Below are 56842 nucleotides of genomic sequence, written 5' to 3'. Positions count from 1 at the left end.
CTGTCCGATGACTTGCGCCTTGCGTTCAAGCGCCTGCTGCGCTCCATGCAGCGCAAAGGGGGCGAGCTGGAAGGCAGTGTGTCGATGATGCAATACATGCTGCTGGCCCTGATTCACGAGCAGCCCGGCATCGGCGTGGCCGCGCTGGCGCGTCTGCAGAATGTGCGCGGGCCCACCGTCAGCGCGCAGGTCAAGTCGCTCGAAGAAGCGGGGCTGGTCGAGCGCAGCGCGCCCGATCCGCAAGATCGCCGGCGTTCGGGCCTGCAGGTGTCCGCGCAAGGCCTGGCCATGCTCGAAACCTTGCGCGCGCGCCGCCGCGATGCGCTGGCGCGGCGCATCGCCCGTTTATCGCCGCAGCAGATCGACGCTCTGGCCGCCGCCATGCAGCCGCTGCTTGAGATCGGCCAGGCATGAGTGGCCACGATCACACCGCCGACGTGGCCAAACCCGTCACCGAACGAGAAGTGCGCGCCATCTACCTGGGCCTGATGGCCGTGCTGGGCTTGGGTGCGCTGAACCAGAGCATCGTCGCCACGGCCTTGCCGCGCATCGTCGACGACCTGGGCGGCATGGCGCATCTGTCGTGGGTGGTCACGGCGTATGTGCTGGCCTCGACGGCCACCATGCCCCTTTACGACAAGCTGGCCGACCAGTATGGCCGCCGCCCGATGATCTTCACTGCCTTGCTGACCTTCTTGCTCGGTTCCGTGCTGTGCGGGCTGGCGCAGAACATGACGGAACTGATCATATTCCGCGCCATCCAGGGCCTCGGTGCGGGCGGCTTCATGCCGCTGGCGCAAATCATCATCGGCGACATCGTGCCGCCGGCCGAACGGGGCAAGCGGCAGGGCATGGTACCCATCGTGTTTGCCGTCACCAGCGTGCTGGGCCCCGTGCTGGGCGGCGTCATCACGGATGCCCTGTCGTGGCACTGGATTTTCTATGTCAACCTGCCCATCGGCGCGGCCGCTTTTGTCATCATCACGCGCGCCATGCGCAAACCCGCGCGCACGCACGCGCACCAGATCGACTATCTGGGTTCAGCCTTGCTGACGGGCGCCATCACGGCGGCCCTGCTGGTGCTGGCGCTGGGCGGCACCGAGTGGCCGTGGGATTCCTTGGCCATCAAGGTATGCGGCGGCATTGCCGTGCTGCTGGGTATCTGGCTGGCCTTCCACGTGAGCAGGGTGGACGACCCGTGCTGCCGCCCGACCTGTTCGAAAACCGCACCTTCAATATTGCCAGCCTAGTGATGGCCATGACCTTCATGGGCCTGATGGGCGCCAGCGTCTTCTTTCCCCTGTTCTTCCAGCTGGTGATGGGCACGAGCCCGGCGGAGTCTGGCGTGATGACGGTGGCCATGATGGTGGGGCTGGTGGCGTCGTCGATGTTCAACGGCCGCGTGTTGTCGCGCTCGGGCAAGTACAAGATGGTGCAGGTGGCGGGATTGGCCGTGGCGGTGCTGGCGTTTGCCGTGCTGGCGTGGGCCATGGCAACGTCGCGCGGGTACTGGATCATCGAACCGGCCATCTTCTTCCTCGGCACGGGGCTGGGACTGGTGATGCCGAACATGACGATTGCCGTGCAAAATGCCTTGCCCCTGGCGCGTCGGGGCGTGGGCACGGCCATGCTGGCCTTTTTCCGCTCATTGGGCGGCTTGCTGGGCGTGACGGCGTCCGGCGCCATGCTGGCGCATCAGCTGCACCAGCATGGCGTGGAAACCGTCTCGGCACTGGGCGCGCATGCGGCGGTACAGACGGTGGAAGTCTACCGGCACGCGATCGCCAGCGTGTTTGGCGCTGGCGCCGTGCTGCTGGTGTCGGGACTGGTCTTCCTGCTATTCCTGCCGGAATTGCCCCTGGAGGGGCATCCGGCGATGGTCAAGGACGATCAATAGCGTTCCAGCCAGTGCGCGTACGGCGCCGGCAGGGTCCACGAGGCGCGTTCCACGCCGAGTTCCTTGGCGGCAAAATATGCCCAGTGCGGATTGGCCAGGTGCGCCTTGCCGACCATCACCACGTCGAGCTGTTCTTCCTTGACGACGCGCTCGGCGATGGCTGGCGTGCCGAAGCCCCAGGCGGACGAGACGGGCACGCCCGCTTCGCGGCGCACTCTTTCGGCAATCGGGCCCATGAAGGCCGGGCCCCATGGGATAGCCACGTCGGGAATCGTGAAGCCCATGCTGACGCTGAGCATATCCATGCCGGCATCCTTGAACTGGCGCACCAGGCCGATCGATTCGAGCAGGGTTTGCTCGTCGCGGCCGTCGAATTCCAGCACGCCAAAGCGGATCGTCAGCGGCAAGTGTTCGGGCCATACTGCACGCACGCCTTTCAAGGTTTCAAGCAGGAAGCGGCTGCGGTTTTCCAGGCTACCGCCATAAATGTCGGCGCGCTGGTTCGAATGGGCGGAAAAGAAGCTTTGCGCCAGGTAGCCGTGGGCAAAGTGCAGTTCCAGCCATTCGAAGCCGACTTCGCGGGCGCGCACGGCCGCATCGACGAAGTCCTGTTGCACGCGGGCTATATCGTCGAGGTCCATGGCGCGCGGTACTTTCGGCAGGCCGCCGCCAAAGGCGATGGCGGACGGGGCGATGGTTTGCCAGCCGCGCGCGTCGCCTTCAGCGATATGGTCGTCGCCTTCCCATGGGCGGTTGGCGCTGGCCTTGCGGCCTGCGTGGGCGATCTGGATGCCGGGCACGGAGCCGGCTGCCTTGATGGCTTTTACCACCGGCACGAAGGCTTGCGCCAGATCATCATTCCAGATGCCCGTGCAGCCGGGCGTGATGCGGCCTTCGGGCGCCACGGCTGTCGCTTCGACGATCACCAGCCCCGCGCCGCCACGGGCCATGCCCGCGTAATGCGACAGGTGCCAGTCGTTGGCCTGGCCATCGACGGCCATGTACTGGCACATCGGTGGCACGGCGATGCGGTTGCGCAGGGTGATGTCTTTAAGATTGAATGGTTGGAAGAGGGCGGACATGGTGGCCTTTGTGTTTGTTGGTGGACAGGTAGAGAAATATTGGTTCGGTAGTTCGTAAATATTCGAATAATGAAATTAGTATAGCGCATGCTGTATGATTCTGCTCATGCGTCCACACAAACACCCCTCCGCCAGCGAATTCGTCCTCGAACGCCTGCTCTACGCCTTGAGCGACACTATCCGCCTCGACATCGTGCGCCACCTGGCCAGAGTTGACGCGGCCGCCTGCGGCGACCTGGACGGCGGGCGGCCAAAGTCGACGGTCTCCCACCATTTCAAGGTCTTGCGCGAAGCGGGGCTGGTGTGGACGGAAAACACGGGCACCACGCACATGAACCGCTTGCGCCGCGCCGACATCGACAGCCGCTTTCCAGGCTTGCTGGCAGCCATCTTGCAGCAGCCGCAAGCGGATCAGCCCTGAATCTGCCGTAGACTACCTGCAAGATTGCCGAATTTGCAGCACGCCTGTGCAGTCCTAAGCTGAAGGGTTGATGACGCATGAAAATTCTTGCACGGTATCGCTGGTGGTGCGCCGCCTCTTTCTTTGTTTCTTTCTTGCCGCTGGCCGGTTGCTGGCCTTACACGGAGCCGGCCACGGGCGAATACGCCGCTGTGCTGCGGCGTGGCGAAAAGGTGACCAAGGCCGACACATACGGCAGGTTTGCCGCCTTGTCGGTGGAGTACCGCCAGGGCGGCGGCTCCTTGATGTCCGGCGAGAACCACTCCATGCGGCTGATACATAAGGACAAAATCGTCGTCAATGCCACCGATGGCATTGAACGCTGGAGCGAATTCGCCCAGCCCGTATATTCTGTCAGATTGTCTGACGATAACAGCGTGCTGGCATGGCACAAAAACGGTGCGCGCAGTTGGGAGGTGCGCCCGGACGGTATCGCGCCTGGAGCCGCCGGTGCACGCAATGCGGTCGAACAATTGTTTATCAGCGATCAAACCGGCTACCGGACCTGTTTTGCCGCCACCAATGCCGCCTGCCAGTCCGGTTGGCGCACCGCGAACGCCGCCGAGCTGCGCAAGACGTTTTCAAAGCATGGCGATGCGCCGCCGTTTGCCTATGTGCGGCAGCCCCCGCGACCGCTTTCGGCGCCAGGGTCGACTTGCTGTTGTTGTCCGGGAGCTGCTGCCGCGTGCCGTCTTACCTCCTTTATCTCGATGGTGCGCCGGCAGCGGTGGCCGCGCAATTGTCCGCGCGCTTGCGCGAGAGCAAGACGCCGTTCGTGCGTATCGATGAGTGTCCGCACCGCGTCGGCTATGACGGCAAGTGCGCGGCGCAACTGGCACAGCAGATCAAGCGGCCGGAATCGCAGGGACGCGAGCTGGAACAGTTGCTCGATACCTGGGGCGAGCAGGATGGCGTGCTGTTCGTCATGCCGTCCATGGCGGTCGCGGTGCGCGCGAACGAGCGGGGCGGCAGCGTGATCCAGACGATGTTGCGTGCCGATTTGTCGCGCAAGGACTGATATCGATCATCTGCCGCGCGTCACCAAAGTGCCAGGCTCGGCTATGATGTCGGCCTTTCGGTAAATCCTCAGCCGCGCGCCTGTTGCGCGATGGGCTGGCGACACTACCTGGCACGGCAAGGATTGGGAATGACGGCAGCAGCAGTGGTATCACAGGCGGACCTGGAAAATCGTCCGCAGTTTGGCTGGATCAATGTGTTAAAGGCAGGCGCGGCGCAGTTGATCGTGTTGCACCACCTGGCGTTTTACGGACCCATGTCCGACTATGTGCAGCCCCTGTGGCCCGAGTTGATGGACTGGCTGGGCGGCAGCGCGCGCATCGCCGTGCAAGTGTTCCTCGTCATTGGCGGCTTTCTGGTCGCCAAATCCCTTTCTCCGGCCGGCTGCCCCGGCATCGCCACCCCGCTGCAAGCCGTCTGGCGCCGCTATGTCAAGCTGGCGCCGCCCTTCCTGGCCGCCACCTTGCTCGCCGCAGTGATTACTCCCGTGGCTGGCATCTGGATGCTGCACGATTCCATGTCGGCCGCCGTCACCCTGGGCCAGCTGAGCGCCCACGCCTTGCTGCTGCACGGCGTGCTGGGCTATGAGTCGCTGTCGGCCGGCGCCTGGTACGTGGCCATCGATTTCCAGCTGTATCTGCTGACGGTATCAATGCTGTGGCTGGGCGGTCGCCTGGCGGGCCAGCGGCGCATGGGCTGGCTGATGCCGCTGGCCGTCACCGTGGGTATCACCTTTTCCCTGCTGTATTTCAACCTCGACGCGGGCTGGGATAATTGGGCGCCGTATTTCTTTGGCAGCTATGGCCTGGGACTCATGGCCTGGTGGGCCAGCGACCCCAGGCGCAAGCCCGGTGCCATGACCGCGCTCATGGCCATGGCCGCCGTGCCCGTCCTGCTGGCCCTGGCCATCGACTACCGCAGCCGCATCGCGCTGGCCCTGATCGTCGCCTGCGCGCTATTCCTGTTCGGCCGCGCCCGCACGCCTGCCCAGGGGCGGGCCTGGAACGTCATCAACGCCCTGGGGCGCATCTCGTATGCCGTTTTCCTCGTCCACTTTCCCGTCAGCCTGCTGGTGAATGCATTATTTATCACGTATGTTCCGCTGGAGCCGACGTGGCAGGCGCTGGGCATGCTGACCGCCTGGGGGGCCAGCCTGGTGGCCGGGGCGGCGTTTCACCGCTGGGTGGAGGTGCCGCTGGGGCGGGTGGTGCAATCGCTGGTGGGGAAGGCTGGCATGCGGACGGTAACGGCGTAGGCGGGAATGGCGCCGGCGCTAAATGGACATGCCGGCAAATGGCCTGCTGTCGAGCGGCACGTCGATCGTGAATGTCGTGCCGGTTTCCGGCGCGCTGTCGACGACGACGCTGCCGCCATGGCTATGCGCGACACTGCGCACGAAGGGCAGGCCGATGCCCCAGCCGCTGGCCTTGTCGCTGTCCTCGCGTCGCAGATACTCGAAAATGCGCTCGCGGTTAGCCGAAGCTATCGGCGCCCCTGAATTATGCACTGACAGCATGATCCGCTCGTGGGCCTGCACCAGGTGGATGCGTATCGGTCCACCGTCGCCATACTTGATCGCATTGCCTGTCAGATTTTCTATGGCGCGTCGCATGGAATTGGGGCACCAGTAGCCCACCACGCTTTCCCCCGTCAGTTCGCATATGGCAGCGCCGCTGTCGTTGATTTCGCGGCACACGGCCTTGGAGATCGCAGTCAGATCGGTCCGTTCTATTGCCAGCGGCAAGTCCTGCTGCTGGTCGATGCTGAGTGCTTCGAGCAATTCTTCGACCATGTCATTCAGGCGCTTGCCATTTTCCAGGATACGGGCTGTCGTCAGGCGGCTCTGTTCGCTTGTATCTGCGCGCAGGCTTAACACGCTGGCGCCGTTCATGATTACCGACAGCGGCCCGCGCATGTCGTGTGACAGGGCGGCGGCGATCCGGTGGCGCAGCGACTGGTGCACTTCCGTGAAATTCTTGACCGCCTCGCGCACGGCGCGGTCGATGGAAGTTTGAAACACGCTCCACTGCGCAGCGTCCAGTTCGATGCCCTTTTCAGTCATCACATGAATGAAGGCGTCGCGAAACAACTGGTATTCGTGGATGACCTGCTCTGGCCCGTAGCTTGTCATGCGGGCACGCTCGTCGCCATGCACGCCCGCAATATTGGCGTGGCTATCAGCCATCGCGCGGGGATAGTCGGGCGTCATGGCCTGGGCCAGGTTGTCGTAAAAGATGGGCAGGGTATTGATTAGTATGGGGTAGGGCAGGCGCCGCGCCAAGTCCACATTGGCCCGCGTTTGCTGGCTCCAGCGTGCAATGACGTCGTCGCGCAGCGCAATGAGCCGGCGCGACATTGATGACAAGCCCCTGCCGTCGGAATTCTGATCGGTCGCTAGTGTCATTGCTGCTGTTTCCGTAGAATGGCGCGCGGCATGGCGCTGCCTTGTTGTCGTCGTTTCATGATGTTACCAGAAGGCGCAGCCCGGCAAAAATTAACTTTCGCAGGCTGATGGGGGGGCGCTGAAAAGCGCAGCGATTTTGTTTCACACTGAAAACAAAAAAGCCAACCGCGAACGGTTGGCTTCTTCATAGTATTTGGTAGGCCGTGCGGGATTCGAACCTGCGACCAACGGATTAAAAGTCCGCTGCTCTACCAGCTGAGCTAACGACCCAAAAACTTGTACAACAACTTCGGTAACACTGTGCCGTAAAAAAATGCTTGCTAGAACAACTCGCAAGCAGATCAGTACTGCGTATTCGTGGTAGGCCGTGCGGGATTCGAACCTGCGACCAACGGATTAAAAGTCCGCTGCTCTACCAGCTGAGCTAACGACCCGAAGAAGGAAGATTATAGGGGGTGCCCGGGATTCTGTCAAACCTAACGGGCAACTTTCTCCCCGCTTTTACTTTTTGCCGCCTCGTTCCTTGGCGGCCTGGGCCGCGCTGGAGTCCGGGTAGCGCGAGATCAGCGCGTTCAGGGTCTTGGTAGCGTTCGGCTTGTCTTTCAGCTCCGTGTAGCAGCTGGCGATGTTGAGCATGGCGTCGGGCGCCTTCGGGCTGTCCGGATAGTGTTTCAGCACTGCCTGCTGGGCCGTGATGGCGCTCTTGCAGTCGCGCTGGGCATAATAGGCATTGCCCAGCCAGTATTGCGCGTTGGCCGCGTAGGCCGATTCCGGATAGCGTTTCACGAAGGCGTCCAGGGCAGTGACGGCGCCCTTGTAGTCGCCCGACTTGAACAGGCCGAATGCAGACTCGTACGCGCTTTGCTCGGACACGCCCACGGCCGCTTCCTGGCCATCGATGGTGACCTGCCGCGGTTCGAGCTTGCGCAGGCGCGCGTCGATATCGGTGTAGAAATCCTTTTGGCGCTTTTGCGTATTCGCCAAGTCGTTGCCCAGTACTTCGATCTGGCCGCGCAGGCGGGCGATCTCTTGCATGGTCTGGTCATGCTGGTTGATCAGGCTCAAGGTGCTGGTCTTGTCCGCCTTGGCATCGATGCGGCTGTTCAGGTCGCGCGCCATGGCGTCGACCTTGGCGCGCAGCTCCAGGATGGCTTTGCGTGCTTCATCGTCGTCGAACAGGGCGGCGTTGGCGTGCAGGGGCAGGTAGGCAAACGCGGCCATCAAGGCGGCGGCGACGCCGGCTTTCGAGAATGTCATCATGGGTCGGGCTTTCAAAGGTTACGCAAAACATGCAAACGGGGCGCCGGGCGGTGAATCACCGCGCTGCGCCCCATTATTATGCCTATGACTGGCCAGTTAGGTAAGCGTCAATGCTGCTGCGCTCACCCGTCAACATCAATAAACGATGTCAGCGCGGCGGTTTTCAGCCCATGCTGCTTCGTTGCTGCCTTGTGCTTTAGGCTTTTCTTTGCCCAGCGACACGGCTTCCATTTGGCCTTCTGGCACGCCCAGGGCGGCCATCGACTTGCGCACGGCTTCAGCACGTTTCTGGCCCAGGGCCAGATTGTACTCAGCGCCACCGCGTTCATCGGTGTTACCTTGGATCAGGATCTTGCGGCTAGGCGTTTTCACCAGGTAGCCAGCGTGGTTTTGCACGACTGGGGTGTCCGCTTCGCGCACGACGTATTTGTCGAAGTCGAAGTAGATGCTGCGGTTAGCCAGCACGCCTTTTGGATCGTCCAGTGGATCGACCGATGCGGTCGTCACTGGCTGAACTTGACGGGTGTCAACTGGTGCAACGACTTTTTCAGGAGCGCGCTCAACCACTGGGGTTTCTGCTACTTTGACTGGGGTGCTGCAGGCGGACAGCAGGGCTGCGGTAGCGGCGATGAAAGCCAAGCTTTTAAAATTACTCATTTTTATTCTCCGGGTCATGGTTAAAGGTGAAACTGTACAGCATTTACTTCATAAAAGGACCCCAGGTGGGCTCCTTGATATTGCCAGCTTGCGTAGTCAAACGCTGTTTGACGCGGCCATCCACCGATACCACTGCCAGCGACTTGCGTCGTCCGGATTCGGTCGCGTACATGATATATTTCCCGTTGGGCGAAAAGCTCGGTGATTCGTCGTTGGCGGTGTCCGACAGGCGCAGTTCCTGGCCACTAGCCAGGTCGAGCGCGTAGAGCTGGAAATTGCCGTCGCGACGGGAAATATAAGCGAGAGTCTTCCCGTCGGAGGAAATCCGCGGGCTGATGTTGTAGGAGCCGCCAAACGTCACGCGCTTGGCTTCGCCACCGCTGGTCGACATGCGGTAGATTTGTGGTCCGCCGCTACGATCGCTGGTGAAGTAAATGCTGAGTCCATCGGCCGAGAATTGGGGTTCCGTATCGATGCCGCTGCTGTTGCTGACGCGGCGCAAGCCGCTGCCGTCGGCATTGACGGTGTAGACCTGGGTATGGCCATCGCGCGACAGGGCCACGGCCAGGCGCGAACCGTCCGGGCTCCAGCTCGGCGCCGAATTGCTGCCTTTTTCATTCGATACGATGGTGCGCTGGCGCGTCACCAGGTTTTGCACGTAGACGATGGGCTTTTTCTTTTCAAACGAGACATACGCTACCTTGGTGCCGTCCGGCGACCAGGCAGGTGAAATGATCGGCTCGTTCGAGCGCAGGGCGACCTGGATGCCTTCGCCATCGGCGTCGGCCACTTCCAGGCGGTATTCGCGGCCCGATTGCGTGACGTAGGCGATGCGCGTGGCGAAGGCACCCTTGACGCCCGTCAGCTTTTCATAAATGTCGTCGGCGATCTTGTGCGCCAGCAAGCGGTTGAACTGCGGCGCGGCCGCATTGTTCATGCTGGAAATTTGCGCGCCCTTGATGGTGTCGAACAGCTTGTAGCGCACGTCCAGGCGGCCATCGGCCATGCTTTGCACGCTGCCGGCAGCCAGCGCGTCGGCGCCGCGCGACTTCCATTGCTCGTAGCTGACGGGCGCCGTTTCCGATACGGGCGCATCGGCGTCGATCAGCTTGAACACGCCGCTGCGCGCCAGGTCGGCCTTGATGATGCCAGATAACGATTGCGGCGCTGCCGATTCATTGACAAAGCTGGCGACAGCCACCGGGATCTGGTTGCTGCCGATCCCTGTAATCTCCACGCGCAGCTGCGCCTGGGCGCTTGACGCTCCCAGCATCAGGCTGGCACAGAGCACGACATAGCTCATTTTTTTCATGGTCATCATTTAGGCAAATCCTTCATCTCGAATATGAGTTCAATCTCGCGTTCCACGGTGCCGTCTTTTTTCTTCGGCAGTGGCGACGATTTGTTAATGGCGTTTTCCACCGAGCTGTCATACGCCGGCAGGCCGCTACTTTTAATCTTTCGGACCGAAATAATTTCCCCAGTTGGCAGTTGCTCGATCTTGAACACGGCGCGCGGGTTGCCCGGCATGTCCGTGCTACCGCTGTACGCGATATTGCTCTTGATCTTGCTCGTCAGGGCAGCGACATAGCCGCTGTCCTTGCGTGGCGCGGTCGTTTTCGCGGCCGTGCCCGTTGTGCCGGCGCCCGCCGCACCCGTGATGCGGCTCATTTCCTCAGCGCGCGCCTTGTCGGCGGTTTTTTTCTCTTCCGCCGCTTTTTTTGCCTTGGCAGCTTTTTCCGCCGCCGCTTTTTTATCGGACAGTTCTTTTTCGGCTTTTTCTTCCGCCGCTTTCTCTTTGGCTTCCTTAGCTTTTTCCAGCTTGTCGGCCTTTTCTGCCTTTTCTTTCTCCAGCTTGTCAGCCTTGTCTTTTTCTTTCTGCTTCTGTTTTTCCAGTTCGCGCTTTTCTTCCTCGCGTTCCTTCTGTTCCTGCTTGCGGCGCTCTTCGACTGCCGCTTTTTCCTTCTCTTCCTTCAGCTTGGCCTTCTTGCGTTCCAGGGCGATCTCCGCCTCGCGCAAGTCGACCTTCGGCTCGGGCGCGGCCACCGGCGGCGGTGGCGGCGGGGCCGGCTGTTCCACTTGTGGTTTCGGCGCTGGCGCCGGTGTCGGCTCCGGTTCCGTCGCCACGTCGGGCGGTGGCGCGGCCGTCTGCACTTTCAGGTCCCATACTTCCGCTTCGACGGCGACAGGTTCCGTATTTTGCCAGTGTACGCCCACCCACAGGAAAAACAGCAGGCCAAGGTGCATCGCCAACGCCAGGCCCAGCGAGGGCCAGCGGCTGCGTTCGCGCGGCACGCTGTAGGGCTTGCCGAGTACATGGTCGATTTGTTTGGTCTGCAAAGTCTAGTCTATCTAAAAACGGTCAAGTCTGGAAACAGGGTGCTGCGCTTACTTGGTGGCCAGGCCGACGCGGGTAATGCCCATCTTTTTCGCTTCCGAAATGAGCTGGATCACATCGTCGTACTTGCTTTCCTTGTCGCCCGCAATCATCACGGGATAGTCGGGATTGCTCTCGTGCAAGCCGCGCAGCTTGCGCAGCAGCGCGTCGCGGTTCGGTTCCGTTTCCGGCGACAGCTGTTCCTTGCCGATCACGCCGATCGACAGCGAACCATTCGGTTTCAGCACGATCTGAATATAGTCATCGGGCGGTTTGGCCGATCTTTCCGCGTTGGGCAAGTTCACCACGCTGGGATTGTTCGACGATGGCATCACCATGAAAATGATCAGCAGCACCAGCATCACGTCGATATACGGCACGACGTTGATCTCGGATTTGAACTTGCGGCCACGGCCGCCGCGCATGCCGCCGCTATTGAATGAAGAACCCATGGACGCTGCTCCCTCTTAGCGCGACTGGCGCTGCAAGATGTTGGAGAATTCCTCGACGAAGCTCTCGAAGCGGATCGCCAGGCGGTCGATGTCATGCGAAAAACGGTTGTAGGCGACGACGGCGGGTATCGCCGCGAACAGGCCGATGGCGGTGGCGATCAGCGCTTCGGCAATGCCTGGCGCGACGGCGGCCAGGGTAGCTTGCTGCACGTTGGCCAGGCCGCGGAAGGCGTTCATGATGCCCCAGACGGTACCGAGCAGGCCGATGTACGGCGAGACGGAGCCGACGGAAGCGAGGAAGGCCAGGTGCGATTCGAGCACGTCCATTTCACGCTGGAAAGCGGCGCGCATGGCGCGGCGGGCACCGTCGAGCACGGCGCCGACGTCCAGCGCTTCGCGCGAACCGTAGGAAGCCTTGCCCTTGATGAATTCGCCCATGCCGGCGTCAAAAATACGCGCCAGCGCGCCGCTCTGGTCGCGGTTGCCGTTGGCACTTTGATGCAGCGCATGCAGGTTGCCGCCGGCCCAGAAGCTGCGTTCGAATTCGATGGTTTGCTTGCGCGCCTGGCGTACGGCAAACATCTTGCGGAAAATGTAAGTCCAGCTGGTCAGGGAAATCAGCAGCAGCAGGGCCATGATCAGTTGCACGATCAAATGGGCATTGGAGATGAGCGCGAGGAAAGAAAGATCTTGTGTAACGTTCATTGGCTGGCAGTCTGTTGGGTGAATTGTCCGGGGGTGGCGGGTAGGGCTCAGGCGGCGCGCATGCGGGCCGCCACTGCATCAGGCACGGCGCACGGGCGCAATGCCGAGTCGACGCAGCCGATTTTGACGCGGGCCGTGTTCAGCAGGCGCTCGCCGCACCAGGCTTGTTGCAGGAAAACAATGGAGGCGCGCCCCATTTTTTCTATGCTTAATGTTAATCTTACCGTGTCATCGAGCCTGGCTGGCGCATGATAGTCGGCGTTGACGCTTTTGACAACGAACATCGCGTCGTGCTGTTCCAGCAATGCCTGCTGGCCCACGTCGATGGCGCGCAGCCATTCGGTCCGCGCGCGTTCGAAGAATTTCAGGTAATTTGCGTAATAGACGATGCCGCCGGCGTCGGTGTCTTCATAGTAGACACGGACGTTCCAGGTAAAGACTGAAGGCATGTTTATTGCGCCAGTAGTGGGATTGAGCAACATTTTACGCGATTTTTCTTCTTGTGACTGTGGGCGCTTGCTGGATAGCCATGCAAAAGCTGCATATAAAATGCACCGCAGTATAGTAAATCCAGGGTACACAATGGCAAGCTTCGTAACATACGCTTACATGCCGTGGCCAGGTTTAAGTTCAGCTTAAGAGCCGCAGTCTTGCCCCGGGGCGGCTTGTGGCCGTGCCTGGGCTGCTTTGGCGCGCGGCGATTATAGCCGTACGCTTGCATTCCTTGCTCAATTTGGGCACTTAACTTACAATTTGCATTCCATTACGTCTCACGTAACTGGCGAAAAGTCGGAGCGATCCCCACATTGTGGCGGTCGGCAAACCGGCGAAAGGTGGGCACCCACCGGGAAACGTGAGATTTTTCATCAGCCGTTCGCCTGGGTAGCCACTATGGAAAAGCACGAAGAGGCTGCCTATCCAATGTTGTTATTCACTTAACGTCGGCTCCCCTCATTCGATCCAACCTGCCAGTACAAGCACCCTCATACTTGGAGTTTTTACATGTTTGCAAAAGATCATACCCTCGCCAACGTCGATCCTGAATTGTTCGCCGTCATTCAAAAAGAGAACACGCGCCAGCACGACCACATCGAACTGATCGCGTCGGAGAATTACACCTCGCCGGCCGTCATGGAAGCGCAAGGTTCGCAGCTGACCAACAAGTATGCCGAAGGCTATCCAGGCAAGCGCTACTACGGTGGCTGCGAATTCGTCGACATCGCCGAGCAACTGGCCATCGACCGCGTGAAAAAACTGTTTGGCGCCGAATGCGCGAATGTGCAGCCGAACTCCGGCTCGCAGGCAAACCAGGGCGTGTTCTTTGCCATGCTGAAACCAGGCGACCTGATCATGGGTATGTCGCTGGCCGAAGGCGGCCACCTGACCCACGGCATGCCGCTGAACATGTCCGGCAAGTGGTTCGACGTGGTGTCGTATGGCTTGACGGCGGAAGAAGACATCGACTACGAGGCGATGGAACGCCTGGCCCGCGAACGCAAGCCGAAACTGATCATCGCCGGCGCGTCGGCATTTTCGAAAAAGATCGACTTCGAGCGTTTCGGCAAGATCGCCAAGGAAGTGGGCGCCTACTTCATGGTCGACATGGCCCACTACGCGGGCCTGATCGCCGCCGGCCTGTACCCGAACCCGGTGCCGTTCGCCGACTTCGTCACCTCGACCACACATAAATCGTTGCGCGGCCCGCGCGGCGGCATCATCCTGATGAAGGCTGAACACGAAAAAGCCATCAATTCGGCCATCTTCCCTGGCATCCAGGGCGGCCCGCTGATGCACGTGATTGCCGGCAAGGCTGTCGCCTTCAAGGAAGCGCTGAGCCCTGAATTCGTCGAATACCAGAAGCAAGTGATCAAGAACGCTGACGTGCTGGCGAAAACCCTGATCAAGCGTGGCCTGCGCATCGTGTCCGGCGGCACTGAATCGCACGTCATGCTGGTCGACTTGCGCGCCAAGAACCTGACGGGCAAGGAAGCCGAAGCCATCCTTGGTTCCGCGCACATCACCTGCAACAAGAACGGCATCCCGAACGACCCGCAAAAACCCTTCGTCACCTCGGGCATCCGCCTGGGCAGCCCGGCGATGACGACGCGCGGTTTCAAGGAAGCGCAAGCGGAAGAAGTGGGCAACCTGATCGCCGACGTGCTGGACAATCCGCATGACGCCGCCACCATCGAACGCGTGAAAGCGGCCGTGAAAGTGCTGGCTGACGCGCACCCGGTGTACGCATAATTATTTGTCCAGAATGTGTCATACAGAGTAAGATTCTGTCTGACACATTCCAGTCGTGCCCAAGGGCGCCCGGAGTGATTCGGGCGCCCTTTGTACAAGGGCGGCGATTTCCCTCATTATTACTATAAAGTTGTAGCCAGCTCATGAAATGTCCATTTTGCCAGCACGGCGATACCCAGGTTCTCGATACGCGCGTATCGGAGGACGGGGATGCCATTCGGCGCCGCCGCCGCTGCGGCAAATGCGACAAGCGTTTTACCACCTACGAACGCATTGAACTTATCATGCCAGCCGTCGTCAAAAAGAATGGCAGCCGGACGGAGTTCGCTGCGGATAAGTTGCGCGGCAGTTTGATGCTGGCCTTGCGCAAGCGTCCCGTCGCGGCCGCCTCCGTGGATACGGCCATCGCATCCATCCAGGAAAAATTGCTGACCAGCGGCTTGCGCGAAGTCGATTCCGGCTATATCGGCGAACTCGTCATGCAGGAACTCAAGCGTCTGGACAAGATCGCCTACATCCGCTTCGCCTCCGTCTACAAGAATTTCGAAGACCTGGCCGAGTTCCAGGATGCGATTGCCGAAGTGGGGCAGGCGCGCAGCAAACCCTGACGCTCACCTGACGTTCACTTTGTCGAAGATGGGGCCGGTTGTGCGCCCCGTTTTCACCACGCCAGCGCTCGGCTGGCAAGCCGCCTGATCAATCCAGGCGTTTTTTTCTCCTTCACTTTCTCCCTCTCTTCCTTCTTTTCTCGGCGACGTTTGCGCTGCCTCATGCCTGCGTTTCTGCGCGCGCCTATCGTGTAGCTGGGCCGGGCGTCCGCGCGGCTCCAGTCCGGTTTTCATTCTCTCAGCAGGAGAAGCTCATGCATAGCGGCGCGCGTGGTCCCATGGATGGCAGCAGCCTTGTCGAGGTGCTGGTGTCGCTGCTGCTGTTGGCGCTGGGTCTGCTGGGTGCCAGTATCCTGCAACTGAGCGCCCTGCGCGCGCGCCATGAATCGGCGCTGCTGTCGGCGGGCGTGCAACTGGCCGCCGGCATGGCCGAACGCATACGCGCGAACAGCGTGCTCATGCATGGTCCCGATGTAGGCAATTCCTACCTGAACGTGGCCTACGCGGCGGCGGACGGCGCCGACGCTGGCGGCGGCGCTCCCGACTGTTTCGGCGCTGCCGCCTGCAGCGCGGCCGAGCTGGCGCAATTCGATATCGCCGAATGGAAACAGCAACTGCAATCGGTCTTGCCTGGCGCGCGCCTGCGTATCTGCCGCGACGCGCCTGCCTGGGATGCCGCCGCCCAGGGCTTGCCTTGGGCGTGTAGCGGTGGCAAAGGTGCGCCCATCGTCATCAAGCTGGGCTGGCGCGCCCGCTTGCCCGATGGCTCGCCCGCCGTGAATGCGGCAGGCGAGTCGCTGCCCAGGCTGGCATTCCAGCTGGGCGGAGGCGGCGCATGAATGGCATGCCTAACGCATGGCGCCGGTATCGGGGCATGAGCCTGATCGAGTTGCTGGTGGCCCTGACTCTGGGCGCGCTGCTGATGCTGGCGGCCAGTACCATGCTGCTGGCGGCCAGCGGCAGTTATGGCGACCAGTCCGCCAGTGCGCGCCTGGACGACAACGGCCGCTATGCGCTCGACAGCATCGCCCGCGCCGTGCGCCAGACGGCGTATGTGAATTGGGACAGCAGCGCCGCGCCCGTCGCCCATGCCGCGCACGACAGTGCCAATATCGCCGGACTCGACGCGCACAGCCTTGGCAAGAACAGTGAAGGCATCAGCGGCGCGCTGCCCTACGCCTTGCATGGCAGCGACGTGCTGGCCCTGCGCTATTACGGCGCCGGCAAGGAGGCGGGCGGCGACGGTTCCGTGCTTAATTGCGCCGGCTTTGGCGTGGGCGCCGCGCAAACGGAGGCGCAGCGGGGCTGGAGCATTTTCTATGTGGCGCAAGGTGCCGATGGCGAAGGCGAGCTGCGCTGCAAATACCGTGGCGCGAACGGCTGGGGCGCGGACGCCGTCATCCGTGGCGTTGACGGCTTTCAGGTGCTGTATGGGCTTGACACGGATACGCTGCACGATGGCTTGGCGAACCAGTATGTCAATGCCAGCGCGCTCGACGCCTACGATGCGGCGCTGGTGCTGGCGGGGGCGGATGCGGCAGCGCGCCAGCGCGATTTTCACCGGCGCACGCACTGGAAGCGCGTGGTCAGCGTGCGCGTGGCGCTGCTGTTGCATGGCGAGGCGGGCCAGCTGGACAAGATGGCGGAACTGGGGCCGGCGCAATTCGACCTGTTCGGCAAGGCGTATGCCGAGGCGCACGGCGCCGGCGACACGGGCGTACGCGTCGCGCGCGCGTCCTTGCCCGCGGCAACGCGCGCCAGGCTGCGGCAACTGGTGCAGGCGAGCATTATGCTGCGCAACGGGCCGGCCTAGGCGGGCGCCACGATGGCTGGCACGGGCGTCCGCTGTCGCGTAGTTCGTGTACGCCATGGTGGCGCCACCCTCGTGTATGTGCTGTGCTTGCTGGTGATCATCCTGCTGCTGGGTATATCGGCGGCGCAGATGGCCTTGCAGGGCGAAAAGGCGGCACGCGGCGAACGCGACCGGCAAATCGCGTTTCAGGCGGCGGAGGAGGCATTGGTGGATGCGCAGAACGATATCGAAGGCTTGCCCGGCGCGCCGGGACGCAGCAGCCTTTTCGCATCAGGCAGTGCGGCAGGGTTCGCGGACGATTGCGGCGAGGCAGGCGCACTGGGCTTGTGCCTGCCCGCAGCCCCGGATGCGCCGGCGCTCTGGTTGAGCATGGACCTGGATGGCGCCGAAGGGACTAGCCGCGCGGTTCCATACGGCCAGTTTACGGGCGCCGCCATGCAGACGGGGCAGGGTTTCCTGCCGTCGCGCCGGCCCCGCTACCTCATCGAATTGCTGCCGTTTCATCCGCCGGGCGCGCAGGCGGCGGTAGTGGCCGGCGGTCTGGCCACGGAAAGCTATGTATACCGCATCACGGCCATCGGTTTTGGCGCGCAGGAAAGCACGCAAGTCGTGCTGCAAAGCTACTACCGCAAGCAGGCGGCTGGAGCGGGGCCATGAGGGCGTTGTCATCCGCTTTGCCGTCCGCTTTGCCGTCCGCGTTGCTGCGCGCAGGCCGCGTCTGGCGGCTGTTGGTTGGCCTGACTTGCGGTGGCGTCCTGGCGGCCGGCGTCCCTGCGGACGCCGCCTCCACGGTGGCGCTGGCGCGGGCCGACGCGGGCTTGCACGGTGCGCGCGTGCCGCCGAACCTGCTGCTCAACCTGTCCCTTACACATGCGGCCGCCGCCGCCGCACATGGCGGCGACTATGCGCCGCAGCGCGAGTACGCCGGTTACTTTCATACGCGCATGTGCTACAGCTATCCGTATCGCAGCAAGGATGGCGCCATGCTGCCAGACTTGCGCGTAGCGACCGCTTACTTCTCCGTGTTAAAGCCGGCCGATGCGCTGCACGGCTGCGGCGGCGATAGTTTCAGCGGCAACTTTCTCAACTGGGCCAGCGCCAGCATGCTCGACATTGTGCGCTATGCCTTGACGGGCGGCGACCGCGTCATCGACGAAGTGCGCAAGACGGTGCTGCAGCGCGCCTATCTGCCCGACGCCGACGGCCCCATCGATTTCTTTGCCCATCCCACCTTTTTCCCGCGCAAGGTCCTGCATGCCAACGTGGCGGCGGCGACACCGTTTGCGCTGGCACAACTGGCCATCGTTTCCTGCCGCAACCGCCTGCTGTTCGGTGATGCCAGCCTCAGCCAGTCTGCGGGCGGCAGTTGCGACGCGCCAGGCTTTGCTGCCACGTACGGCGTATTCCTTGCGCGCGTACGCGTGTGTGACGCCGATGAAGGGCCGCTGCGCGACGACTTGTGCCTGGCGTATGGCAAGAACTACAAGCCGGTGGGCGCCGTGCAGCGCCATGGCGGCAGGGTGCGCGTGGGCGTGTTTGGCCACTTGAACGGCATGCCCGCCAGCGCCGGCCCCGTGTATGGCGGCGTGCTGCGCGCGCCGCTGGCCCACGTAGGCAGGCAGCGCTGGAGCGCGCCCGATTTTTTGCCGCAAGACAATGCTGACGCCGAGTGGAATCCCGCCACTGGCGTATATATAACCCAAACTGCGGCCCAAGCTGTGAACCAAACTGTGGCCCAAACTGCGGGCCCTGGCGGCGCGGTGACCGCTTACATCAATGGCCTGGGCCGCAGCAATGCGGGGCATCCCGGCGGGTACGCCAGGGCGGCGCCGCTGGCCGAACTGTTGTACGAATCGCTGCGCTACCTGCAGGGACGGCAAGCGAGCGCCGTGGTGCTTCCCGCCACGGCCCCACCTGCCATCGACGACGGCTTGCCTGTCGTGACGCAATGGAGTGACCCGCAGACGGCCAGTTGCCAACGCCACATCGTCGTCAGCCTCGGCGATGCGGGCATGGCGGGCGACCGTTACGTGCCCGGCAATGTCCCGGCGACGCCCGCATCAAACGGCGACCGTGCTCGCGCCGCCGATGGTTTCGTGTCGCCGCCGTTCGATGCGATGGCTTGGACGCATGCGGTGGGCAGTCTGGAAAGCGCCGGCGCACAGGGCAATCCCGCGCCACGTCCCGAACTGGCCGCACTGGAACTGCTGGCCGACGCAATGGGCGGCGCCAGCTACCATGCGGCGGGCCTGGCCTACTGGTCGCATGTGCAGGCGCTGCGTCCTGGCGCCAAGAACGACGGCGTTGCAAAGGTCGAGCACTATGCGGGCGACTTGCGCCAGGGCGACCCGGCCAGCGTGCCCGCCGCCACCCCTTTATTGTTGGGGGCCAAATATGGCGGCTTTCTCGATACAAACGGCGATGCCAACCCCTACAAGAGCGCGGCGGGCAGTGCGGTAGACGAGTGGAGCCTCGATGGGCGCTGGCCTAGCCATTACCTGCCCGGCAGCGATCCGGCCGCCCTGATCGCGGGATTGCGCGCAGCTTTCGTGGTCGCCGACAAGGGCAGCTTGCCGGTGACGCTGGCGGGGCCGGCGCTGATGGCGCTGGCCAGCGGCGCGGAAGAGGCATACTGGTTTCAGACGCAGATGCGCCTGGCCGATGGCAGCATGACCTTGTCGCGCACCGCGTTTGCCGTGGGAGCCGATGGGACACTACTTCCCGGCAAGCCATGGTGGCGCGCCGGCGGCCGTGATAAACCCGTGCCGGATGGCACGCCCGCGTCCTTGCGTCCCGTCTATACGCTCGACGCCAAGGGCAGCCTGATGCCGCTGGCCTGGAACCGCCTCGACGCGGCGCAGCGGGGCGCATTCGACGGCGGCGATGGCCGGGGCGAGGCGCGCCTGGCGTATCTGCTGGGCAAGCGCACGCACGAGGCGGGCCAGCCAGGCGGCTTCCTGCGGCGCCGCGCGGGAAGCCTGGGAGCGGCGCCGCATGGTAATTTGCTGTACGTGGGCGCGCCGGGGCTGGGCATGCCGGGCGCCGACCATGGCTTGCACCGCAAGGTGTTGCTGCAACGGCGCAGAATGCTGTACCTGGGCGCCAACGACGGCTTGCTGCATGCGTTCGATGCGCGCACGGGCAGCGAATTGTTTGCCTATCTGCCGCAAGCGTTGCTGCACGCCGCGGCAGCCACTGCGAGCACTCACTACAGCCCCGGCCCGCTGCTCGACGGCGCGGCGGCCACGGCAGAAGTGCTGACGCTGGGGCGCTGGAAGACGGTGCTGGTGTCGGCCATGGGTGGTGGGGCGCAAGGCGTGTTTGCGCTTGACATCACCGACCCGGCCCGCTTCGCGCAAGACGGGGCGTTGTGGGAATTTACGGATCGTGACGATAAGCTCATGGGCAATGTGCGTGCGCCACCCGCTTTTGCCCGCATCAATATGGGCGGCAAGGAGGGCGCTGTGGCCTACCGCGATTTCGCCATCGTCGCCAGCGGCTACAACAACCATGTTGATGACGGCAAGGACACGATGGCGCCCGCATCGGCGGCCGCCATCTTCTTGCTGGCGCTGGACAAGGCGCCCGGTACGCCCTGGTTGTTAGGGAGTAATTACTTCCGCCTCAAGGTGCCCGTGGTCAGCGGTGGCGATGGCGGCCATGGCGCTGATGCGGGTGGCGATGCGGACGCCATACACCACGCGCTGGGCCCGCCCGCCGTGGTGCCGGGCGGCGACGGTGCGCTGGCGTATATGTATGCGGGCGATTTGCAGGGCAATATCTGGCGTCTTGACATGGTTGGCGGACCGCCGTGGAAAGAGGGCCAGGGGCGCAAGCTTGTCTTTGTTGCGCGCGATGCGCTGGGCCGGCGCCAGCCCGTGACGCAGCAACTGACAGTGGCTTACGCGCCCGGCGGCGGCTATGTGCTGCTGTTCGGCACGGGCAAACTGCTCGAAGCGGCCGATACCTGGCCCGCCGCCTTTCTGTCGCAGTCGTTTTATGCCGTGCACGACGATTTGCGCGATGCGTCCCCTACGCGCAGCCGGGCCGGCCTGGAGCGGCGCAGCCTGGGCGAGGCGGTGGGTGGCGTGCGCGTCGATGGTGCCGAACTGCGCTATACGGGCAGCGACGCCAGGCACGGCTGGTACCTCGATTTTCTCAATCCCGCGCAGACGGGCGAACGCAGTGTCAGCAGTCCCGTACTGGCCGCCGGCAAGGTGCTGTTCAACACTGTCCTGCCGGGGCGCGATCCTTGTGCCAAGCCCGCCACGCGCCTGTACGTGCTCGATGTGCTGAGCGGCTTCGCCGCTGATGGTAGTGGTGTCGTGCAGGCGGGCGAGCAGACGGGGCGCTTGTTCGATGGCCTGGCGCGGGCACCGCCGCTGGCGCTGGAACTGAACAGCACGGTGGGCGCCGTCACGGCCGCAGGGCGTGCCGAGGGGCGCAAGGAACTGGCCGTGCTGCAACCGGGCTTGCCCGGTGCGGCCAGCGGGGCGGGACTCAAGGCCGTCAGCGCACCGCTGCCAGCGCGGCGCCTCAGTTGGCGCGAAGTGGCGAACTGGCGCGAATTGCACGAGGCGGCCAAGAAGAAATAGGCGCCGGCATGGTTGGCATGTCGACAGTGAATGACGCACGGGCCGGCGCATCGCATCGGCTGGCGCTTTTTGGAGAAGGGGGCGTCGCATGGGTGCGCTGGCGAGGCGGAACTGGTCCGCTGCAAACGGTGGCGGCCTCCGCGGCTTCAGCCTGATCGAACTGTTGGCTGCGCTGGCGATCATGAGCCTGCTGCTGGCGCTGGCCGTGCCTGCATATCACGGTCATGTCGTACGCGCCAAGCGCGTGCAGGGGCAGGCGGCCCTGCTGCGGCTGATGCAGCAGCAGGAGCGCTATTATTCGCAAAACAATCACTATCTCGCATTTTCCTCGGCCTCGCCGGCGCCGCCATTTCCGTGGTGGTCCGGCGACGGGCCGGCTGCCAGCGCGGCCGGCAGCGCGTATGAAATCGAGGCGCTGGCCTGTCCCGGCATGCTGATCGGGCAATGCGTGTTGTTGCGGGCCATGCCGGGCACGTCCAAGGTCGATACACAGTTCCAGGATGCCGATTGCGGCGTCCTCTCCTTGAGCAGCATGGGCCAGCGCGGCAGCAGCGGCCCCGCCAGCCATTGCTGGCCCTAGGCCATGGCGACGCACAAGCATCTACCTCGGGCGGGGCATACCCTGCTCGAATTGCTGGCAGTGCTGACGATGGCCGCGCTGTTGGCCGCCGCCGCCATGCCCGGCTTGCAGCAGGTGCTGGCGCGCCAGCAGGTGCGCGCGGCGGCCACGGACTTGTTTTCGGCCATCGAATTGACGCGGGCGCAGGCGATGGCGCGCGGACAGCGCGTGCTGCTGATGCCGGCCGGGCCCGGCGGCACGGACTGGGGCACGGGCTGGTTGGTCTTTATCGACCGCAATGCCAACCTGGCGTTCGACGACGGCGACGAATTGTTGTTCCGTCAGGGGCCGCTGCCGGCGGGCGTCACGGCCCAGTTCGCGTTTTCATCGGCCACGGCGCCGTTTTATATCGCCTACAATGGCGCAGGACGCAGTTGCAGCGCGAGCAATAGCTTGGCGGCGCGCTGGGGTACCTTGTCCCTGACTTTGGGAAAGCAGGTGCGCCATATTAAAATCAATATGCTGGGCAGGGTGCGCGTGTGCGACCCACAGCAGCAAGCGAGCAATTGCAGCGGCGTGGCCGACAGTTCCTAAGCCGACTTATTATCATTCACTATCATTCATTATCAAAGAAGCCCGTGGAAATACTCAACGATATCGATGGCATGCGCCTGGCGCTGGAATGGGCGGCGCGCGGTTTGTACACGACCTCGCCCAATCCCCGCATCGGCTGCGTGATCGTCAAGGATGGTCAGGTGATCGGCGCCGGCGTGACGCAGGCGGCCGGGCAGGATCATGCAGAGGTGCAAGCGCTGGCGAATGCGGCGGCGCGCGGCAACGACGTGCGCGGCGCCACGGCTTACGTTACCCTGGAACCGTGCAACCACCATGGCCGCACGCCACCCTGTTCCGATGCGCTCGTGCGCGCGGGGCTGGGACGCGTCGTGGCCGCCATGACGGACCCGAATCCGCTGGTGGCGGGGCAGGGGCTGGCCAAGCTGCAAGCGGCCGGCATCGCCGTCACCACCGGCGTGCTGGCGGACGAAGCGCATGAAATGAATATCGGCTTCTTTTCGCGCATGCAGCGCGGCAAGCCATGGGTGCGCCTGAAAACGGCAGCCAGCCTGGACGGCATGACCGCCTTGCACAATGGCCAGAGCCAGTGGATCACGGGGCCGCAAGCGCGTGCCGACGGCCATGCTTGGCGCGCGCGCGCCTGTGCCATCCTGACAGGCATCGGCACGGTCAAGGCCGACGACCCGCAATTGAACGTGCGCGCCGTCGAGACGCCGCGTCAGCCGCGCCGCATCGTCATCGACAGCCGGCTCGACATCAGCCTCGATGCACGCATCTTGCAGGGAGGCGGCACGTGGATCGTGGCGGCCGTTGCCAACCCGGAAAAGGAAGCGCAGCTGCGCGCCCTGGGTGCGGAAGTCATCTTGCTGCCGAACGCGGCCGGCAAGGTCGACCTGGCCGCGCTGATGCTGGAACTGGGGCGTCGGCAATGCAATGAAGTCCATGTCGAGGCCGGCTCCAAGCTGAACGGTTCGCTGATCCGCGAAGGCTGCGTCGACGAGCTGCTGGTCTACTTGGCACCCACCTTGCTGGGCGATGCGCAAGGCATGTTTGCCTTGCCCGCATTGACGGATCTCAAACAGCAGCGCACTTTGCAATTTCACCAGGTTCAGCAAGTGGGCGAAGATGTGCGTATCCTTGCAAGATTCGCCCAGCGCAATTAATACTTTCACACTTTTAACTATAGGGTTAGCTCCATGTTTACAGGAATTGTTGCCGCCATCGGCAAGATTGAAACCGTGCAAGCACTCGACGGCGGCCTCGATGCCGGCGTGCGCCTGAACATCCACGCGGGCGGCTTGCCACTGGCCGACGTGGCCCTGGGTGATTCGATTGCCATCAATGGCGCCTGCATGACGGTGGTGGAAAAGTCGGACACGGGTTTTGCCGTCGATGTCTCGCGCGAAAGCCTCAATTGCACCGTGGGCCTCGATACCACCACGGAAGTGAACCTGGAAAAAGCGCTGACCCTGGCCGAGCGCCTGGGTGGCCACCTGGTGTCCGGCCATGTCGACGGCCTGGGCATCGTGCGCAAGTTTGAAGCCGTCGGCGAATCGTGGGAACTGGTCATCGAAGCGCCGCACGAACTGGCGAAATACCTGGCCTTCAAGGGTTCCGTCGTCGTCAACGGCGTGTCGCTGACCGTCAACAGCGTGGAAGACCTGGGCGCAGGGGCCGTCAACGGCTGCCGTTTCTCAATCAACCTGATTCCGCACACGATCGCCATGACGACTCTGAAACACTTGACGGTCGGTGGCGAGGTGAACCTGGAGATCGACCTGATCGCCCGCTATGTCGAACGCATGCTGTCGCTGGACAAGGTTGCTGCTTGATATAAGAACACAGCACTAAACGCAGCACTACAGCCTCCGCCTCGCCAAGCGTGTGTTGCTTTTCTATCAGACGCGCATACTATGAAGCTTTCCGCAGTGGAGGCTAGCCATGGACCCGATTTCGCGCGCTACCGTGCCCAACACCATCCCGGTCACGTCCCGCGTGGGCGCAACGGCACCTCTAGCACCGCTGGCGCCGGCGTTGCCCGTGCCGTCGTCCAGCGCAGCGGCGGCCCTGGCCATGCTGTCCTCGACCCAGGTCGATATCTCTCCGCTGGGGCAGTTCTTGTCCGGCGTGGCCTTGTCGCGCCGGCAACTTCTAGCCTTGCAGGGTGCCACGGACGAAGCCAGGGCGGCGAATACCCCCGTGAATGTCAATGACGACTTGCTGGCGCTGGCGCGACAGCTGACGGAATCGTTCGCCCAGCTGCAAACGAGCGGCATCGATGCCAGTCAGCTGGCGGCGGCTGGCGACACGCCGGGCAGTCTGGCGCAGCGCTACGATTTGCTGTCGGGCGACGGCACCACGGATGCGGCGGCCGCGCTGGCGCAAGACGGCAGCTTGCTCACGCAGGCACAGCTGGCCCGCATCGGCATCGATTTGCGCAATGAAGATGTTAATGCCACAACTTTGCAGGCCGCGTATGCGGCCGACAGCCATGCCACCCTGGATGCCTTGCAACAAGGAACGGATGTGCTGGCGCAGGTGGGCGCCGTGCTGGTCCAGCGGCAGGGCGCGCCGCTGGCCGCCGTTGTGGTAGCGGATTTGACGGGTGAAGCACTGCCGGCCAGCGCTGCGCAGGCCTCGCAGCCGCAAGCTGTCGACCTGGCGCCACCGCAGACGGACGCCATTGCGCAGCGGCAGCGGGAACTGCAACAGCAACTGGAAGCGGAAGAGCTGAACCTGGACTTGCAGGAGTTGCGGCAGCCGTCGCCGGCAGCCGTCACCATCGATGAGCAAGACTTGCTGCAGGCGCAGCGGGTAGACAACCAGCGCGTGGATGCCCAGCGCATCGACAGCGAACGCATGAATACCGATCAGCAGGCGCAGCAGGAGGAGGCCGCGCGGGCGGCCCGGGCGGCTTCCGCTCGGACGCAGTCATTGGCGCAAGCGGACGCCGGCCTGGCGACGGCGCAAGCCCAGCTGGCCCAGAAAAATGCGCAGGCGCAAGAGCTGGCTGCGCAAAACGCGGGCCAGGCCGTGCCGCCGCCTTCATCGCAAGACCCGGCCGTGGCGGCGGCCATCGCCGCGTATAACCTGAACAATGCAGCCCTGAATCCCGGCTTGATGAACCGGCCAATGCCTGCCAGCGATTCGCGCCTGCCGCTGGTGGCGCCCGTCGCTGCCGTGGAACCCGTCAAGCCCGTGACGAAAATCTAGGGCAGCAGGGTAGCGTCCAGGGTAATGTTGGCTTTTAGCAGCTTCGATACGGGGCAGCCGGCCTTGGCCTTGCCCGTCAATGCCTCGAATGTTGCCTGGTCGGCGCCCGGTATCTTTGCTTTCAGGATCAGGTGAACGGCCGTGATGGCAAAGCCGTCGTCCACCTTGTCGAGGGTCACTTCGGCCGTCGTTTCCATCTTTTCCGCCGTCAGGCCCGCTTCGCCGAGGATCAGCGACAGGGCCATGGTGAAACAGCCCGCGTGGGCGGCGCCGATCAGTTCCTCGGGATTGGTGCCGGGCTTGCCTTCGAAGCGGCTGGCAAAGCCGTAGGGATATTCCTGCAAGGCACCGCTGCGCGTGCTGATGGCGCCCTTGCCGTCTTTGATGCCGCCTGACCAGATGGCCGATCCGTTGGTTTTCATATTGCCGCTCCTGTGTGGGGTGTCGTTGCGAGTGGGGCGTCAGCGCCGTGGCGGTGACTGGCTGATCTTATGCTCTTTGCAAGGCCGGCGGCGCGCGTTTTGCCGCCGCCGTTTGCGCTGGATCGAGAAATCGGCGCTTTGTGGGGCAGGCAGGACGGGGAGCGCGCCACATCGGTGTTGCTGGGCCGTCTTATTTCAGGTCTGCAAACGCTAAATCCTTTAAAATAGCAGGTTATAAGAAAATTCCCGGAAATTCGTGGAATATTCGCGCTCGATGTTTCAGTTTTTAGTTTCATTAACATAACAACGCCTGACAAAACCGTCGCGAGCGGAAGGGAGAGGTGGTTGAGAAGCGCGACCGTACGAAGGTACGGTGAGCATCGCAAGCCGCCTACACCGACGCGCAGCAGGTTTTGCCAGGCGTCATACGAGGATGAATAATGTCTATATCCAGCACCGAAGAGATCGTCGCTGAATTGCGCGCCGGCCGCATGGTGATACTGGTCGATGAAGAAGACCGGGAAAATGAAGGCGATCTGGTGCTTGCCGCCGATTTCGTGACGCCTGAAGCCATCAATTTTATGATCACCCATGCGCGTGGCTTGGTCTGCCTGACCCTGACGGAAGAGCGTTGCGACGAGCTGAACCTGTCGATGATGACGTCGCGCAACGGCACCGCCTACGGCACCAACTTTACCGTCTCGATCGAAGCGGCCGAAGGTGTGACCACGGGCATTTCCGCCGCCGACCGCGCCAAGACCATCCAGGTGGCCGTGGCCAAGGGCACGCAGCCCAGCGATATCGTCCAGCCTGGCCATATCTTCCCGCTGAAAGCGCAAAAGGGCGGCGTGCTGATGCGCGCAGGCCATACGGAAGCCGGTTGCGACTTGACGGCCATGGCCGGCTTGACGCCCGCTTCCGTGATTTGCGAAATCATGAAGGACGACGGCACCATGGCGCGCCTGCCGGACTTGCTGGTGTTTGCCGAGCAACATGGCCTGAAAATCGGCACGATTGCCGACCTGATCCATTACCGCAGCCAGACGGAGTCTCTGGTCGAGCGCGTTGCCGAGCGTACCCTGCACACGGCGCATGGCCCATTTCGCTTGATCGCCTTCCGCGACAAGCCCAGCTCCTCGGCCCACCTAGCCTTGGTGCATGGCGACCTGGCCCCCGGCCTGGAAGCCCTGGTGCGCGTGCACCAGCCCGTTTCCCTGCTGGACGTGCTGGAAAGCGAAGCGACGACCCACTCATGGACGGTGGCGGCCTCGATGGCGGCCATTAAGCAGTCCGAGCGTGGCGTGATGGTCTTGCTGAACTGCGGCGAGACGTCGGGCGAGCTGTTTGCCCAGTTCGCGGCACTCGATACGCCGCAAGCCAAGCCGAAAGGCCGCGCCGCCAGCATGGACTTGCGCAGCTACGGTATCGGCGCGCAAATCCTGCGCGACCTGGGCGTGAGCAAGATGCAATTGCTGGCCAGCCCCCGCAAGATGCCGTCGATGGCCGGTTTCGACTTGGAAGTCACAGGTTTTCAGTGCCATCCAGGCCAGGACGCCTAACTAAATCTACTGCGCGTCGCGATTTGCGGCCTGCGATGCTCACTGTACTATTTGTACAGTTGCGCTTCTCGGCCACAACTCGCTGCCGCTCGCTACGATTTTGTCAGGCGTCGATGTGAGAGTAAACGATGGCGGCATGTGCGTGTCGCCCTGAACCACCAGATTAAAGAGGCATATGATGAGCGTAGGAACATACGAAACCAATTTTGCCGGCGAAGGTTTGCGCGTCGGTATCGTCCAGGCACGATTCAATGAAATCGTCGGTGGTGGCTTGCTGTCGGCATGCCTGGAAGAGTTGAGCAAGCTGGGCGTGGCCGATGAAGATATCCTGCACGTGACCGTGCCGGGCGCCCTGGAAATCCCACTGATTCTGCAAAAAATGGCAGAAACCGAGCAATTCGACGCCCTGATCGCACTGGGCGCCGTGATTCGCGGTGAAACCTACCACTTCGAGCTGGTATCGAACGAATCGGGCGCGGGCATCACGCGCATCGGTCTCGATTACGGCATCCCCATCGCCAACGCAGTGTTGACGACCGAAAACGATGAGCAGGCGGAAGTGCGCATGCTGGTCAAGGGAGCCGAAGCGGCACGCGTGGCAGTGGAAATGGCTAATCTGGCGCAAGCGCTAGAAGAGTTGCAAGAATCCGAGGAGGACTAGCCGTGTAGTGAACGTCCGATAAAACGCCCATAGCTGCGTTGCAAGCCCTCGCCGTACATTCGTACTGTCTTCGGGCTCGCGCCTTGCTCTGAGCATTTTCTCGAACGTTCTGACACGCGGTTGGCTGCGGCGCGTTGAAAAGCGCGCCGTGCTGTCTCGCCGGAATTTGTAGTGAACACGTACTTAAGAACAGGTAACAATCATGACTGAGAAAAATTTGCTCGCCAATCCCAGCAAAAATCGTACGCCGCGTCACCGCGCGCGCGAGTTTGCGCTGCAGGGCTTGTACCAGTGGCTGCTGAACAATGAGGACGCGACCACCGTCGTGAACAATATTCGCGCCGCGCATGGCTTCGACAAGGCCGATGGCGATCATTTCACGGTGCTGCTGTATGGCACCATCAAGGATTCGCTGGCGCTGCGCGACAGCATGGCACCCTTGATCGACCGCAACATCGCGGAACTGTCGCCCATTGAACATGGCATCCTGCTGATCGGCGCATTCGAACTGAAGAACAACATGGAAATCCCGTACCGCGTCGTCATCAACGAAGCGGTCGAGCTGGCCAAGTCGTTTGGCGGCATCGATGGCCACAAGTATGTGAACGGCGTGCTGGACAAGCTGGCAGTGAAATTCCGCGAGGAAGAAGTCAACGCCAACAAGCGCAAGTAATATGCAGAGCAGTTCCTGCGGCTAGCGCCGCAGGGCAATAAAAAAGCCACCGGCATTTGCGTGCGGTGGCTTTTTTATTGGGTGCTGCTTTTTGGATGCCCCTGTGAGGGCTTTTAAAGGGTCACAGGCCGGCGATCTCGTTGTGCGGCAGCACTTTGATGGTGATGCCGCTTTCTGCTGTCGGCGCCTTGGCTGGCGCTGGCGTGTTCGATGCCATCACTGGCGTCGTGGTCGGCACGCGCTGGCCGGCTGACACTTGTTTCAGGCGGCGGTATTCGGCCAGCACGCGCGAACCGTAGCCCGAGTCGGTGGCGAAGTTGGCGGCGCCCACGTAGGTTTTCAAGCCTGCCTCGACGGAACCGCCACGCGTGACGTAGTCTTTCAGGATCAGGGAGCCGACGCGGATGTTGGCCACGGGATTGAGGGCTGCTTGCACGCCGCCCATTTCCTGGAAGCGCTCATGGTGTACTTTCGACATGACTTGCATCAAGCCTTGTGCGCCCACGGGGCTTTCGGCGAACGGGTTCAAGCCCGATTCGATGGCCATCACGGCCAGGATCAGCAGCGGGTCCAGCTTGATTTCGCGGGCCGTCAGGTAGGCCGTCGAGACCAGCATATTGGTTGCATCGTTGGCCACGCGGTAGCGCTTGGAGAGCCAGCTGGTGACCCATTGCTGCTGCTTTTGCGTGCCCAGCAAGGCTTTTTCTTCCTTGCTCAGCGGCGCGTCGTTGACGGCAGCCGTTTGCACGGAGGCAGGCGCTTCCATCAATGCCGACAGGGCTGGTGCTTCAACGGCTTGCGCTTCTGCCATGGGCAGCGGGAACAGGCTGTGCGTCAGTTGCTTGCCCAGGTCGGGGCGGAACATCAGCAGGGCGATCAGTGCCAGGGCGGAAATGCCGAAGACTGTCAGTGTGTGTTGTGCCGTGGTCAATACGCCACGTGCTGAAATGGCCTGTGCGCGGGCGCGCAAACGCGCCAACGCTGGCTGGCCAGCCACGGTTGAAGCAGGCAATGCTGCTTCAGTGCTACGATGAGTCATAGAGTTCCCCGAAATGTCGCGTCAACAGGCAGTCCCTCCGCGGTCTCGCGGTGTTGTGGGTGCTGCCAATGCCGTGCATCAGAAATATCATCGTTTCCGCCGCGTATGGATGCGTGCGAGAAACGCCGTCATTGCTTGCTTGAGCTGATCCGTCCCGTTTTGGTATTGGATCAGTCGCAATACAACTTTTACCGGGGGTAAGGCAGACGCCTTTTGAAAACACTCCTTAAAATGTCATGTGGAGCCCCGACTCCGTGAATGAAAGAGAAACGCTAAAATCAAGCTCTGGGCCGGCGTGCTCTTTCAAGTTGGGCGAATTGTAGAAGCCGTTTTATATCAAGTCAATACTAACGAATCGATTCTTTATTACTTTTATGTCTTACTTTTTGTCTTGCATTGTGCCAAAAGCCAATAAAATCAATTACTTGGCATAGATCCTTCAGCAACGGCGTCCGACGTCAAAAAAAATTAAAAACACATGAAATATTCAGATTTGCGAGATTTTATTTCTCAACTGCAACAAATGGGTGAACTTAAGCCCATTTCGACCCCCATTTCACCGATTTTGGAGATGACGGAGGTGTGTGATCGCACCTTGCGCGCAGGCGGGCCGGCCTTGCTGTTCAATAATCCGACGGGACACACGATGCCGGTGCTGGGTAATTTGTTCGGCACCACGCGCCGCGTGGCGCTGGGCATGGGCGCGCAAGATGTCAGTGAGTTGCGCAAGATCGGCCATGTGCTGGCGCGTTTGAAGGAGCCGGAACCGCCGAAGGATTTCAAGGATCTGCTGGGTCTCGGTTCGCTGGTGAAATCCGTGTGGGACATGTCGCCGAAAGAGTTGCGCGGCGCGAAGTGCCAGGAAATCGTCTGGGAAGGCAATGACGTGGACTTGGCGCGCCTGCCCATCCAGCATTGCTGGCCCGGCGATATTGCCCCTCTGATCACCTGGGGCCTGGTGATTACCAAGGGGCCGAACAAGAAGCGGCAAAACTTGGGCATTTACCGCCAGCAAGTGCTGGGGCGCAATAAGGTCATCATGCGCTGGCTGGCGCACCGGGGCGGGGCGCTGGACTTCCGTGAGCATGCGATTCAAAGCAAGGGCAAGCCGTATCCGATCGCCGTGGCGCTGGGCGCCGATCCCGCTACTATATTAGGGGCCGTGACGCCAGTGCCGGACAGCCTGTCCGAATACCAGTTCGCCGGCTTGCTGCGCGGCAGCCGCACGGAGCTGGTGAAAGCCATCGGCAGCGAGCTGCGCGTGCCCGCGTCGGCAGAAATCGTGCTCGAAGGCCATATCTACCCGGACGAAAACCATCCGAGTGGCTATGAGCATGCGCTGGAAGGGCCGTATGGCGACCACACCGGTTACTATAATGAGCAGGACAGTTTCCCCGTATTTACCATCGACCGCATCACCATGCGCCGCGACCCGATTTATCACTCCACTTACACGGGCAAGCCGCCGGACGAGCCTGCCGTGCTGGGCTTGGCCTTGAACGAAGTGTTCGTGCCCCTGCTGCAAAAGCAGTTCAGCGAAATCACGGATTTTTATCTGCCGCCCGAAGGCTGCAGCTACCGCATGGCCGTGGTGCAGATCAAGAAGCAGTACGCGGGCCACGCCAAGCGCGTGATGTTCGGCGTCTGGAGCTTCTTGCGCCAGTTCATGTATACCAAGTTCATCGTGGTGGTCGACGAAGACGTGAATATCCGCGACTGGAAGGAAGTCATCTGGGCCATCACCACGCGCGTCGACCCTATCCGCGATACGACGCTGGTCGACAATACGCCCATCGATTACCTGGACTTTGCCTCGCCGGTCAGCGGCCTGGGCAGCAAGATGGGTATCGATGCGACGAATAAATGGCCGGGCGAAACGACGCGTGAGTGGGGCACGACGATCGCCATGACGCCGGAAGTGAAGGCCAAGGTAGATGGCATTTGGCAAGAGCTGGGTTTGTAAATTGTTCGCGGGGAAGGGCGGTTTGCGCGTCAACTTCCCCATTCCCCGCAGACCGGTTATAATTGTCCCCGGCGGGCCCCTGCGCATTGTGGCATGGCTAACCTGGTCAGGTCGGGAACGAAGCAGCCACGGCTATTAACCATGAGTGCCGCAGATCAGGCTCGCCTCCTTCGGGAATGTTTTATCAGGATCAACAATCAAGCTGCCATGGGCAGCTTTTTTGCTTTTACGGCCACAATTCCTGTGCCGCCGCAGCATTGCCGGGCTTGCCGGGCTTGCCGTGTTTTCCCTGTTTCTGCCGGGCCATGTTATACAATTGCTGCTTTGCCGCGTTTGCCAGGAAGACTGGCCCGGCCATGAGGCTTGCGCCCGCCGCGCAGGATCACACCGCAACTCGCATGGTAAAATCTCAGCATGTCCTATCAAGTCCTCGCCCGTAAATACCGCCCCAAGAATTTCGAGACGCTCGTCGGCCAGGAGCACGTCGTGCGCGCGCTCACGCATGCCTTGCACAGCGGCCGATTGCATCATGCCTATTTGTTCACGGGCACGCGCGGCGTCGGCAAGACGACCCTGTCGCGCATCCTGGCCAAATCGCTCAATTGCATCGGCCCCGATGGTACGGGCGGCATCACGGCCCAGCCTTGCGGCGTGTGCGAAGCGTGCACGGCGATCGATGCGGGACGCTTTGTCGACTATATAGAGATGGATGCGGCGTCGAACCGCGGCGTCGATGAAATGGCGCAGCTGCTGGAGCAAGCGGTCTACGCGCCAAGCAATGCGCGCTTCAAGGTCTATATGATCGATGAGGTGCACATGCTGACGAACCATGCGTTCAATTCCATGCTGAAAACGCTGGAAGAACCGCCCGAGCACGTCAAGTTCATCCTGGCCACGACGGACCCGCAAAAGATTCCCGTGACCGTACTGTCGCGCTGCCTGCAGTTCAACCTCAAGCAGATGCCGCCCGGCCACATCATCAGCCACCTGGACAATATCCTGGGACAGGAAGGCATCGATTTCGAACAGCCGGCCTTGCGCCTGCTGGCCCAGGGCGCCCACGGTTCCATGCGCGATGCGCTGTCCTTGGCGGACCAGGCCATCGCGTATGCGGTCGGCGCAGTGACCTTGGATGCCGTGCAAGGCATGCTGGGCGCGCTCGACCAATCCTACCTGGTACGCCTGCTCGATGCGCTGGCGCAGCAGGACGGCGCGGATCTCTTGGCCGTGGCCGACGAGATGGCGTCGCGCAGCCTGTCGTATAACGGCGCGTTGCAAGACCTGGGCACCTTGTTGCACCGCATTGCGCTGGCGCAAACCGTGCCCGCCGCCTTGCCGCAGGATTTGCCCGAATACGCGGACATCGTGCGCTTGGCTGCCGCTTTTGACGCGGAAGAAGTACAGCTGTTTTATCAGATCGCCGTGCATGGCCGCAATGAACTGGGCCTGGCGCCCGACGAATACGCGGGCTTTACCATGACCTTGCTGCGCATGCTGGCCTTTCGGCCCGGCATAGGTGGCGCCGATGGCGTGCCGGCTGCCTCACCGAATTCAGCTTCAATGAGCCGTCCCGCTGCCGTGGCCGCCGCGCGCGCCGCAGCGGGTTCGGCGCCCGCCGCCCGCGCCGCCACGAACAGCGTGGCCAGCCATGCAGCCGTGACACCGCCAGCCGTCGTGGCCGCCGCTGCCGCCAGCATGGCCCGCAGCGAAGCGCCGCCGCTACGCGCGGCTGTTCCGACACCGGCACCGGCGCCAGTACCCGTTTCCGCCCCGGCGCCGGCACCAGCGGCGCCGCCGCCCGCCGCCGCTCCTGCTGCGGCTGCCCCGGCAGCATCGGGCGCGCCCATCAGTTCCGCCCGCGCCGCCATCAATGCGGCGCTGGAAGCGGCCCGTGCCGCTTCGAAAGGCCGTCCGGGCAGCGCGCCATCGGCGCCATCGTCGGCGCCCAAATCAGCTGCCCCTGCGCCAGCACCGGCTGCTGCCGTCGCCGCGCCGGCTCCGGCTGCACCGGTCCAGGCTGCGCCGCCACCACCGGCCGCCGCGAAAGCGCCGGCGCCGTGGGACGATGCGCCGCCCGTGGCCGTCATGGAAGCGCCGGTGGCCGTGCCCGTGCAGCCGGCACGTCCTGCGGCCCCGCAGCAGCAGGCGCCCGCCGACGACGACTTGCCGCCGTGGGTCACCGAATTTTCCGACGACAGCGCCTCGGCCGCCGTGTCGGCGCCAGCCGCACAGAGCAACGAGCAACCCGCCGTCATCATGCCGCAACGTGCCGCCAAGCAAGCCGCGCCCAGCGGGCCGTATGTGATCACGCCCGTACCGGGACTGGATTGGGACGGCAACTGGCCGGCCGTCGCCGCCGTGCTGCCGCTGCGCGGCGTGGCCCAGCAGCTGGCCGTGCAGGCCGAGCTGATTGACTGCCTGCACGATGGCCACAGCACCACGTTCCGCCTGCGCGTGCCCATCGACACCTGGCGCAGTCCGGCCAACGTGGAAAAACTGGCGGCCGCGCTCACCGAGCGCTTCGGCCGCAAGGTCGCGGTCGATACGGAACTGGGCGCTGTCTGGTACACGGCCAGTGCGGAAGCGCAGGCCCACCGCGAGGCGTGCCAACTGCAAGCGGAAGCAACCATCGCAAGCGATCCCTTCGTGCTCGACATGAAGCGTGCATTCGACGCTTTCGTCGTGCCGGGAACGATTACCCCTGCACCGGCCGGCTCCGCCGCGCCGACCCTGCATTGATGATTAACACACTCACAAATTGAATTGAACGGAGCATTCTTATGATGAAAAATCAACTGGCTGGCCTGATGAAGCAGGCGCAAGCAATGCAAGACAACATGAAAAAGGCCCAGGAACAACTGGCGCTGGTGGAAGTGGAAGGCCAGTCCGGCGCCGGCCTGGTGAAAATCGTCATGACGTGCAAGAACGACGTCAAGCGCGTGTCCATCGACCCGTCGCTGCTGGCCGACGACAAGGATATGCTGGAAGACTTGGTGGCTGCCGCCTTCAACGACGCCGTGCGCAAGGCGGAAGCGACGTCCGCTGAAAAAATGGCAGGCTTGACCGGCGGCATGAACTTGCCAGCCGGCTTCAAAATGCCATTCTGATGCACTACCGCATGCGCTCGATCTATGGCACGGGGCAGGGTTGATCCATGTCCAAGTCGCTTGAATTTTTGACCGAGGCGCTGCGGCGCCTGCCCGGCGTCGGCCCCAAGTCGGCGCAGCGGATGGCATTTCATTTGTTGCAGCACGATAGGGAAGGCGCGGCCATGCTGTCGCGCGCCCTGTTCCAGGCCGTCGATGCCGTCCATCACTGCGGCCTGTGCAATACCTTTACCGAACATGAAGTGTGCGAGACTTGTCTCGACGAAGAGCGCGACAAGCGCTTGCTGTGCGTGGTGGAAACGCCCGCCGACCAGTTGATGATCGAGCAGACGCTCACCTACAAGGGCCTGTATTTCGTGCTCATGGGGCGACTCTCTCCGCTGGACGGCATCGGTCCGAAAGATATCCACCTTGAAAAATTGCTGGGCCGCGCCAACGATGGCGTGGTCGGTGAAGTGGTGCTGGCCACCAATTTTACGAATGAAGGCGAAGCGACGGCCCACTACATCAGCGAAATGCTGAAGGCGCGGGGCTTGCGCGTGAGCCGTTTGGCCCGCGGCGTGCCCGTGGGCGGCGAACTGGAATACGTCGACGCGGGCACCATCGCCCGCGCGATGCTCGACCGCAGGGCAACCTGACCATAACATGACAGAATCCTCCGCGACCACCGGTCCACTGCAAGGCATTAAAGTGCTGGAACTGGGCACCCTGATCGCGGGGCCGTTCTGTGCCCGCATGCTGGCCGAATTCGGTGCCGACGTGATCAAGATCGAGTCGCCCGATGGCGGCGACCCCATCCGTACCTGGCGCGTGCTGAAAGATGGCACCTCGCTGTGGTGGTCGGTGCAGGCGCGCAACAAGAAGAGTCTGACCTTGAACTTGAAAGCGCCGGAAGGCCGGGCCATCGCGCGCCAGCTGGCCCTGGAAGCGGACATCATCATCGAGAACTACCGCCCCGGCGTGCTGGAAAAGTGGGACCTCGGCTATGAGCAGCTCAAGCAAATCAAGCCGTCCCTCATCATGGTGCGCCTGTCCGGCTTTGGCCAGACGGGCCCGATGAAGGACTTGCCGGGTTTCGGCGCCATCGGCGAATCCATGGGCGGCTTGCGCTATGTGTCCGGCTTTGCCGACCGCCCGCCGGTGCGCGTGGGCGTGTCGATCGGCGACTCGGTGGCGGCGCTGCACGGCGTGATCGGCGCCATGATGGCCTTGCGCCACCGCGACGTGACCGGCGGGGTGGCTTCCGGTGAAGGCCAGATGGTCGACGTGGCCCTGTACGAATCCGTGTTCAACCTGATGGAATCGCTGGTGCCCGAATACGACCAGGCCGGCGTGGTGCGCGAGCGCACGGGCGGTTCCTTGCCCGGCATCGTGCCGTCGAACACCTACACCACGGGCGACGGCGAAAACATTGTGATCGCCGGCAACGGCGACGCCATCTTCAAGCGCTTGATGCTGGCCATGGGCCGCATCGACATGGCGGGCGACCCGCAACTGGCACGCAACGATGGCCGCGTGGCGCGCACGCAGGAAATCGACGACGCCATCGGCGCCTGGTGCGCTACCCACACGATCAACAGCGCGCTGGCCGTGCTGAAGGCGGCCGACGTGCCGTCCGGAAAAATTTACTCCGTGCGCGACATGCTGAGCGATCCCCAGTTTCTCGCCCGCAATATGTTCGAACAACACCATTTCGCCGACGGCACGCCCGTCAAATTGCCCGCCATCAGCCCGAAACTGTCCGCCACGCCGGGCAAGACCCAGTGGCTGGGGCCGACCCTGGGCCAGCACAACGATGAAGTGCTGGCGTCGCTCGGCTATGATGCGGCCGCCATCGCGCGGCTCAAGACCGATGGCGTGGTGTAAGCCACGCCCTGCTGACTTATTTGATACCGATTTGATACCGATCATGCCTCCATTGTTACGCCGCGCGCGCGCCGCGCTTGCCCTGGCGTCCGTTGCCATCCTCCTCTCGGCCTGTGCCAGCTTCCCTCACGACGCGCCGATTGCCGGCCTGCGCCTGATCGGCGAGCAGCGCATCGCGCTCAAGCACGCGTTCGAGGGCACCACGGTGGGCGGCTTGTCCGGCATCGATTACGCGGCGGACAGCAACAGCTGGGTGATGGAAAGCGATGACCGCTCGGCAATCAATCCGGCCCGCTTCTACCGCGCCACCCTGGCCTACGACAGCAAGGCGTTTACGGGCGTGACCCTGAGCAGCGTGCATTTTTTCACGCAGCCCGACGGCAGCCGCTATCCGAACCTGGCGCATGCAAAGCTCGACAGTGGCGACCAGGTGCCCGACATCGAAACCATCCGCGTCGATCCGCAGGACGGCAGCCTGTGGTACGGCAGCGAAGGCAACCGCAAGGTGGGCTTGCACCCCTTCGTGCGCCACGCGGACCGCGACGGGCGTTATCTGGCCACCTTGCCCACGCCCGCCATGTTCAATGTTTCGAAGGAAGAAATTGCTTCGCGCAACAACATGAGCTTCGAGGCACTGTCTTTCTCGTCGGATGGCAAGAGCCTGTGGCTGGGCATGGAAGCGGCCCTGTACCAGGATGGCCCGCTGGCCACGCCCGATCACGGCTCCGTGGTGCGGATCACGCGCCTGGACCGCGCGGGCAAGGTGCTGCGCCAGTACGCGTATGCTATCGAGCCAGTGGCGTCACGGCCCGCGCCGGGACGTGAAGCGGACAATGGCGTGTCGGAAATCCTCGCCGTGAATGACCATCAGCTGCTGGTGGTGGAGCGGGCCGGCGTGGAACACGCCGATGGCGTGTATACGAATCACGTGCGCATCTACGCGATGGAAACGGAGGGCGCCACCGATATCCAGTCCATCGCGGCCCTGGCGGGCGCGGCCTATGTGCCGGCGCGCAAGCGATTGCTGCTGGACCTGGAAAAGATCGGTCTTGAAAGAATCGACAATATCGAAGGCATCAGCTGGGGTCCGCGCCTGGAAAACGGCCACCGCAGCCTGGTAATGATTTCCGACGATAATTTCAACGCGCAGCAAGTCACGCAAATCCTTGCCTTCGAAGTGCTCTAGTTTCCAGGCTGGCCAGCCGCTCGGCCTGCCGAGCCAGCATGGCGGTGATCGTGTCGTGCGGCGACGGGTGGCCCAGGAAATAGCCTTGCGCCATGTCGCAGCCGTATTCTTCCAGCATCAGCAATTGCTCGTCCGTCTCCACGCCCTCGGCCACCACCACCATCTTCAATCCATGCGCCATGGCGATGATGGCGCGCGTGATGGCCGCGTTTTCCGTATCCTGCGGCAAGCCGGCGATAAAACTCTTGTCGATTTTTAAGGCCCGTACGTCGAAGCGTTTCAGGTAGTTCATCGACGAGTAGCCCGTGCCGAAGTCGTCGATCGACAGGTACACGCCGATGCCGCGCAATTGCTCCAGGGTCACCATGGTGGCACGCGCATCGTCCATCAACGTTCCCTCCGTCAATTCCAGCTCCAGCAGGCGCGCGTCCAGGCCCGTGTCGGCCAGGGCCGAGAGCACGATCTGCATCAGATTTTCATCCTTGAATTGCTTCGCCGACAGGTTCACCGCCATGCGGATGGCCCGCCCGCCATCGCTTTGCCAGGCCTTGGCCTGGTTGCAGGCCGTGCGCAGCACCCATTCGCCGATGGGCACAATCAGCCCCGTCTCTTCGGCCAGCGGGATGAATTCCGTGGGCGAAATGATGCCGCGCTCGGGATGGCGCCAGCGCACCAGCGCTTCCACGCCCACGATCTGCGTGCTGGGCACGTCGATCTGCGGCTGGTACAGCAAGTACAGCTCGTTGTTTTGCAAGGCCTTGCGCAGCCCCACTTCCATCTTCACGTGGCTCATGATTTCCATCGTCAGCGATGAACTGTAGAGCTTGGCGTTGTTCTTGCCGCAGTTCTTCGCGTGGTACATGGCCGTGTCCGCATATTTCAACAGCGAATTGCAATCCTCGCCATCTTCCGGATACAGCGAGATGCCGATGCTGGCCGTGACGAAAATCTCGTGTCCCTCGGTCATGAAGGGCCGCCGCATGGCTTCCTTGACGCGGTGCGCCACGTTGAGCGCATCTTCCACCCGCTCCAGGTCGGGAATCAAAATCGTGAATTCGTCGCCGCCCAGGCGCGCCAGGTTGCTGCCGCCGGACGTGGCCTCAAACTCGTGTTCGGCGCGCAGCACCAGGTCGCTGGGGCGGATGGTTTCGCGCAGGCGCTCTGACACCACCTTGAGCAGGTGGTCGCCCACATCGTGGCCCAGGGTGTCGTTGATGCGTTTGAAGGCATCGAGGTCCATGAACAGCACGGCGAATTTCTTGTCGTGCTCTTTCGAGCGCAGCAGTTCGCGTTCCAGCGTTTCCAGGAACGCTTGCCGGTTGGGGATGCCCGTCAGGCTGTCGCAGTAGGCGAGGCGGCGGATCTGCTCTTCCGTACGCTTGCGCTCGCTGATGTCGCGCACCAAGCCCAGCACCTCGTCGGCCCCGGTTGCCACCAGGCGCGCTTCGAAATGGCGCGTGCTATTTTCGTGCTTGAGCGTGTAGTCGACCGAGCCGATGTGCTGCGTAGCCAGCACGGCGTGCGCCTTGTCCAACAGGCGCGCGGCGATTTCGGACGGCAGCACGTCGCCGATGTGGCTGCCCACGCAGTCGCTGATGGAAAAGCCCGCGCTGGCGTCGTGCCCCTGTTCATAGTCGAGATAAAAGCCCTCGCGGTTCAGGCGAAAGAAGGTGTCGGGGATGGCGGCCAGCACGGCGCGGTTGTGCGCGTCGGCGATGCGCAGGCGGGCGATGGCGTCGCTGGCGCGCAGCACGTACAGCGCGCGATGGCCCAGGATGGGCCAGTTGATGGGCTTGGAAATGAAATCCGTGGCGCCCACCTCGTAGGCACGCGTGACCGCTTCCAGCTCGTCGTCGCCCGTGACCATGATGATGGGCACGGTGCCGCCCACTTCCTGGAGACGGATTTCGCGGCATACGGCAAAGCCGTCCAGGGCCGGCATGTCGACGTCGAGCATGACCAGGTCCGGCCCGCTGTGTTTGTAGCTGGCCAGCGCCTGCACGCCGTCCTCGGCCTCGATCACGTCCAGGCCCACCTGCGTGAGCATTTGCCGCATCAGCAGGCGCATCACGGGATCGTCGTCGGCGACCAGCACCAGGCCGCGTGAGGGAGGGAGGGGCGCTGTCATGTCAGTGTTCCTTCACGAGGATGGCGCTCAGCGATTCGCGTACGGCCAGGAAGGCTTGCTGCATCTGCTGCAGCAGGATAGTCGCGCCCTCGGTACTGCCGGCGCGGCCCAGTTTTTCCATTTCCTTGCATAGCTGCGCCAGGCCATCGGCGCCCACGTTGGCGCTGCCCGACTTGAGGCTGTGGGCCACCTTGCGCAGCGCTTCCGTATCCGCACCGGCGATCGCTACGCGCATGGCGATCAATTGGCGCGGCGTCTCGCTGGTAAAAGCGAGGATGACCCGCTCGAGCAGCGCATCGCCATCGGCGCGCGACAGGGCGCGGATGTTTTCTAGCGCCTGCCGGTTCAGCGGCTGGCCGGCTGGCGGGGAGGCGGGTGCAGGCGGAGGCACCTCCGGCGATGCCTCCTGCGCCTCGCTGTGGTGGACGGTGGCTGCGCGCGGCAGGGTGATCCAGCGCGCTATCGTGTGGCCCAGGTCTTGCTGCGTAAAAGGTTTACTCAGGTAATCGTCCATGCCGGCCGCCAGGCACGCTTCGCGGTCGCCCTGCAACGCATTGGCCGTGATGGCAACGATGGGCAGTACGCGCGCATGGCCGCACTGCTGTTCATGACGGCGGATTTCCGCCGTGGCGGCAAAGCCATCCATCACGGGCATCTGGCAGTCCATCAGTATCAAATCGAAATCCTCGGCCTGCGCCGCTTGCAAGGCTTCTTCGCCGTTGCGCGCACACACCACGTCCAGGCCCAGGCTATCGAGCATGGCCAGCGCCACTTCCACGTTGACGGGATTGTCCTCGGCCAGCAGCACGCGGCGGCGCTGGCGCCGTCCCACCTGGCGCGCCGCGTGTGGCGGGTGGATGCGCATGCCCTCGCTGGCGCGCGGCGGCGTGACGATGCAGTCGAACAGGTCGCATTCGCGCGCCGGCTTGATCAGCTGGAAGGCCACGCCCGCCTCGCGCCGCTGCATGGGGTCGGCGGCCGCCTGCTCCGTGCTCAGCAGCAGAAGCTTGAGATCGGCCAGCAGCGGGTCGCTCTTGATGTTGGCGGCCAGGGCCAGGCCGCTGGTGCGCGGCAATTCCATGTCGAGCAGGGCCACGCCATACGGTGTGCCCGCCTGCGCGGCTGCGCGCAGCTTGCCCAGGCAGTCGCTGGCCGTGCCGGCGCTGTCGCTGACGATGTGCCAGCTGGCCAGCTGCCGTTCCAGCACGGCGCGCGTTGCGGGTGTGTGGTCGACGATCAAGGCGCGTAACCCTCGCGTGGTTTTCAGGTTGAAGGACGGGTCGTCGCTGTCGACGCGCCGCTTATCGAAATTTACTTCGAACCAGAAGATCGATCCTTGCGTTAAAGCATTATCAACGCCGATAGTGCCGCCCATCAGTTCCACCAGTTGTTTCGAGATCGTCAGTCCCAGGCCCGTGCCGCCGTGCTTGCGCGTGGTCGAGCCATCCGCCTGCGAGAACGATTCGAAGATGCGCGTCTGCGCCTCGTTTGAGACGCCGATACCCGTATCGTGCACCTCGAAGCGCAAGCCCACGCTGGGCGTATCTTCGCTGCACACGGCCACTTTGACGGTGACTTTGCCGGTTTCTGTGAACTTGATGGCATTGCCCAGCAGATTGACGATGATCTGGCGCAAACGGTTCGGGTCGCCACAGATGGCGATGGGAATGTCAAACGCGATATCGAATTCCAGGCTGATATTTTTCGCCTCCGCCTGCGGCGCGAACACGTGTTCTATATCGTCGAGCAATTCGCGGAAATTGAAGCGGATGTATTCCACGCTCAGCTTGCCCGCCTCGATCTTGGAAAAGTCGAGGATGTCGTTGATGATCACCAGCAAATTCTGTCCCGAGCGCTGCACCATGCTCGTGTAGTGGCGCTGCTGCGGGCTCAAAGGGCTGGCCAGCAGCAGTTCCGTCATGCCCAGCACGCCATTCATGGGCGTGCGGATTTCATGGCTCATGGTGGCGAGGAAGGCGCTCTTCGCGTGACTGGCCGCCTCGGCAGCATCCTTGGCCTTTTCCAACTGCGCCGTGCGCACGCCCACCTGGCGTTCGAGCTGGTCGCGGTAATTGGCCAGGGTGCTGTCGCGGCTGTCGATCTGCGCCAGCATGTCGTTGAAACTGTCGATCAGCACGCCCAGCTCATCGCTGCGCTGGTGCGCGATGCGGTGGCTGTAGGTCTGGCTGCTCGACACTTTTTGCGCTGTATCAATCAGCTTGGTGATCGGTTCGGCGATCACGCTCTTGAAACGCCGCGCGAGGAACACGGCTACCAGAAAAGACAGCACGGTGGCACCGCCGATGGCGCCCACGTGGCGGCCGATGTCGCGCCACATGTGGTTCAGGTCCGCTTCGATCAGCACGGCGCCGATGATCTGTTGCGCCTCGCCTGGCCGGTAGACGGGACGGTACAAACGCATGGCGGGCGCCAAGGTCGTGCCCGCGCCTTGCGTGACGGGCTGCACGGCTATGTCGGCCAGCAAGGCAGGGTCCATATCTTCCGGCGTAGCCAGGCCGTCCGCGTGCTGCGGCGCGCGGTACAGGGCGAACAGGCGCCCGCCCCGGTCGAACAAGGCCGCCTGGGCGATCTCGTCGCGCGCGGCCAGCGATGCCAGCACCTGTTGCGCCTGCGCCTGCGCCTGGGCAGGTTTGCCCACCAGCAAAGGCACCGCGCTGGCCGCACCGATCACGCCCGCCAGCGACAGCAGTTGCTTGCCTTCATCGTTCTTGTGGCTGAGCACAGACGTCACGGCGAACGCCACGAACACCAGCAACAGCGCGCAGCCCGACGACAGCACCGAAATCATGGTCAGTTTCTGGCTGATGCTGGAGCGTTGGAAATTGAACATGGTTGCGGCGCTTCTCCGGTCGGCCCATAGACTGTTTTTTAATGCCTATTGGAAAAATATAGACGTGAAGACACTTCACGATGTTGATGTGGGTCTAAGGGAGGAGAGGGGAGGGGAACTTATACGAGATGAAACAACGGAGGGCGGTTCCAAAGAACCACCACCGAAATTTTTTTAGTTCAAGACGCCGGACAAAACCGTCGCGAGCGGAAGGGAGAGGCGGCCGAGAAGCGCAACCGTGCTTGAGCACGGTGAGCATCGCAAGCCGCCTATACCGACGCGCAGTAGGTTTGGTCCGGTGTCTTAACAGCAGCCACCGCGTTTGCCTGCGCCGCCGTAGCGGGCTTCCTGCCGTTCGCGGAAGAACTCTTCATACGTCATCATCGGCTCGCCGGGATGGGTCACTTCCCGGTGCGCCACGTAGGTGTCGTACTCGGGCAAGCCGCACATGAGCCGCATGCTTTGCCCCAGATACCGTCCAGCCTTGATGATTTCGTCTATCATCATTGCACCGTGGGCATGGCCTGGAACGGCGTTTCCTTGGTGCTTGGACGGCTGTCGGCGCGCGCCTTCATGACGGTGCGGATGCCGAAGAACAGCACGCTGATCACAACGATGACGAAGAAGGCGGCCAGACCGGCGTCCAGGTAATCGTTGAAGATGATCTGCTGCATCTGCGCCACCGACTTGGCCGGCGCCAGCAAGGTGCCTTCATCGAGCGCCGCCGAATATTTCTTGGCGTGCGCCAGGAAGCCCACGCGCGGGTTGGCATCGAAAATCTTTTGCCAGCCAGCCGTCAGGGTACACAGCAGCAGCCAGATGGTCGGCGTGATGGTGACCCACGCATACCGGCCCTTTTTCATCTTGAACAGCACGCAGGTGCCGAGGATCAGCGCAATCGCCGCCAGCATCTGGTTGGCGATGCCGAACAGCGGCCACAAGGTGTTGATGCCGCCCAATGGATCGACCACGCCCTGGTACAGGAAATAGCCCCAGGCCGCCACGCACAGGCCCGTGGCCAGCAGGTTGGCGATGACGTTTTCCGTCTTTTTCAAGCTTGGGACGAAGCTGCCCAGCAAGTCTTGCAGCATGAAGCGACCGGCACGCGTGCCTGCATCGACGGCCGTCAGAATGAACAGCGCTTCGAACAAAATAGCGAAGTGGTACCAGAAGGCCATCATGGCCTTGCCGCCGATGGCGCCGGAGAGAATCTGCGCCATGCCGACCGCCAGGGTCGGTGCGCCGCCCGCGCGCGAGATGATGCTGTGCTCGCCAACGTCCTTGGCCGTTTGCGTCAGCATTTCCGGTGTCACGTAGAAGCCCCACTGCGAGATCGCTTGTGCGGCGGACTCGGCCGTGGTGCCGATCAGTGCGGCCGGGCTGTTCATGGCGAAATAGATGCCAGGCTCGATGGTCGAGGCGGCCACCAGGGCCATGATGGCAACAAACGATTCCATCAGCATGGCGCCATAGCCGATGAAGCGGGCGTGGCTTTCGTTTTCAATCATCTTCGGCGTGGTGCCAGAGGAAATCAGCGCGTGGAAACCGGAGACGGCGCCGCAAGCGATGGTGATGAACAGGAAGGGGAACAGATTGCCCGACCAGACCGGGCCGGAGCCGTCGATGAACTTCGTCATGGCCGGCATTTTCAGGTAAGGCGCGACGACGATGATGCCGATGGCCAAGCCCAGGATCGTGCCGATTTTCAGGAAAGTGGACAGGTAGTCGCGCGGCGCCAGCAGCAGCCACACGGGCAGCACGGAAGCGATGAAACCGTAGCCGATCAGCATCCACGTCAGTTCCGTGCCCGTGAACGTGAACATCTGGCCCAGCACCGCGTGTTCCTGCACGTATTGACCGCCGATGATGGCTAGCATCAGCAGTACAAAGCCGATGATGGAGATTTCGCCAATGCGACCGACGCGGATGAAGCGCGAATACACGCCCATGAACAGCGCGATGGGAATCGTCGCCATCACGGTGAAGCTGCCCCATGGGGAGCCGGTCAGCGCCTTGACGACGATCAATGCCAGCACGGCCAGGATGATGACCATGATCATGAAGCAACCCAGGAGGGCGATCATGCCGGGAATTTCGCCCAGTTCAGCCTTGATCAGGTCGCCCAAGGAGCGGCCATCGCGGCGCATGGAAATGAACAGCACGATGAAATCCTGCACGGCGCCGGCAAACACGACACCCGCCAGTATCCACAGCATGCCGGGCAAATAGCCCATCTGCGCGGCCAGCACGGGGCCGACCAGAGGGCCGGCGCCGGCAATCGCCGCGAAATGGTGGCCGAACAGCACGTATTTGTTAGTCGGCACGTGGTCGAGGCCATCGTTGTGCTTGAAGGCGGGCGTCATGCGGCGCGGATCCAGGCCCAGCACCTTGTCGGCGATGAACAGGCTGTAGAAACGGTAGGCGATCAGGTAGACGCAGACGGCGGCGATGACGATCCAGATAGCGCTGATCGGCTCGCCACGTTGCAGGGCGACGACGCCCAGGGACCCGGCGCCGGCCAGCGCAAGCGCTGCCCAGCCGAGCTGTTTGAAAATGCGGTTCATGCTTCCTCCAGAGATTGACGGGCGCTGTGCCGTGCGATGATGTGTGCTGCGGGTCCTGGTCGTCGCCAGTTTGATGTTACTTTTGCTGTAGTTGCAGCTTATGGCGAGTATTCAGGAATCGTATAATTGCCGCAAGCGCACGACTACGCAGTAACGCTCAGTATTACTACGCAGGGCTATCGCCGCGCCGCGACGTAAAATCACGCATTCCCACCAGCATCGACGCCGCCGGAGCGCGCAAGGCCATGAAACTCAGACAGAAAGTCATCTTCCTGGCCATCACGCCGCTCATACTCGCCCTGTGCGCCATTGCATTTGCCGTGCGGCACCAGGCCATCACCCTGGCCGAGCAGCAGCGCGCCACCATTCAGCAGGCGTATCTGGCCAGCAAGGAAGCCGAACTCAAGCATTACGTGACCCTGGCCAGCCATTCCATCGCCTCCCTGTACCAGTCGGGGCGCAAGGATGCCGCCACGCAAGAGGAAGCCAAGCGCATCCTGTCCGCCCTCAGCTATGGCGACGATGGCTATTTCTTCATCTATGATTTGCGGGGCAAGTCGCTGATGCATCCGCGCCAGCCTGAGCTGGTGGGGCAGAATTTGTGGGAGTTGCGCGACGCGGACGGCAATCTGACCATCCAGCGCCTGATGCAGCGGGCGAAGAGCGGCGGCGGCTTCGAGCGCTACAACTGGATCAAGCCGTCGACGAACAAGTCCGCGCCCAAGCTCGGCTATGTGATATTGATGCCGGAATGGGGTTGGATGATGGGCACGGGCATCTACATGGATGACGTGGACCAGGCGCTGGCCAAGGTTGACGCCCAGCAGTCGCGCAATATCCGCTCGACCATGGAGCTGATCGCCGCCATCGCCATCCTCGGCTCCCTGCTGGTAGCCGCCTGCGGCCTGGCGCTGAACCTGCGCGAATTGCGCGTGGCCGACGCCAAGCTGAAGGTGCTGGCGCAGCGGGTGGTCGAGTCGCAGGAGGAAGAGCGGGCACGGCTGTCGCGCGACTTGCATGACGGCATCAGCCAGTGGCTGGTCTCGATCAAGCTGCAGATCGAGGCGGGCATCGCGCGCCTGGCCGGCAATGCCGAACAGAAAGACAAGGCGCCCGCCACGTTCGAGCGGGCCGCCGAGCAGCTGAACAAAGTACTGGGCGAGGTACGGCGCATTTCGCACAACCTGCGCCCGGCCATTCTCGACGACCTGGGCCTGGCCGCCGCGCTCGACCACCTGGTGCATGAATTCAATGACAGCAGCAGCGCGCAAGCCAGTTTCACGGCCAGCCCGGCGGCGGCGGGCGAAGGCTTGCCCGACATGGTAAATACCGTGCTGTTCCGCATCGCCCAGGAAGCACTGACCAATTGCGAGCGCCATGCCCACGCCAGCGCTGTGGAAGTGAGCCTGCACGAGGCGGGCAAGGCGGTGGAATTGCGTATCCAGGATAATGGCGGCGGCTTCGATTTCGACGGCATCGCCCTGCACCCACAGCGCGGCATCGGCCTGCGCAACATGACGGAACGCATGGAAGCCATCGGCGGCAGCCTGCACATCACTTCTTCGCCGGCCGGCACCCTGGTGCTGGCGCGGCTCGGCCTTCCACCTACACACTGATAGATCCACAGACATGACCGAGAAGATCAATATCCTGCTGGTGGACGACCATCCCCTCGTACGCGACGGCTTGCGCGCGCGCCTGGAAGCGGTGGCGCATTTCGACGTGGTGGCCGAGGCGGGCGGCGCCGACGAGGCGTTGGCCCAGGCGCGCACGCACCAGGTGGACCTCGTGTTGATGGATATCAATATGCGCGGCACGAATGGTATTGAAGCAACGGCGCTGTTCAAACAGGCGTTTCCGCAGATTGCCGTGCTGATCCTGTCCATGCACGACAAGCTTGAATATGTGTCGCAAGCCATCGCTGCCGGCGCGCGCGGTTATGTGCTCAAAGATGCCCCAGGGAAAGATATCGTCTTCGCCATCGAGACGGTGATGTCGGGCGGCATTTATTACAGCGCGGCGCTGGCACGGCAATTGTCACGCCCGCAAGTGCACGATTCCTTCCTCACCACGCGCGAGCAGCAAGTGCTGCAGCACATCGCGGCGGGCCAATCGAACAAGCAGATCGCCCGCGACCTGGACCTGAGCGTGCGCACGGTGGAGACGCACCGGCTCAACATCAAGCGCAAGTTGGGTATCGAAGGGCAGGCCGAATTGATCAAATATGCGGTCGAGCATGCACATGGCGGCGGCGCCTGAACCATGCTGGCATCACGACGGTTTTTTCAAACCCGCATGACAGGCGGGTCTCCCGGGGGAATGTTTTTTTTGAATATTTATTGCCAAAATTAAACTGTTTCAAGAGTGAGATTCGGATAGAATGATTCTCGCTGTCGAGGGCATCCCTGTCGGGCCAAGGTTGCCAATGCTGGTCAGTTTATTTACTATGGCGCCCTACCCACACTGAGATACCGATGTCCGCGTCTGAATCAAACCTGTTTCCGTTGGTGGGATTACAAGCAGTGGCCAATGCTCATAACGAGTGGGTCGCTGTCACCTTGCATGTACCGCAGGCCTCGACGGCGCCGTTGCTGGCGGCGCTGGCCGTCGCCGATGCGTATGCCTTCCTGGCGCCGCTCGACTGCATCATTCCCCTGGCCGACCCGCATGGCGTGGACGAGGCCGTGCTGGCGCAACTGGCGCCGCAACGCACCATTTTCCGTTTGCCGGCCCAGCTTGCCGGCGACAAGCAAATCCAGAAAAAATGCCAGCAATGGCGCGACGCCGGCTATCGCATCCTGCTCGATGGCGCGGATGCCGGTCCCGTGGTGGCGGCGCAGGTTGAAGCGCGCGCGCTGAGTTTTGATGCGGCGGGCACACGCCCGGCCCTGCATCAGCTACTGCCCTTGCCGGGGCCGCACCTGGCCTACAACATCGTCGACGCCGAGCAGTTTGCTGCCTTGCAAGCGCTGGGCGTGAGCTGGTTTGCCGGCGATTACGCCCTGCACCATGCGCGCCAGCAAAGCGAGCCGGAAGACGCCACCTCGCGCAAGCGCCTGCTGGCGCTGCTGGGCCTGTTGGCCCGCGATGCCGACGCGCACGAGCTGGAAGTGCCGCTCAAGCAAGATCCATCGCTCAGCTATCATTTATTGAAACTGGTCAATTCAGCCGCCTTCGGTTTCACGGCGCCGATTACCAGCTTCAGCCAGGCCATCACCCTGCTGGGCCGGCGCCAGCTGCAGCGCTGGCTGCAATTGCTGCTGTATGCGCGGCAGCAAGACGATGGCAAGATCCACGCGCTGCTGCCGCTGGCGGCCGTGCGCGCGGCGCAGATGGAAGCGCTGTGCCAGTTGCGCGGCGGCGACCGCGACGCGCAAGACCTGGCCTTCATGGCGGGCGTGTTTTCCCTGCTCGACGTCCTGCTGGGCATGCCCATGCCGGACATCATTGCGACCCTGAACCTGGCGCCCGAAGTCAGCGCCGCCTTGCTGGAGCGCAATGGCGAGCTGGGCACCTTGCTGGCGCTGGTCGAAAGCGCCATGCCGCCGCCCGAAGGCTTGCGCCGTGCCGGCATCGATGGAGAAACCTATTGGCGCAGCCTGTTACAGGCCTACCAATGGGCCATCCAGGTCAGCCGGAACCTGTAGCATGACCTTGCTGCCGTTGTCGGATTACCTCGGTGACAGCGCCGCCCTGTGCGATGCCGTCGTGCGTTTGCGTGGCCCCGCGCTGGTGGCCGAACTGGGCCGTATTGCCAGCGCCGTGATGGCCAGCCCGCATGGCCAGTTTCTGCCGATAGCTAGCGCCGATGGCGCTGCATCGTCTGCGATTTTTTCCAGCGATACGCCGGCCTTGCTGCAGGAAATCAGTTTTGACGGCCATTGCTTCGGCCATTACTGTGTGGCGGGACGCAGCCTGTACAACGACGCCGACCGCCGCCACCTGGCCAGCCTGGCTTCGCTGACGGCCGGCGTGCTGCAGGTGCATTCGCTGGCGCAACGCTCGCCCCATGCTTTTGCGCAAGTCGAAGCCTTGTTGGCGCAGCAGACGCAAATCCTCGACCAGTTGCACGAATCCGTGCTGACGATGGACTTGACGGGCTACATCACCAGCTGGAACAAGGGTGCTGAGCGCCTGTTCGGCTATACCTCGGTGGAAGCCGTGGGGCGTAATATTTTGTTCCTGTACGACGATGAAGACACAGGTTTCCACGACGCCTTCCTGGAGCAGGGCGGACGCCTGATGGAGGTACGCCGCCGAAAGAAGTCAGGCGAGATCTTCTGGGCCAGCCTGTCCTTGTCGCCGCTGCAAGACATGGACGACAAGCCCATTGGACTCATCGCCTACCTGACGGACATCACGGAACGCAAGCTGGCCGAAGAGCGCCTGCATCACCTGGCGTATTACGACCCGCTGACCAGCCTGCCCAACCGCACCTTGCTGGCCAAGCTGGTCGACCAGGCCCTGAGCGTGGCGCAGCGCAGCAAGATGCTCGGTTGCGTGCTGTTCATCGACCTGAACCGTTTTAAGCTGATCAACGACACCCTGGGCCGGCGCATCGGCGACGAATTGCTGCGCCAGGTCTCGCTGCGTTTCCGCAAGGTATTGCGCGACCAGGACCTGGTGGCTCGCCTGGGCGGCGACGAGTTCGCCGTTGGCCTGTTCGACATCGGCCAGCATTTCGAAGCCAGCATGGTGGCGCAAAAGCTGCTCGCTTCCCTGGTGCAACCGTTCCTGATCGAAGGCCACGACTTGCGCGTGGGCGCCAGCATCGGCATCAGCGTGTATCCGCAAGATGGGCAGGACGCGGAAACCCTGCTGCGCCTGGCCGACATCGCCATGTACCGCGCCAAACAGGACAGCGGCGGTGAAGCGGAAAGCGTGGCCTTCTACAGCCAGGACATGAACTTGGGCATGCAGGCACGCATGCGCCTGGAAACAGGCTTGCGCCAGGCGTTATCGGAACAGCAATTGCTGCTGCACTACCAGCCGAAATACGCCTTGGGCAGCGGCCGCATCATCGGCGCCGAAGCCCTGGTGCGCTGGCACCACCCGCAGCACGGCATGATCCCGCCCGCCGAGTTTATTCCCCTGGCCGAATCGACGGGCCTGGTGGTGCAGGTGGGCGAATGGGTCCTGGAAGCGGCTTGCGCCCAGGCGCAGGCGTGGAAACTGGCCGGCCTGCCTCCCATCCGTCTGGCCGTCAACGTTTCCGCGCGCGAATTTACTTCGGCCCTGCCCGCCAGGGTGGCGGCCACCCTGGCCCGCTACGGCCTGGAAGCGGCCTGGCTGGAACTGGAAATCACGGAAAGCACCCTGATGCACAACATCGAGCGCGTGATCGGCATCATGGACCGCATCACGGCGCTGGGCGTAGCCTTGTCGCTGGACGACTTTGGCACCGGTTATTCCAGTCTGTCGTACCTCAAGCGTTTCCCCATCGACACCTTAAAAATCGACCGTTCCTTCACCACCGGCATCCCCACGGACGCCAGCGACTGCGCCATCGCCAGCACCATCATCAGCATTGCCCAGCAGCTGCACCATAAAGTGATCGCCGAAGGCGTGGAAACGGCGGAGCAGCTGGCCTTCCTGAAGAGCTCTGGCTGCGACGAAGTGCAAGGCTATTTGTTCTCGCGCCCGCTACCGGCGGCGGAGTTTGAAAGAGCGCTGCGGGAAAACTGGGGCCTGTAGCTTGCGCTGACGGCATCCTAAAATGCACCCCAGACACTCCAGCCACCGCTGCCCATTGGTAAGCCAGTCCGCTTTATGTATAATGCTGCCATCTGGAAGCGTGGCCGAGTGGTTGAAGGCACTAGTCTTGAAAACTAGCGACGGGTTAAACTGTTCGTGAGTTCGAATCTCACCGCTTCCGCCAAGTACATAAAAAATTCGTGAGTATACTCAACCTATATTCCACCGAATTTCATTGAAAATCAACGACTTAGCTTGATTTTTAGCCTTCCGAATTGCAGATTCGGCGGTATCCAAAAACCCTCTCGCAGAATGACGCGTAGGCTAAATTGTAGGTATGATGCGGTTTTTCTCAAAATCGTACCTGCAAGATATCGCATGGCCATCAATACGCTTACCGACGCAGACTGCCGCCGCGCAACGCCAAACGATGGCAAGCTGCGCAAGCTCTTCGATGGCCACGGCCTGATGCTGGCAGTCCTGCCAAGCGGAAACATGGTTTGGCGCATGGCCTATCGCAAGGACCAGGGCAAGCAGCAAACTGCCGTGATTGGCCCGTATCCGCTTATCGGCCTCAAGGAAGCCCGCGACCGTCGCGACGCTTTGCGTTTGAAGCTGCTCGACGGGGAAGACCTCAAGCGCAAGGCAAGCAGCCCATCCATTACCCTTGATGCCGCCATCGATATCCCTGTTGTGCCGCTCCACCCATCTGGGTTCATGCATATGTCCTTCTAAATCGCTAAGCCCGGGCAGCGACTCTATCGGCGGCGTCCATCCCGCCAGCGCCGGTTTCCTCCGCGATTTGCAGGCATTCGTCGCATGGGAGAAGACACGGGCATCCGTGCCGCTAGAATGGGGGGCGAGTTCAACACGAGGAATCTAATGAGTTCTCCCCCATTTTTGCCATTCAACGCGCCTCCCGTATCGGAAGTCAAGCACGACCGCCACCTTGTGCGCCGCTACTTGCTGCAGTCGGCGCTGCGCTTAAACGCCGGTTCACTCTTGTTCCTGTCGCTGGCGATCGCGCTGCTGCCGCTCTGGCTGAACCACACCCCGGCCGCGCCGGGCGAAATGGAGACCCGCAAGCTGACTCCGTACATTGTCGGCGGCGTTGTAGTGGCGGTGCTGGTCTGGCTCGCGCTGATGTCTAATGGGATCGCTCGCAACTTTCTTGCGCGGCTGGGCGAAGAGGGCAAGGCGCTGAGTGCCGAGGCGATGGCTTCCTTGGTTACGCGTCACATCCATGCGCCGTTCAATCCCTACACCACCTTTGACCTGTGCACCGAGTCCTTGTCGGGGCTGGCGCTCGGCACGGCACTTGGCTACTCCGGTCCGCCTGCTTTCTTCCATGACCCGTTCAAGGGCCGGATCGTGCTGGGTCGCTGGCGCCCCTTGGCGCTGGGGCGCCATGTCGAGGTGAGAATATCGTCCGATTTGGGCCCCAGTTGCCACATTGAGCTGCGCTGCCGACCGGGCTTGGCTTGGTTAGCGATCCAGCAGGGTGAGTCGCTAAAGACTGCCGAGATGGTGTCTACCCAACTGCACCAGCACCTCGCGCGCCATGCAAGCGCGCTAAATGCGGCTCGGCGTGAGCGCGAGCTGGAACGCACCTCTCTGCAGGCGCGCCTTTCAGCCTTGCAGGCCCAGGTAGAGCCGCACTTCCTGTTCAATACCCTGGCAAATCTAAAGTACCTGATCCGCACCGACCAGCGGGCCGCACAAGAGATGCTCGACCATCTGGTCGGCTACCTGCAAAACGCGATGCCCGATATGCGCTCGGTGTCCTCGACCTTGGGACGAGAAATGGATCTTGTTAGCGACTACCTGGCGGTGATGCGCATCCGCATGGGCACGCGCCTACGCTACGCTGTCGAAGTGGCCGAGGGATTGCGCAGCCTGCCATTCCCGCCGGCGATGCTGATCTCGCTTGTGGAGAACGCCGTCAAACACGGTTTGGAGCGGGCCAGCCGACCAGGCCTGATCACCATCAGCGCAAGGCACGAAAGCGGCGGGACGGGCGAGCTGCTAATCGTGTCTGTTGTCGACGACGGGGTCGGCTTGACCGAACAATCCGGGCAAGGCACGGGGTTGGCGAATATTACAGAGCGCTTGCTGCTGCTATACGGGAAGAAGGCCAGCCTTTTTGTGGAGCCGGGCGACGGACAAGGCGTATGCGCAGTGTTGACGGTGCCTATTGTCGGGAGCCACGCCTGATGCCAAGCGCTCTGATCGTCGAGGACGAGCCTCTGCTAAGGGCGGAGCTGGTGGACCAGCTGCATGCCTTGTGGCCCGAACTGCAAATCGCCGGCCAGGTCGAAAACGGCATCGACGCGGTGGCATGCATCGACGTACTGAAACCGGACATCGTATTCCTGGACATACAGATGCCCGGCCTGAACGGTATGGAGGTGGCGCGCCATATTCCCGAGTCGTGCCAGGTAGTGTTCGTTACAGCGTATGCGGACTATGCCTTGGCCGCTTTCGATACCGGCGCGTCCGATTATCTGGTCAAGCCGGTGACGACCTCACGCCTGCTGCAGACGATCCGTCGTCTGAAGTCGCGCACGGCCGCAAGCCCGCCGCCGGCAGTGTGGGAACAGCTCTTTGAACAGGAGAGCGCACCGGTGTACCTCAAGTGGATCAAGGCCTCAAGCGGCAATTCGGTGCGGCTGGTGATGGTGAGCGAAGTGCTGTACTTCCAGTCGAACGAAAAGTACACGCGGGTGGTGACGGACAACGGCGATTCGCTGATTCGGTTGCCTCTCAAGTCCCTGCTTGAGCAACTGGACCCGCAGTTGTTCACGCAAATCCACCGCAGTGCCGTCGTCAATCTGCAGGCCATTGACCGGATTGAACGCAGTGAATCCGGGGTGCGCAGCGGCCCTGGGCTGGAGGTCATCCTGAAAGGTCGGACCGAACGCTTGACCGTTAGTGAGGGATTTACCAAGCAGTTCCGCCAGATGTAGCAGGGATGTTAAAGCCTCCCTGCCGATTGGCCGCCTTCGTGACGACGGCGGATTTGTTGGTTCAGTTTGCAGTTAATCATTTAAGCATATTGAAAAAAAGGAAAATAATGAAAAATCAATGGATAGTTTCCCTGGCTTTGTTATTGCTGACCGTGACAGGGGCAATCGCAGCTACACCCCCGGTGGCGCCGACAGTGGAGGTCAATCGGGCAGTCCGGTTGGAGGTCATCGATACGCTGATTGCCAAGCTCAATGCCCACTACGTTTTTCCAGACAAAGCCAAACAAGTCGAAGTTGTCTTGCGCCAGCATCAGCGGGAGGGCAAGTACGATAGGGTCACGGACGGTCAACAACTCGCCAAACAGCTATTCGATGACATTGATGGCGTTATCCACGACAAGCATGTGTTCATCGATGTCAGTGCCCACCCGGTGCCTCCCGATGATGCAATGCCACCACCACAGACGCGGGCGGAATGGGAAAAACAAGTGCCGCCTGCCGTGCTTGAAAGGGTTCTTACATCAAACCTTGGCGTGGAAAAGGTTGATCACCTTAGTCCCAATATCGGCTACCTGGAGATTTCCTCATTCGGGCCGGTTTTCCTCGTATCCGACAAGTTCGCCGCAGCGATGAATAAACTCGCTAACACCGATGGCCTCATCATCGATCTGCGCAACAACGGCGGTGGCGGGGAAGACTCAGTGGCGCTACTGATCAGCTATCTTGTTGACGGGCGCACCCGCCTCAACGACATCTGGGAACGTGCGACCGGTATCACCACGCAGTATTGGACGCAGGATAAGCTCGACGGCAAACGCTATGGGGGCAAGAAGCCGGTCCTCATCTTGGCCGGCCCCGATACGAAGTCCGCCGCCGAATCATTCGCGTACCAAATGCAGGCGCTGAAACGCGCCAAGGTGATCGGGGAACGCACTTGGGGCGGCGCCAACGCTTCGCGCCCATATCGTCTCAGCGAGCATTTTGCTATCTTTATCCCAAGCAAGCGCCCGATCAGCTCAATTACCCATACAAACTGGGAGGGCACGGGCGTCACTCCGGATGTCGCTGCAAAGGTGAACGATGCCCTCGCGGCGGCTAAAGTTTTGATGCAGCGACAATTTCATGGCGGCGCACCACGTGCTACCAATGATCACTAAAAAATATGGTCGATATGGCGGGTGCGAAGTTCATATTTGTCACGATGAGGTAGAAAACAGCCCTCGTACCGCCTGACTTCGGCGAGGACGCTGTCTACTACGGCTATACCGAACTCATGTCAGACCAAGAGCGGCACCTGATGATGTGGATCCCGGCCGGCAGGCCGATCATCGCAGCACCCGATCGAGCACCTGCGCCAGCGCGGCCGCGTCGGGCTGGCCTTCGATGCGCTCGCGGACCTGGCCCAGCTCAAGCATGATCGTCCCGCTCACATTGATGGTGGCGTTGCCCGGCGCCGGCGCAGTGGGCGCCAGCACCACCGGCAAGAGGGCATCGTCGCGCATCAACTCAGGCACGCCGAGGCATCCTTGTTGATAGAGGCTGCGCCAGCTGAATACCTGATTGGCGTTGGCCCTGTGTTCGCGCGCGATGCGAGCGACCGAGACGCCAGGTTCGAGCGACAACGCCACCAACGCGCACTTGAACTCCAACGAGTGCTGCCGATAATGGCCGCGCGTATTCGTGGAAATGGTCGGTTGAAAATTTGTGTCCATAATCATAATTTGTGGGCACAAATGTTGTGCCATGATTCGATCATGGATGACGGTGGTCAGGCAGTCCAGACGGCGTTGGGAAGCTTCCGATTACCCATATCTTTCGGATGCGAGATTGAAGCCCAGCTGCATATCCGCAAGGCGACGCATGCCTCGCCACATGACGATGTTTCCTGGTGGGGAGTCGTTGGAGCGTGCGAGGTAGCCCCCAAGTTGTGCAATTTTTTCGAGATAACGTGAAAGGGGAAGCTGCTCGCGGGATCTCTTGCTGTCTTTTACCAAGCAGTTGAGGAGGTCAATTTCCGCAGGCGTCAGCGCCATTTTTGCTTCGGCATCTGGACATGTGCGGTTTAGCATCGTCAGCCAGAAAATGCGCCAACTGATGATGCAGAAAACAGAGATCAGGTTGGCAAGCCGTTCCGCCGTGCGCAGTCGAGACTCCTCCGCGTTGCACCCAGATTTCAGAATTTTGTGGAACGTCTCGATTTTCCAGCGCATGGCATACCAATCAAGTTTTTCAATTGCCTCG

The 56842-nt window shown here is 62.3% G+C and carries 52 protein-coding genes, 3 tRNA genes, 1 other RNA gene and 1 riboswitch (1 of these 57 cut by a window edge); of the genes, 36 read left to right on the top strand and 20 right to left on the bottom strand.

Annotation, left to right across the window (positions count from 1 at the left end; all coding sequences use genetic code 11):
* The 3 genes in view from ACQ4W7_RS28025 to ACQ4W7_RS28015 are tightly spaced (each overlapping or abutting the next) and all read left to right on the top strand, a layout consistent with a single transcriptional unit that may run on beyond the window.
* On the top strand, positions 1-414 hold the 3' portion of the coding sequence (locus ACQ4W7_RS28025; protein WP_436534971.1) for a MarR family winged helix-turn-helix transcriptional regulator. The gene continues 45 nt to the left of window position 1, outside the view; only the last 414 of its 459 coding nucleotides appear in the window; the start codon falls outside the window, past its left edge; the stop codon is at positions 412-414.
* Positions 411-1250 (top strand): MFS transporter, encoded by an 840-nt coding sequence (locus tag ACQ4W7_RS28020; protein ID WP_436534969.1) that lies wholly within the window; start codon positions 411-413, stop codon positions 1248-1250. Before ACQ4W7_RS28025 ends, ACQ4W7_RS28020 begins: the two co-directional genes overlap by 4 nt.
* On the top strand, positions 1199-1897 hold the full coding sequence (locus ACQ4W7_RS28015; RefSeq protein WP_436534967.1) for an MFS transporter: 699 nt from the start codon (positions 1199-1201) through the stop codon (positions 1895-1897). The genes ACQ4W7_RS28020 and ACQ4W7_RS28015 overlap by 52 nt, the downstream gene beginning before the upstream one ends.
* Here ACQ4W7_RS28015 and ACQ4W7_RS28010 read toward each other — a convergent pair.
* A complete protein-coding gene (locus ACQ4W7_RS28010) occupies positions 1891-2979 on the bottom strand; it encodes an NADH:flavin oxidoreductase/NADH oxidase (RefSeq protein ID WP_436534965.1) in 1089 nt (362 codons plus the stop codon). The two genes, ACQ4W7_RS28015 and ACQ4W7_RS28010, sit on opposite strands and share 7 nt — an antisense overlap.
* Positions 2980-3085: 106 nt before the next feature.
* Here ACQ4W7_RS28010 and ACQ4W7_RS28005 point away from each other — a divergent pair, with 106 nt between their 5' ends.
* Entirely contained in the window at positions 3086-3400 is a 315-nt protein-coding gene (locus ACQ4W7_RS28005) for an ArsR/SmtB family transcription factor (RefSeq protein WP_426074790.1), read from the top strand.
* Between the two features lie 157 nt (positions 3401-3557).
* Here the strand turns inward: ACQ4W7_RS28005 and ACQ4W7_RS28000 are convergent, their stop codons facing one another.
* Positions 3558-3728: a hypothetical protein gene (locus ACQ4W7_RS28000; RefSeq protein WP_436534963.1), complete on the bottom strand. Its 171-nt coding sequence runs from the start codon at positions 3726-3728 to the stop codon at positions 3558-3560.
* A gap of 396 nt (positions 3729-4124) precedes the next feature.
* Between ACQ4W7_RS28000 and ACQ4W7_RS27995 the strand changes: the two genes are divergently transcribed.
* A complete protein-coding gene (locus ACQ4W7_RS27995; RefSeq protein WP_436534961.1) occupies positions 4125-4457 on the top strand; it encodes a hypothetical protein in 333 nt (110 codons plus the stop codon).
* A 129-nt stretch (positions 4458-4586) separates the two neighbouring features.
* A complete protein-coding gene (locus ACQ4W7_RS27990; RefSeq protein ID WP_436534959.1) occupies positions 4587-5711 on the top strand; it encodes an acyltransferase family protein in 1125 nt (374 codons plus the stop codon).
* 18 nt (positions 5712-5729) lie between these two features.
* On the opposite strand, the gene ACQ4W7_RS27985 is transcribed toward ACQ4W7_RS27990, so the two are convergent.
* The 10 genes from ACQ4W7_RS27985 to ybgC form a co-directional block, all read right to left on the bottom strand.
* A complete protein-coding gene (locus ACQ4W7_RS27985; protein WP_436534957.1) occupies positions 5730-6860 on the bottom strand; it encodes a sensor histidine kinase in 1131 nt (376 codons plus the stop codon).
* 194 nt (positions 6861-7054) lie between these two features.
* Positions 7055-7130: transfer RNA gene (locus tag ACQ4W7_RS27980), tRNA-Lys, on the bottom strand.
* A gap of 88 nt (positions 7131-7218) precedes the next feature.
* Positions 7219-7294 (bottom strand) — tRNA-Lys (locus ACQ4W7_RS27975).
* A 67-nt stretch (positions 7295-7361) separates the two neighbouring features.
* Positions 7362-8120, bottom strand: coding sequence for a tol-pal system protein YbgF (gene ybgF / locus ACQ4W7_RS27970; protein WP_436534955.1), 759 nt, complete (start codon positions 8118-8120; stop codon positions 7362-7364).
* Between the two features lie 135 nt (positions 8121-8255).
* Complete coding sequence (gene pal / locus ACQ4W7_RS27965; RefSeq protein ID WP_034786578.1) at positions 8256-8777, bottom strand: peptidoglycan-associated lipoprotein Pal; 522 nt, start codon at positions 8775-8777, stop codon at positions 8256-8258.
* A 43-nt stretch (positions 8778-8820) separates the two neighbouring features.
* Entirely contained in the window at positions 8821-10095 is a 1275-nt protein-coding gene (gene tolB, locus ACQ4W7_RS27960; RefSeq protein ID WP_426074849.1) for a Tol-Pal system beta propeller repeat protein TolB, read from the bottom strand.
* Positions 10095-11117 carry a cell envelope integrity protein TolA gene (tolA, locus tag ACQ4W7_RS27955; RefSeq protein ID WP_436534953.1) on the bottom strand — a complete coding sequence of 341 codons (1023 nt, stop codon included), beginning with the start codon at positions 11115-11117 and terminating at the stop codon, positions 10095-10097. Before tolA ends, tolB begins: the two co-directional genes overlap by 1 nt.
* A gap of 48 nt (positions 11118-11165) precedes the next feature.
* Positions 11166-11606, bottom strand: coding sequence for an ExbD/TolR family protein (locus ACQ4W7_RS27950; RefSeq protein ID WP_242428498.1), 441 nt, complete (start codon positions 11604-11606; stop codon positions 11166-11168).
* Positions 11607-11621: 15 nt separating this feature from the next.
* Entirely contained in the window at positions 11622-12311 is a 690-nt protein-coding gene (gene tolQ, locus ACQ4W7_RS27945) for a protein TolQ (RefSeq protein ID WP_071324706.1), read from the bottom strand.
* Positions 12312-12358: 47 nt separating this feature from the next.
* Positions 12359-12760, bottom strand: coding sequence for a tol-pal system-associated acyl-CoA thioesterase (gene ybgC, locus ACQ4W7_RS27940; RefSeq protein ID WP_426074783.1), 402 nt, complete (start codon positions 12758-12760; stop codon positions 12359-12361).
* Positions 12761-13075: 315 nt separating this feature from the next.
* A riboswitch (ZMP/ZTP riboswitch) is annotated at positions 13076-13202 on the top strand.
* Between the two features lie 111 nt (positions 13203-13313).
* Here ybgC and glyA point away from each other — a divergent pair.
* The 11 genes from glyA (at position 13314) to ACQ4W7_RS27885 (ending at position 25922) form a co-directional block, all read left to right on the top strand.
* Complete coding sequence (gene glyA, locus ACQ4W7_RS27935; protein WP_426074782.1) at positions 13314-14558, top strand: serine hydroxymethyltransferase; 1245 nt, start codon at positions 13314-13316, stop codon at positions 14556-14558.
* A 143-nt stretch (positions 14559-14701) separates the two neighbouring features.
* On the top strand, positions 14702-15166 hold the full coding sequence (gene nrdR, locus ACQ4W7_RS27930; protein WP_102122546.1) for a transcriptional regulator NrdR: 465 nt from the start codon (positions 14702-14704) through the stop codon (positions 15164-15166).
* A 254-nt stretch (positions 15167-15420) separates the two neighbouring features.
* The gene (gene pilV, locus ACQ4W7_RS27925) at positions 15421-16005 is read left to right on the top strand and encodes a type IV pilus modification protein PilV (RefSeq protein ID WP_436534950.1); all 585 of its coding nucleotides are present in this window, start codon (positions 15421-15423) and stop codon (positions 16003-16005) included.
* 5 nt (positions 16006-16010) lie between these two features.
* Positions 16011-16979, top strand: a complete 969-nt coding sequence (locus tag ACQ4W7_RS27920) for a PilW family protein (protein ID WP_436534948.1) — start codon at positions 16011-16013, stop codon at positions 16977-16979.
* A 12-nt stretch (positions 16980-16991) separates the two neighbouring features.
* Entirely contained in the window at positions 16992-17636 is a 645-nt protein-coding gene (locus ACQ4W7_RS27915) for a pilus assembly PilX family protein (RefSeq protein ID WP_436534946.1), read from the top strand.
* On the top strand, positions 17633-21574 hold the full coding sequence (locus tag ACQ4W7_RS27910; protein ID WP_436534944.1) for a pilus assembly protein: 3942 nt from the start codon (positions 17633-17635) through the stop codon (positions 21572-21574). Before ACQ4W7_RS27915 ends, ACQ4W7_RS27910 begins: the two co-directional genes overlap by 4 nt.
* Before the next feature lie 88 nt (positions 21575-21662).
* Positions 21663-22154: a type IV pilin protein gene (locus ACQ4W7_RS27905; RefSeq protein ID WP_426074777.1), complete on the top strand. Its 492-nt coding sequence runs from the start codon at positions 21663-21665 to the stop codon at positions 22152-22154.
* A 3-nt stretch (positions 22155-22157) separates the two neighbouring features.
* Entirely contained in the window at positions 22158-22727 is a 570-nt protein-coding gene (locus tag ACQ4W7_RS27900) for a GspH/FimT family pseudopilin (protein WP_426074776.1), read from the top strand.
* Between the two features lie 71 nt (positions 22728-22798).
* A complete protein-coding gene (gene ribD, locus ACQ4W7_RS27895) occupies positions 22799-23872 on the top strand; it encodes a bifunctional diaminohydroxyphosphoribosylaminopyrimidine deaminase/5-amino-6-(5-phosphoribosylamino)uracil reductase RibD (protein WP_436534975.1) in 1074 nt (357 codons plus the stop codon).
* A gap of 33 nt (positions 23873-23905) precedes the next feature.
* A complete protein-coding gene (locus ACQ4W7_RS27890; protein ID WP_436534941.1) occupies positions 23906-24541 on the top strand; it encodes a riboflavin synthase in 636 nt (211 codons plus the stop codon).
* Positions 24542-24650: 109 nt separating this feature from the next.
* Complete coding sequence (locus ACQ4W7_RS27885) at positions 24651-25922, top strand: hypothetical protein (protein WP_436534939.1); 1272 nt, start codon at positions 24651-24653, stop codon at positions 25920-25922.
* Here the strand turns inward: ACQ4W7_RS27885 and ACQ4W7_RS27880 are convergent.
* Entirely contained in the window at positions 25919-26344 is a 426-nt protein-coding gene (locus ACQ4W7_RS27880; protein ID WP_282408699.1) for an OsmC family protein, read from the bottom strand. The genes ACQ4W7_RS27885 and ACQ4W7_RS27880 overlap by 4 nt on opposite strands.
* Before the next feature lie 440 nt (positions 26345-26784).
* On the opposite strand from ACQ4W7_RS27880, the gene ribBA reads away from it, so the two are divergent.
* From ribBA to nusB, 3 genes are all read left to right on the top strand, one after another.
* Positions 26785-27903 (top strand): bifunctional 3,4-dihydroxy-2-butanone-4-phosphate synthase/GTP cyclohydrolase II, encoded by a 1119-nt coding sequence (ribBA, locus tag ACQ4W7_RS27875; RefSeq protein ID WP_426074773.1) that lies wholly within the window; start codon positions 26785-26787, stop codon positions 27901-27903.
* 178 nt (positions 27904-28081) lie between these two features.
* Positions 28082-28564: a 6,7-dimethyl-8-ribityllumazine synthase gene (gene ribH / locus ACQ4W7_RS27870; protein WP_099760114.1), complete on the top strand. Its 483-nt coding sequence runs from the start codon at positions 28082-28084 to the stop codon at positions 28562-28564.
* A gap of 202 nt (positions 28565-28766) precedes the next feature.
* Positions 28767-29237, top strand: a complete 471-nt coding sequence (nusB, locus tag ACQ4W7_RS27865; protein ID WP_071324693.1) for a transcription antitermination factor NusB — start codon at positions 28767-28769, stop codon at positions 29235-29237.
* Between the two features lie 121 nt (positions 29238-29358).
* On the opposite strand, the gene ACQ4W7_RS27860 is transcribed toward nusB, so the two are convergent.
* Positions 29359-30276, bottom strand: a complete 918-nt coding sequence (locus ACQ4W7_RS27860) for a transglycosylase SLT domain-containing protein (protein ID WP_426075025.1) — start codon at positions 30274-30276, stop codon at positions 29359-29361.
* Positions 30277-30754: 478 nt separating this feature from the next.
* Here ACQ4W7_RS27860 and ubiD point away from each other — a divergent pair, with 478 nt between their 5' ends.
* The 7 genes from ubiD (at position 30755) to ACQ4W7_RS27825 (ending at position 38398) form a co-directional block, all read left to right on the top strand.
* Positions 30755-32239, top strand: coding sequence for a 4-hydroxy-3-polyprenylbenzoate decarboxylase (gene ubiD / locus ACQ4W7_RS27855; RefSeq protein WP_426075026.1), 1485 nt, complete (start codon positions 30755-30757; stop codon positions 32237-32239).
* 70 nt (positions 32240-32309) lie between these two features.
* Positions 32310-32408: signal recognition particle sRNA small type (gene ffs / locus ACQ4W7_RS27850), an RNA gene on the top strand.
* A 245-nt stretch (positions 32409-32653) separates the two neighbouring features.
* Entirely contained in the window at positions 32654-34978 is a 2325-nt protein-coding gene (gene dnaX, locus ACQ4W7_RS27845; protein ID WP_436534935.1) for a DNA polymerase III subunit gamma/tau, read from the top strand.
* Between the two features lie 41 nt (positions 34979-35019).
* Positions 35020-35346 carry a YbaB/EbfC family nucleoid-associated protein gene (locus ACQ4W7_RS27840; RefSeq protein ID WP_034759121.1) on the top strand — a complete coding sequence of 109 codons (327 nt, stop codon included), beginning with the start codon at positions 35020-35022 and terminating at the stop codon, positions 35344-35346.
* Between the two features lie 47 nt (positions 35347-35393).
* The gene (gene recR, locus ACQ4W7_RS27835; protein WP_071078710.1) at positions 35394-35984 is read left to right on the top strand and encodes a recombination mediator RecR; all 591 of its coding nucleotides are present in this window, start codon (positions 35394-35396) and stop codon (positions 35982-35984) included.
* Positions 35985-35991: 7 nt separating this feature from the next.
* The gene (locus tag ACQ4W7_RS27830) at positions 35992-37212 is read left to right on the top strand and encodes a CaiB/BaiF CoA transferase family protein (RefSeq protein WP_426075028.1); all 1221 of its coding nucleotides are present in this window, start codon (positions 35992-35994) and stop codon (positions 37210-37212) included.
* A gap of 43 nt (positions 37213-37255) precedes the next feature.
* Positions 37256-38398 (top strand): esterase-like activity of phytase family protein, encoded by a 1143-nt coding sequence (locus ACQ4W7_RS27825; protein ID WP_436534933.1) that lies wholly within the window; start codon positions 37256-37258, stop codon positions 38396-38398.
* Here ACQ4W7_RS27825 and ACQ4W7_RS27820 read toward each other — a convergent pair.
* The 4 genes from ACQ4W7_RS27820 to ACQ4W7_RS27805 form a co-directional block, all read right to left on the bottom strand.
* On the bottom strand, positions 38367-40526 hold the full coding sequence (locus tag ACQ4W7_RS27820) for a putative bifunctional diguanylate cyclase/phosphodiesterase (RefSeq protein WP_436534931.1): 2160 nt from the start codon (positions 40524-40526) through the stop codon (positions 38367-38369). The genes ACQ4W7_RS27825 and ACQ4W7_RS27820 overlap by 32 nt on opposite strands.
* A 1-nt stretch (position 40527) precedes the next feature.
* Positions 40528-43377, bottom strand: coding sequence for a response regulator (locus tag ACQ4W7_RS27815; RefSeq protein WP_436534929.1), 2850 nt, complete (start codon positions 43375-43377; stop codon positions 40528-40530).
* 303 nt (positions 43378-43680) lie between these two features.
* Positions 43681-43881, bottom strand: a complete 201-nt coding sequence (locus ACQ4W7_RS27810) for a YbdD/YjiX family protein (protein WP_010396213.1) — start codon at positions 43879-43881, stop codon at positions 43681-43683.
* Positions 43881-45941, bottom strand: coding sequence for a carbon starvation CstA family protein (locus ACQ4W7_RS27805; RefSeq protein ID WP_436534927.1), 2061 nt, complete (start codon positions 45939-45941; stop codon positions 43881-43883). The genes ACQ4W7_RS27810 and ACQ4W7_RS27805 overlap by 1 nt, the downstream gene beginning before the upstream one ends.
* Positions 45942-46186: 245 nt before the next feature.
* Between ACQ4W7_RS27805 and ACQ4W7_RS27800 the strand changes: the two genes are divergently transcribed.
* The 9 genes from ACQ4W7_RS27800 to ACQ4W7_RS27760 all read left to right on the top strand — a co-directional run bounded on the left by ACQ4W7_RS27800 (position 46187) and on the right by ACQ4W7_RS27760 (position 55758).
* Positions 46187-47557, top strand: a complete 1371-nt coding sequence (locus ACQ4W7_RS27800) for a cache domain-containing protein (protein ID WP_436534925.1) — start codon at positions 46187-46189, stop codon at positions 47555-47557.
* A 13-nt stretch (positions 47558-47570) separates the two neighbouring features.
* Positions 47571-48200: a response regulator transcription factor gene (locus ACQ4W7_RS27795; RefSeq protein WP_426075035.1), complete on the top strand. Its 630-nt coding sequence runs from the start codon at positions 47571-47573 to the stop codon at positions 48198-48200.
* 215 nt (positions 48201-48415) lie between these two features.
* Positions 48416-49588, top strand: coding sequence for an EAL and HDOD domain-containing protein (locus ACQ4W7_RS27790; RefSeq protein WP_436534923.1), 1173 nt, complete (start codon positions 48416-48418; stop codon positions 49586-49588).
* 1 nt (position 49589) lies between these two features.
* A complete protein-coding gene (locus tag ACQ4W7_RS27785) occupies positions 49590-51635 on the top strand; it encodes a putative bifunctional diguanylate cyclase/phosphodiesterase (protein ID WP_436534921.1) in 2046 nt (681 codons plus the stop codon).
* 94 nt (positions 51636-51729) lie between these two features.
* A tRNA-Ser gene (locus ACQ4W7_RS27780) sits at positions 51730-51819 on the top strand.
* A gap of 194 nt (positions 51820-52013) precedes the next feature.
* Entirely contained in the window at positions 52014-52370 is a 357-nt protein-coding gene (locus ACQ4W7_RS27775) for an Arm DNA-binding domain-containing protein (RefSeq protein WP_436534919.1), read from the top strand.
* 147 nt (positions 52371-52517) lie between these two features.
* Positions 52518-53849, top strand: a complete 1332-nt coding sequence (locus ACQ4W7_RS27770) for a sensor histidine kinase (RefSeq protein ID WP_436534917.1) — start codon at positions 52518-52520, stop codon at positions 53847-53849.
* Positions 53849-54601 (top strand): LytR/AlgR family response regulator transcription factor, encoded by a 753-nt coding sequence (locus tag ACQ4W7_RS27765; protein ID WP_436534915.1) that lies wholly within the window; start codon positions 53849-53851, stop codon positions 54599-54601. The genes ACQ4W7_RS27770 and ACQ4W7_RS27765 overlap by 1 nt, the downstream gene beginning before the upstream one ends.
* 107 nt (positions 54602-54708) lie before the next feature.
* Entirely contained in the window at positions 54709-55758 is a 1050-nt protein-coding gene (locus ACQ4W7_RS27760) for a S41 family peptidase (RefSeq protein WP_436534913.1), read from the top strand.
* A 168-nt stretch (positions 55759-55926) separates the two neighbouring features.
* On the opposite strand, the gene ACQ4W7_RS27755 is transcribed toward ACQ4W7_RS27760, so the two are convergent.
* A complete protein-coding gene (locus ACQ4W7_RS27755; RefSeq protein WP_436534911.1) occupies positions 55927-56346 on the bottom strand; it encodes a transposase in 420 nt (139 codons plus the stop codon).
* A 57-nt stretch (positions 56347-56403) separates the two neighbouring features.
* On the bottom strand, positions 56404-56842 hold a 439-nt coding region (locus tag ACQ4W7_RS27750), incomplete at its 5' end, for an IS4 family transposase (RefSeq protein WP_436534909.1).

Source organism: Janthinobacterium algoris (assembly GCF_051380935.1).
In the GTDB taxonomy this organism is placed as follows: domain Bacteria; phylum Pseudomonadota; class Gammaproteobacteria; order Burkholderiales; family Burkholderiaceae_D; genus Janthinobacterium.
The sequence above is the reverse complement of the archived record's forward strand: the minus strand, read 5'-3'. Positions and strand labels throughout refer to the sequence as shown.

Coding starts and splice junctions, on each gene's coding strand:
- ubiD (WP_426075026.1), top strand. CDS start 30,755: ATGAAATATTCAGATTTGCGAGATTTTATTTCTCAACTGCAACAAATG.
- ACQ4W7_RS27985 (WP_436534957.1), bottom strand. CDS start 6,860: ATGACACTAGCGACCGATCAGAATTCCGACGGCAGGGGCTTGTCATCA.
- ACQ4W7_RS28020 (WP_436534969.1), top strand. CDS start 411: ATGAGTGGCCACGATCACACCGCCGACGTGGCCAAACCCGTCACCGAA.
- glyA (WP_426074782.1), top strand. CDS start 13,314: ATGTTTGCAAAAGATCATACCCTCGCCAACGTCGATCCTGAATTGTTC.
- ACQ4W7_RS27840 (WP_034759121.1), top strand. CDS start 35,020: ATGATGAAAAATCAACTGGCTGGCCTGATGAAGCAGGCGCAAGCAATG.
- dnaX (WP_436534935.1), top strand. CDS start 32,654: ATGTCCTATCAAGTCCTCGCCCGTAAATACCGCCCCAAGAATTTCGAG.
- ACQ4W7_RS27920 (WP_436534948.1), top strand. CDS start 16,011: ATGCCTAACGCATGGCGCCGGTATCGGGGCATGAGCCTGATCGAGTTG.
- ACQ4W7_RS27790 (WP_436534923.1), top strand. CDS start 48,416: ATGTCCGCGTCTGAATCAAACCTGTTTCCGTTGGTGGGATTACAAGCA.
- nrdR (WP_102122546.1), top strand. CDS start 14,702: ATGAAATGTCCATTTTGCCAGCACGGCGATACCCAGGTTCTCGATACG.
- tolB (WP_426074849.1), bottom strand. CDS start 10,095: ATGACCATGAAAAAAATGAGCTATGTCGTGCTCTGTGCCAGCCTGATG.
- ACQ4W7_RS27825 (WP_436534933.1), top strand. CDS start 37,256: ATGCCTCCATTGTTACGCCGCGCGCGCGCCGCGCTTGCCCTGGCGTCC.
- ACQ4W7_RS27910 (WP_436534944.1), top strand. CDS start 17,633: ATGAGGGCGTTGTCATCCGCTTTGCCGTCCGCTTTGCCGTCCGCGTTG.
- ACQ4W7_RS27775 (WP_436534919.1), top strand. CDS start 52,014: ATGGCCATCAATACGCTTACCGACGCAGACTGCCGCCGCGCAACGCCA.
- ACQ4W7_RS27760 (WP_436534913.1), top strand. CDS start 54,709: ATGAAAAATCAATGGATAGTTTCCCTGGCTTTGTTATTGCTGACCGTG.
- ACQ4W7_RS27785 (WP_436534921.1), top strand. CDS start 49,590: ATGACCTTGCTGCCGTTGTCGGATTACCTCGGTGACAGCGCCGCCCTG.
- ACQ4W7_RS27990 (WP_436534959.1), top strand. CDS start 4,587: ATGACGGCAGCAGCAGTGGTATCACAGGCGGACCTGGAAAATCGTCCG.
- ybgF (WP_436534955.1), bottom strand. CDS start 8,120: ATGATGACATTCTCGAAAGCCGGCGTCGCCGCCGCCTTGATGGCCGCG.
- ribD (WP_436534975.1), top strand. CDS start 22,799: ATGCGCCTGGCGCTGGAATGGGCGGCGCGCGGTTTGTACACGACCTCG.
- ACQ4W7_RS27915 (WP_436534946.1), top strand. CDS start 16,992: ATGGCTGGCACGGGCGTCCGCTGTCGCGTAGTTCGTGTACGCCATGGT.
- ACQ4W7_RS27905 (WP_426074777.1), top strand. CDS start 21,663: ATGGGTGCGCTGGCGAGGCGGAACTGGTCCGCTGCAAACGGTGGCGGC.
- pilV (WP_436534950.1), top strand. CDS start 15,421: ATGCATAGCGGCGCGCGTGGTCCCATGGATGGCAGCAGCCTTGTCGAG.
- ACQ4W7_RS28005 (WP_426074790.1), top strand. CDS start 3,086: ATGCGTCCACACAAACACCCCTCCGCCAGCGAATTCGTCCTCGAACGC.
- ACQ4W7_RS27800 (WP_436534925.1), top strand. CDS start 46,187: ATGAAACTCAGACAGAAAGTCATCTTCCTGGCCATCACGCCGCTCATA.
- ACQ4W7_RS27890 (WP_436534941.1), top strand. CDS start 23,906: ATGTTTACAGGAATTGTTGCCGCCATCGGCAAGATTGAAACCGTGCAA.
- ACQ4W7_RS27830 (WP_426075028.1), top strand. CDS start 35,992: ATGACAGAATCCTCCGCGACCACCGGTCCACTGCAAGGCATTAAAGTG.
- ACQ4W7_RS27860 (WP_426075025.1), bottom strand. CDS start 30,276: ATGACTCATCGTAGCACTGAAGCAGCATTGCCTGCTTCAACCGTGGCT.
- ACQ4W7_RS27795 (WP_426075035.1), top strand. CDS start 47,571: ATGACCGAGAAGATCAATATCCTGCTGGTGGACGACCATCCCCTCGTA.
- recR (WP_071078710.1), top strand. CDS start 35,394: ATGTCCAAGTCGCTTGAATTTTTGACCGAGGCGCTGCGGCGCCTGCCC.
- ACQ4W7_RS27765 (WP_436534915.1), top strand. CDS start 53,849: ATGCCAAGCGCTCTGATCGTCGAGGACGAGCCTCTGCTAAGGGCGGAG.
- ACQ4W7_RS27885 (WP_436534939.1), top strand. CDS start 24,651: ATGGACCCGATTTCGCGCGCTACCGTGCCCAACACCATCCCGGTCACG.
- ACQ4W7_RS27820 (WP_436534931.1), bottom strand. CDS start 40,526: ATGACAGCGCCCCTCCCTCCCTCACGCGGCCTGGTGCTGGTCGCCGAC.
- ACQ4W7_RS27805 (WP_436534927.1), bottom strand. CDS start 45,941: ATGAACCGCATTTTCAAACAGCTCGGCTGGGCAGCGCTTGCGCTGGCC.
- ACQ4W7_RS27950 (WP_242428498.1), bottom strand. CDS start 11,606: ATGGGTTCTTCATTCAATAGCGGCGGCATGCGCGGCGGCCGTGGCCGC.
- ACQ4W7_RS27770 (WP_436534917.1), top strand. CDS start 52,518: ATGAGTTCTCCCCCATTTTTGCCATTCAACGCGCCTCCCGTATCGGAA.
- tolQ (WP_071324706.1), bottom strand. CDS start 12,311: ATGAACGTTACACAAGATCTTTCTTTCCTCGCGCTCATCTCCAATGCC.
- ACQ4W7_RS27900 (WP_426074776.1), top strand. CDS start 22,158: ATGGCGACGCACAAGCATCTACCTCGGGCGGGGCATACCCTGCTCGAA.
- ribH (WP_099760114.1), top strand. CDS start 28,082: ATGAGCGTAGGAACATACGAAACCAATTTTGCCGGCGAAGGTTTGCGC.
- ACQ4W7_RS28010 (WP_436534965.1), bottom strand. CDS start 2,979: ATGTCCGCCCTCTTCCAACCATTCAATCTTAAAGACATCACCCTGCGC.
- pal (WP_034786578.1), bottom strand. CDS start 8,777: ATGAGTAATTTTAAAAGCTTGGCTTTCATCGCCGCTACCGCAGCCCTG.
- ACQ4W7_RS27755 (WP_436534911.1), bottom strand. CDS start 56,346: ATGGCACAACATTTGTGCCCACAAATTATGATTATGGACACAAATTTT.
- ybgC (WP_426074783.1), bottom strand. CDS start 12,760: ATGCCTTCAGTCTTTACCTGGAACGTCCGTGTCTACTATGAAGACACC.
- ACQ4W7_RS27880 (WP_282408699.1), bottom strand. CDS start 26,344: ATGAAAACCAACGGATCGGCCATCTGGTCAGGCGGCATCAAAGACGGC.
- ACQ4W7_RS27815 (WP_436534929.1), bottom strand. CDS start 43,377: ATGTTCAATTTCCAACGCTCCAGCATCAGCCAGAAACTGACCATGATT.
- ribBA (WP_426074773.1), top strand. CDS start 26,785: ATGTCTATATCCAGCACCGAAGAGATCGTCGCTGAATTGCGCGCCGGC.
- nusB (WP_071324693.1), top strand. CDS start 28,767: ATGACTGAGAAAAATTTGCTCGCCAATCCCAGCAAAAATCGTACGCCG.
- ACQ4W7_RS27810 (WP_010396213.1), bottom strand. CDS start 43,881: ATGATAGACGAAATCATCAAGGCTGGACGGTATCTGGGGCAAAGCATG.